This window comes from Rhizobium sp. BK376, assembly GCF_004341625.1.
In the GTDB taxonomy this organism is placed as follows: Bacteria; Pseudomonadota; Alphaproteobacteria; order Rhizobiales; family Rhizobiaceae; genus Rhizobium.
In genome coordinates, this window is the sequence record NZ_SLZG01000001.1 from 170,491 (window position 1) to 227,120 (window position 56,630).

Consider the following 56,630-nt stretch of genomic DNA (forward strand, 5'->3'; position numbering starts at 1 on the left):
GGGTCATTCCGGCGGCTTTTCGTTTCCGCCAGCCTGAACCTTCCCCGCCCTAAATCGTTGCCTGCCGAGATAGCACCCGCAGCATCGAGGAAGCGTTTCGATGGCGACCTGTCATTTTTGCGAAACCGCGATTCCCGACGGCCTCAGCATTTGCCCGCATTGTGGCAAGCCGCAGCTGACCCGAGTTCAGAAGCGACAGCAGATTGTCGGCATCCTCATCTGCCTCGGCATCTTCGTCATGGCCGCGGTCGCCGCGACTTTGCTTAACGGCGCGACGCCCCGTCTCTGAAACAGAGCAATCGAAATAAAGTAAAACCGCCCGGATTTCGCCGGGCGGTCTCAAATCTTGACGATGCGAAGCTACCGATTACTCGGCAGCCGGCACATTCTCGTTCATGTCCTGCAACATCGGCGTTGCGACAGCTGCATTGGTGCCCTTGCGGCGCTCTTCGAGGATGAGCTCGTCGCGAGCGGTCGCGATGCGGCGGATCTGGGTCATGGTGCCACCGGTACCGGCCGGGATGAGGCGGCCGACGATAACGTTTTCCTTCAGACCCTGCAGGCCGTCGGTCTTGCCGGCGATCGCAGCTTCCGTCAGCACCTTCGTCGTTTCCTGGAAGGAAGCGGCGGAGATGAAGGACGGGGTCTGCAGCGACGCCTTGGTGATGCCGAGCAGAACCGGATCGCCGTAGGCAGGCTTCTTGCCTTCCTCGATCAGCTGATCGTTGACGTCTTCCAGCTCGATCCGGTCGACATTGTCGCCGACGATGTAGGTCGAGTCACCTGCATCGGTGATTTCCACCTTCTGCAGCATCTGGCGAACGATGACTTCGATGTGCTTGTCGTTGATGACAACGCCCTGCAGACGATAGACTTCCTGGATTTCGTTCACGAGGTAGGAAGCCAAGGCTTCCACGCCCTTGATCGCCAGGATGTCGTGCGGTGCTGGGTTACCGTCGAGGATGTAGTCACCCTTTTCGATATAGTCGCCATCCTGAAGATGGAAGGGCTTGCCCTTCGGGATCAGGTATTCGACAGGCTCGACGCCGTCTTCCGCCGGCTCGATGATGACGCGACGCTTGTTCTTGTAATCGCGGCCGAGGCGGATCGTACCATCGATCTCAGCGATGATGGCATGGTCCTTCGGACGACGGGCTTCGAACAGTTCGGCAACGCGCGGCAGACCACCGGTGATGTCCTTGGTCTTGGCGCTTTCGAGCGGCGAACGAGCAAGAACGTCACCCTGGGAGACCTTCTGGCCGGGTTCGACCGACAGGATCGCGTCGACCGAGAGCAGGAAGCGGGCGTCACCACCACGGGACAGCTTGGCGACATTGCCGCTCGCGTCCTTGATGACGATGGCCGGCTTGAGGTCCGAACCACGCGGGGTCGAACGCCAGTCGATAACCTGACGCTTGGTGATACCCGTGGATTCGTCGGTCGCTTCGAGAACGGAGAGACCGTCGACGACGTCTTCGAACTGCACCGTACCGGCAACTTCCGTCATGACCGGGCGGGTGTAAGGATCCCATTCCGCCAGACGCTGACCGCGCTTCACCTTGTCGGCATCATCGACATAGATCTTCGAACCGTAAGCGACGCGCTGCGACGAACGCTCGACGCCACGCTCATCCAGGATCTGGATGGCCATGTTGCGGCCCATGGCAACGAGGCTGCCATCGGAGTTGCGCAGCATGTTGCGGTTCTTGATCTGCACCGTACCTTCGTACGAGGCTTCCAGGAACGACTGGTCGACCACGTTTGCAGTACCGCCCAAGTGGAAGGTACGCATGGTCAGCTGGGTACCGGGTTCACCGATCGACTGAGCGGCGATGACGCCTACAGCTTCACCCATGTTGACCGGCGTACCGCGAGCAAGGTCGCGGCCGTAGCAGATCGAGCAGACGCCGGTCTGAACTTCGCAGGTCAGAGCCGAGCGGATGCGGATCGACTGAATACCGGCCTTCTCGATTTCGATGACATCGGGCTCGAGGATCATCTTGCCGGCATCGACCAGGCGCTCGCCGGTGACCGGATGATCGATGTCATCCAGCGCGGTACGACCGAGGATACGGGCGCCGAGCGAGGCAACGACCTGACCGGCATCGACGATGGCGGTCATGGTCAGGCCCTTGTCGGTGCCGCAATCGACCAGGTTGACGATGCAATCCTGTGCGACGTCGACGAGACGGCGGGTGAGGTAACCGGAGTTCGCGGTCTTCAAGGCGGTGTCTGCCAGACCCTTACGGGCGCCGTGCGTCGAGTTGAAGTACTCGTTAACGGTCAGGCCTTCCTTGAAGTTCGAGATGATCGGCGTCTCAATGATTTCGCCCGATGGCTTGGCCATGAGGCCGCGCATGCCGCCCAACTGACGCATCTGGTTCGGAGAACCGCGGGCGCCCGAGTGGGACATCATGTAGATCGCGTTCATCGGCTTCTGGCGACCGGTCTTTTCGTCGAACTCGACGGCCTTAATGCGGGCCATCATGTCTTCGGCGACCTTTTCCGTTGCCTTACCCCAGGCGTCGACAACCTTGTTGTACTTTTCGCCCTGGGTGATGAGGCCGTCGTTGTATTGCTGCTCGTATTCCTTGACCAGGTTTTCCGTGTCGTTGACAATCTTCGCCTTGGTGACTGGAATGACCATGTCGTCCTTGCCGAACGAGATGCCGGCGCGGCAGGCATGGGCGAAGCCGAGCTGCATGATGCGGTCGCAGAAGATGACCGTATCCTTCTGGCCGCAATGACGGTAGACCGTGTCGATCATCTTGGAGATGTTCTTCTTGGTCATTTCCTGGTTGCAGATGTCGAAGGTCACCTTGCCGTTCTTCGGCAGGAGTTCACCAATGAGCAGACGGCCCGGGGTCGTTTCGTAGATCTTCGAGTAGGACTTGCCTTCCTCGTCGATCGACTTGAAGCGGCCGCGGATCTTGGTGTGCAGCGTTACGATCTTGTTTTCGAGAGCGTGATGCAGCTCGCCGAGATCGGAGAAGGCCATGCCTTCGCCCGGCTCGTTCTGGTTCATGATCGCGAGGTAATAGAGGCCGAGAACCATGTCCTGCGACGGAACGATGATCGGTGCACCGTTTGCAGGATGCAGGATGTTGTTCGTCGACATCATCAGAACGCGGGCTTCGAGCTGAGCTTCGAGCGACAGCGGCACGTGAACGGCCATCTGGTCACCGTCGAAGTCGGCGTTGAAGGCCGTGCAGACGAGCGGGTGCAACTGGATGGCCTTGCCTTCGACCAGCGTCGGTTCGAAGGCCTGGATACCCAAGCGGTGCAGCGTCGGAGCGCGGTTCAGGAGAACCGGATGCTCGCGGATGACCTCGTCGAGGATATCCCAGACTTCCGGCTTTTCCTTTTCGACGAGCTTCTTGGCCTGCTTGACGGTCGAGGAATAACCCTTTGCGTCGAGGCGGGCGTAGATGAACGGCTTGAAGAGTTCAAGCGCCATCTTCTTCGGAAGACCGCACTGATGCAGTTTCAGTTCCGGACCGGTCACGATGACCGAACGGCCGGAATAGTCGACGCGCTTGCCGAGCAGGTTCTGACGGAAGCGGCCCTGCTTGCCCTTGAGCATGTCGGACAGCGACTTCAGAGGACGCTTGTTGGCGCCGGTGATGACGCGGCCGCGGCGGCCGTTGTCGAAGAGCGCGTCTACAGATTCCTGCAGCATGCGCTTTTCGTTGCGGATGATGATGCCGGGCGCACGAAGCTCGATGAGGCGCTTCAGGCGGTTGTTACGGTTGATGACGCGACGATAGAGATCGTTCAGATCCGACGTCGCGAAACGGCCGCCGTCCAGTGGAACCAGCGGACGCAGGTCCGGCGGGATGACCGGAACGACCTTCATGATCATCCATTCCGGACGGTTACCCGACTCCAGGAAGTTCTCGACGATCTTCAGGCGCTTCATCAGCTTCTTCTGCTTCAGATCCGACGTGGTGTCGGCAAGATCCGAACGCAGGTCGCCGGCGATCTTCTCGAGGTTCATCGAGGCCAGCATTTCGTAGATCGCTTCAGCGCCGATCATGGCGGTGAACTGGTCTTCGCCATATTCGTCGACGGCGAGCATGTACTCTTCTTCCGTCAGGAGCTGGTGCTCCTTGAGCGCGGTCAGGCCCGGCTCGGTGACGATGTAGTGCTCGAAATAGAGAACGCGCTCGACATCCTTCAGCGTCATGTCGAGCAGCGTGGAGATGCGGCTCGGCAGCGACTTCAGGAACCAGATATGGGCAACGGGAGCAGCGAGCTCGATATGGCCCATGCGCTCACGGCGAACGCGCGACAGCGTGACCTCGACGCCGCACTTTTCGCAGATAATGCCCTTGTACTTCATGCGCTTGTACTTGCCGCACAAGCATTCGTAGTCCTTGATCGGTCCGAAGATACGCGCGCAGAAAAGACCGTCGCGTTCCGGCTTGAACGTGCGGTAGTTGATCGTCTCCGGCTTCTTGATCTCGCCGTACGACCAGGAGAGGATCTTCTCCGGCGAAGCGATAGAGATGCGGATCGAGTCGAAGTTCTGTGCAGGCACCTGCGGATTGAAAAGATTCATGACCTCTTGGTTCATGCCTGTCTCCTTCTTGGGCGTGACGCCCTCAAAATGCGATGGGTAGCAGCAAATCCCGGGAGCCGCCCCCTCGCCTTAAAACCAGAATAACCGCAAAATGCGGCGAAATCGTCCCTGCCGAGCCGACTGCCAAGAGCGGCCATCGGCGGGAACGGTGTGCGCCGTCATGAACAGCGCACACCCTATCGATGGTTATTCGGCCGCGTCAGGAAGCTGTGTCGCCTGCTGCTCGTCGACCTTGGAGTTTTCCAGTTCGACGCTGAGACCCAGCGAACGCATTTCCTTGACCAGAACGTTGAAGCTTTCCGGAATACCCGCTTCGAAAGTATCGTCGCCACGGACGATCGCTTCGTAGACCTTGGTACGGCCGGCAACGTCGTCCGACTTGACCGTGAGCATTTCCTGCAGCGTGTAAGCCGCACCGTAAGCTTCGAGCGCCCAGACTTCCATTTCGCCGAAACGCTGGCCGCCGAACTGCGCCTTGCCGCCCAGCGGCTGCTGGGTAACGAGCGAGTAAGGACCGATCGAACGAGCGTGGATCTTGTCGTCGACCAAGTGGTTCAGCTTCAGCATGTAGATGTAGCCAACCGTAACCTGGCGGTCGAACTGCTCGCCGGTACGACCGTCGTACAGCGTCGACTGACCGGTCTCCTTGAGACCTGCCATCGCCAGCATGTGGTTGACGTCAGCTTCGCCGGCACCGTCGAAGACCGGGGTCGCGATGGACACGCCACGCTTCCACTGATCGGCCAGACGGACGACGGAGTCGTCGTCATACTCACGGACCTCGTCGCTCTTCGGGCCTTCGCCGGCGACCATGTCGATCGTCGCACGCAGCGGCTCGATGTTGCCGCCTGCCTTGTAGGCTTCCAAAAGCTCGCCGATCTGCTTGCCCATGCCGGCGCAAGCCCAGCCCAGATGCGTCTCCAGGATCTGGCCGACGTTCATGCGCGAAGGCACGCCGAGCGGGTTCAGCACGATGTCGACATGCGTTCCGTCTTCGAGGAACGGCATGTCTTCGGCCGGCATGATGCGCGAGACGACACCCTTGTTGCCGTGACGTCCTGCCATCTTGTCGCCCGGCTGGATCTTGCGCTTCACAGCGACGAAGACCTTGACCATTTTCATGACACCCGGAGGCATTTCGTCGCCGCGCTGGACCTTTTCGACCTTGTCCATGAAGCGCTGTTCAAGACGCGACTTGGATTCGTCGTACTGGCCGCGGAGCGCTTCGATTTCGCCCTGGACCTTCTCGTCCTCGACGGCGAACATCCACCACTGCGAGCGGGGATATTCCGAAACGACCGAGTTCGAAAGCTCGGTGCCCTTCTTGAAGCCCTTCGGACCGGCAACCGAGACCTGGCCGCGCAGCATGTCGATCAGACGGCCGTAGACGTTACGGTCGAGGATCGCCTGCTCGTCGTCGCGGTCCTTGGCGAGACGCTCGATTTCTTCGCGTTCGATCGCCATTGCGCGTTCGTCCTTCTCAACGCCGTGGCGGTTGAAGACGCGAACTTCGACGACCGTACCGTAGGTACCGGGCGGCATGCGCATGGAGGTGTCGCGAACGTCGGACGCCTTTTCGCCGAAGATGGCGCGCAGAAGCTTTTCTTCCGGCGTCATCGGGCTTTCGCCCTTCGGCGTGATCTTGCCGACGAGGATATCGCCCGGCTGAACTTCGGCGCCGATGTAGACGATGCCGGCTTCGTCGAGGTTCTTCAGCGCTTCTTCCGAAACGTTCGGAATGTCGCGCGTGATTTCTTCCGGACCAAGCTTGGTGTCACGCGCCATCACTTCGAACTCTTCGATGTGGATGGAGGTGAACACGTCGTCAGCAACGATACGCTCGGAGAGCAGGATCGAGTCTTCGTAGTTGTAGCCGTTCCACGGCATGAACGCGACGAGCACGTTCCGGCCGAGGGCGAGATCGCCGAGATCAGTCGACGGACCGTCAGCCAGGATGTCGCCCTTGTTGACCACATCACCGACTGTCACCAGCGGACGCTGGTTGACGCAGGTGTTCTGGTTCGAACGCTGGAACTTCATCAGGCGGTAGATATCGACGCCTGACTTCGACGGATCGAGGTCTTCGGTAGCGCGGATAACGATACGGGTCGCGTCGACCTGGTCGACAACACCGCCTCGGCGAGCACCGATAGCAGCACCGGAGTCGCGAGCGACGACCGGCTCCATGCCGGTGCCGACGAACGGAGCTTCGGCGCGCAGCAGCGGAACTGCCTGACGCTGCATGTTCGAGCCCATGAGAGCGCGGTTGGCGTCGTCGTTCTCCAGGAACGGGATCAGAGCCGCAGCGACCGAAACCAGCTGCTTCGGCGAGACGTCCATCAGGTTGATGTTGTCGCGCGGAGCGAGCATGACTTCGCCGGCATGACGGCAAACGACGAATTCTTCGACGAATGAGCCGTCAGCGTTGAGCTCTGCGTTGGCCTGGGCAACATAGTACTTCGCCTCTTCCATAGCGGAGAGGTAGAGCACATCGTTGGTCACCTTGCCGTCGATGATGCGACGGTAGGGGCTTTCGATGAAGCCGTACTTGTTGACGCGAGCGAACGTCGCCAGCGAGTTGATCAGACCGATGTTCGGGCCTTCCGGCGTTTCGATCGGGCAAATACGACCGTAGTGCGTCGGATGCACGTCGCGGACTTCGAAGCCGGCGCGTTCGCGGGTCAGACCGCCCGGGCCGAGAGCCGAAAGACGACGCTTGTGCGTGATTTCCGACAGCGGGTTCACCTGGTCCATGAACTGCGACAGCTGCGAGGAGCCGAAGAATTCGCGGACGGCAGCTGCCGCCGGCTTGGCGTTGATCAGGTCCTGCGGCATGACCGTGTCGATTTCGATCGAGGACATGCGTTCCTTGATCGCGCGCTCCATGCGCAGCAGGCCGAGACGGTACTGGTTCTCCATCAATTCGCCGACGGAGCGAACACGACGGTTGCCGAGGTTGTCGATGTCGTCGATCTCGCCCTTGCCGTCGCGCAGTTCGACCAGCATCTTGACGACGGCCAGGATGTCGTCCTTGCGCAGGATGCGAACGGTGTCTTCGACGTCGAGGTCGAGGCGCATGTTCATCTTCACGCGGCCGACGGCGGAGAGGTCGTAGCGCTCTGCGTCGAAGAACAGCGAGTTGAACATGGCTTCAGCCGAATCCATCGTCGGCGGCTCACCCGGACGCATCACGCGGTAGATGTCGAAAAGAGCGTCCTGACGGTTCTCGTTCTTGTCTACGGCCAGCGTGTTGCGGATGTAGGCGCCGACATTGATGTGGTCGATGCCGAGAACCGGGATTTCCTGGAGTTCAGCCTTGAGGATTACGGCCAACGACTTCTCGTCGATCTCGTCACCGGCTTCCAGATAGATTTCACCCGTCTGGTAGTTGACGACGTCTTCGGCGAGATAGTTGCCATAGAGATCTTCGTCGGTCGCCTTCAGCGCCTTGAGACCCTTTTCCTGCAGCTGGCGGAGCAGACGCGGGGTCAGCTTCTTGCCGCCTTCGACAACAACTTCGCCGGTATCGGCGTCGATCATGTCGGAAACGGTCTTGGCACCCTTCAGCGTTTCAGGCTGGAAGGGAATGCGCCAGCCATTGCCGTCACGCTGGTAATCGGACTTCGTATAGAAGGTCGACAGGATTTCTTCGCCGTCCATGCCGAGCGCCATCAGCAGCGACGACACCGGAATCTTGCGGCGACGGTCGATACGGGCATAGACAATATCCTTGGCGTCGAATTCGATATCGAGCCAGGAACCGCGGTAAGGGATGACGCGGGCAGCAAAGAGCAGCTTGCCCGAAGAATGGCTCTTGCCCTTGTCGTGGTCGAAGAAGACACCCGGCGAACGGTGCATCTGGGACACGATAACGCGCTCGGTGCCGTTCACGATGAACGTACCGTTGTTGGTCATGAGCGGCATGTCGCCCATGTAAACGCTCTGTTCCTTGATGTCCTTGATGGACTTCGCACCGGTATCCTCGTCGATATCGAACACGATAAGACGGAGAGTAACCTTCAGCGGCGCGGCGTAGGTCAGGTCGCGCTGGCGGCACTCGTCGACGTCGAACTTCGGCGGCTCGAATTCGTAGGATACGAACTCCAGCATGGAAGCGCCGGAGAAATCGGTGATCGGGAAGACCGACTTGAAGACGGCCTGCAGGCCTTCTTCAGGGCGACCGCCCTTGGGTTCTTCAACCATGAGAAACTGGTCGTAGGACGCCTTCTGAACCTCGATGAGGTTCGGCATTTCTGCGACTTCGGGGATCTTACCAAAAAACTTGCGTACGCGCCTACGACCATTGAACGAAAGGGTCTGAGCCATCGTCGCTCCTTCAAAATTGCATCCGGGCCTGCAACGGACGGGAACCGATGGCCAGTCGACCCCGTCAATCAATGAGTAGTTCAATCTCGTCCCACTTCCCAAAACGGCACGGCCGGATTGCCTTGCGTTTCAGTTCGAGACCATCCTCTTGAAGAACCCATTACCCAAAAGCCGGTTTCATGCGGCTTTTGGGTAATTCGTTCGGAAAAACGGCAAATGGGAGACGGCGTAAAGCCATCTCCCAAAAGCAGTTTCAAGATTACTTGACGTCGGCCTTTGCGCCGGCATCTTCAAGCTTCTTCTTGATGTCAGCAGCTTCAGCCTTGGAAACGCCTTCCTTGACAGCCTTCGGAGCGCCTTCGACGAGGTCCTTGGCTTCCTTGAGGCCGAGACCGGTGATGGCGCGGACTTCCTTGATGACGTTGATCTTGTTGGCGCCAGCTTCCGTGAGGATGACGTCGAACTCGGTCTTTTCTTCTTCAACCGGGGCAGCAGCGCCACCAGCGCCGCCAGCAGCAGCAACAGCTACCGGAGCAGCGGCGGAAACGCCCCACTTTTCTTCGAGCATCTTGGAAAGCTCAGCAGCTTCCAGAACGGTCAGTGCAGAGAGGTCTTCAACGATCTTTACGAGATCAGCCATTTTGTAGTTCCTTTTGTTCGGTTCGAACTGGTTTGATATGAACAGCGAAAAACCGCCTTACGCGGCTTCGTCCTTCTTGGCGTAGGCCGAGAACACGCGAGCAAGCTGACTTGCCGGTGCTGCAACCACACCTGCGATGCGGGTAGCCGGCGTCTGGATCATGCCCAGCAGCTTCGCACGCAGCTCGTCCAGCGAAGGCAGGGTCGCAAGCGACTTGACACCTTCGGCGTTGAGCGTGGTTGTTCCCATGGCGCCGCCCAGAACAACGATCTTGTCGTTGGTCTTGGCGAAATCCACGACGACCTTCGGAGCGGTGATCGGATCGGCGCTGAATGCAATCAGCGTCTGACCGGTGAAGAGATTGGAAATCCCTTCCGCTTCCGTACCTTGAAGAGCAATTTTGGCCAGGCGGTTCTTCGCGACTTTGATAGTGCCGCCAGCAGCGCGCATCTTCGAACGGAAGTCGTTCATCTGCGCAACTGTAGCACCAGCATAGTGGGCCACGACAACCGAGCCCGAAGCCTTGAAGACTTCGTTCAGTTCCGTGACGAATTCGCGTTTTTCCGCTCTTTCCACTGCTTTTCTCCAGTAGACAGGACCGCGAACGGGCCTGCCGGGGTTGCCTTTGCCTCCTGGGATCAAGTGAGATCCCAAGCGACGCTTGAGGATCCTGTCCCCTCGCGCTTCGCGCCGGAAAGGCCGAAGGCACAAGGCATCCAAGGCTCGAACCGAGTCCATCGAAGCATTGCTTCTTAAAATTCGGGTCTTACCCGTCTCATGCAGGCCAAGTGATTAAGGGAAAACCACCTGCAATCTCGGACAGGAATTTCCGGATTTCTCCGGATATCCCGGCCCCGAAAGGCCGGGAATTCTTGAAAAGCAGGCCCGTAGGCCTGCCAAAATAATTAAGCGCCCGGAGCCGTAACCGTCGACGGCTCGATCTTGACGCCCGGACCCATCGTCGAAGAGATCGCTACGCGCTTGACGTAGTTGCCCTTTGCGCCAGCCGGCTTCGCCTTGATGACGGCGTCGGCGAAGGCAAGGATGTTTTCTTCCAGTGCCTTGGCATCGAAGGATGCCTTGCCGATGCCGGCGTGAATGATACCAGCCTTTTCGACACGGAACTCAACAGCGCCACCCTTGGAAGCCTTGACGGCACCAGCGACGTCCATCGTAACCGTTCCGACCTTCGGGTTCGGCATCATGCCGCGCGGGCCGAGAACCTTACCGAGACGGCCGACGAGCGGCATCATGTCCGGGGTCGCGATGCAGCGATCGAAGTCGATCTTGCCGCCCTGGACGATTTCAACGAGGTCTTCTGCGCCAACGACGTCAGCACCGGCAGCCTTGGCTTCATCAGCCTTGGCGCCACGAGCGAAGACGGCGACGCGAACGTCACGGCCCGTGCCGTTCGGCAGGTTGACCACGCCGCGGACCATCTGGTCAGCGTGACGCGGATCGACGCCGAGGTTCATGGCGATTTCGATCGTCTCGTCGAACTTGGCGATCGCGCGAGCCTTCACGAGGCCGATGGCGTCCGTCAGGGCGACGAGCTTCGTCGGATCGATGCCTTCACGGGTCTTCTGGATACGCTTTGCAAGCTTTACCATGTTATGCCACCACTTCCAGGCCCATGGCGCGGGCGGAGCCCTCGATCATGGCCATTGCGCCTTCGATATCGGCAGCATTGAGGTCCTTCATCTTAGCTTCAGCGATCGTCTTGATCTGAGCCTTGGTGAGAGTACCAGCCTTTGCGCCCTTGCCCGGGGTCTTCGAACCCGAGGTGATCTTCGCTTCCTTCTTCAGCCAGTAGCTGACCGGAGGCTGCTTCATCGCGAAAGTGAAGGACTTGTCCTGGTAATAGGTGATGACGACCGGGATCGGCATGCCCTTTTCCATTTCCTGCGTGGCGGCATTGAACGCCTTGCAGAATTCCATGATGTTAATGCCACGCTGACCAAGCGCCGGGCCGATTGGCGGGGACGGGTTAGCCGATCCTGCCTTGACCTGAAGCTTGAGCTGGCCTGCAACTTTCTTAGCCATATCTCTCTGCCTTTCATGTTCGACCGGTTGCCCGGCCCATTTTGCCGGATCGCTCCGGCGGCTGCGGTTGCGTGGTGCGGATATCAGGGCCCGGCTAAGGCGCCCTCACCTTCCACGCGATTTCGCGGCCTGGGATCACCGAGTGACCCTCAAGCCGCGGGAAAGTAAGTAAAGATTTACTTACTTTCGAACTCAGACCTTTTCGACCTGAGCGTATTCCAGCTCGACCGGCGTAGCGCGGCCGAAAATCGAAACTTCCACCTTCAGGCGCGAGCGCTCTTCATCGACATCCTGAACAGTGCCGTTGAACGAGGCGAACGGACCATCGGAAACGCGAACCTGCTCGCCGATCTCGAAAGAAACCGAAGCCTTCGGCCGCTCGACGCCTTCTTGAACCTGGCCAAGAATACGATCGGCCTCAGAATCCGGAATCGGAACCGGCTTATTGTCGGAGCCGAGGAAGCCGGTCACCTTCGGTGTGTTCTTGATCAGGTGATAGGCCTCATCCGTGAGGTTCGCACGAACCATGACGTAGCCCGGGAAAAACTTGCGCTCGCTATCGACCTTGCGGCCGCGACGCACTTCCACCACCTTTTCGGTCGGAACGAGGATCTTCTCGAACAAGTGCTCAAGCCCCTTCTGGCGAGCCTTGTTCTCGATGTCCTCAGCGACCTTCTTTTCAAAATTCGAATATGCGTGGACGATGTACCAACGTGCCGCCATCTTCATCTCCACCCGATATTAGTTGCTGGTCTGCAGCACGTAACCGAGAATCCAGCCGATAAGCTGGTCTGCGGCAAAGAAAAACAGAGCGGCAAAGACAACCATGACCAAAACCATAACCGTCGAGATCATCGTCTCGCGGCGCGACGGCCAAGTAACTTTCAACGTCTCGGAGCGTACCTGCTGCAGAAACGTAAGCGGATTCGATTTGGATGCCATTGACTGCCCACGCAATTACGGCGCGTAAAGCTGAATATCTCAGCCCCACGCACCGCGTGTCTGTTGAACCCCTACATAAACACCGATTCCCAATTTAACAAGAGGTAATCGACATTCAGCGACATTTGCCGACGATGCGGCAGATTTTCCAATCGGAAAAGCAGCGAAACGACCGCGCTGGACAAATTGGAAATGGCAGGGGCAGAGGGGCTCGAACCCCCGGCCTACGGTTTTGGAGACCGTCGCTCTACCAGCTGAGCTATACCCCTATTCGCTTTCAACTCGACGCCGGCGCAATCGCCTCGCTCTCGTCAGAAGCATGGCGCTCCCTTTAAGATGCGCCGAACGGATTGGCAAGACCCGTTTTTCGTTTTTTCAAATCGATATACAGGCTTCTGCCTTCCAAGGCCTGCTTCCGGAGGTCGTTCGCCAGTGCTCCACGCCCAAGAACGGCGCGGACCCGCCGTTCGTCTAGCCTTCCGCCCCGCCCTGCCCGGTCTTGGGTGGCTTGCGCTTGAGGAAAGATGGCTTCAGCCGCCGGAGAAAATTATCGAAATCACGAAGTACGCCCGTCAGCGATATCAATTTATCGACTTCGGCGTCGGCATTGCCCAATCGCTCGGATAATACTTCCGCGGCGGCAAGCGCGATCTCGCCCGGAGGAATTTCAGGAAACCGCTCTGCCAGTTTGGCGTAGGCATTGGACGATACGCCGCCATGGATGTGGATTTTACCCAGCCGCGCAAAAAGACGAAGAAACGTCTGCTCGAAGCTCCAGTCGTGAACGGAGACGACCCGCCATTTTTCGGTGCGTCTGGCTGAAAATCCTGCAAGGAAGATGGGGCTTTGTAATTTCAAACCGCTTAGCCACACGGCCATGACAAAGCCGCTGGTCGGCGTCTTGCCCTCGGTATAAAACTCGCTGCAAAAGCCGGTCAGATCGAGATGACCGACCGGCGCACCCTGGAAGTCGGCGGCCGCATTCAGTTTCTCTTCGGTGTTCAGCCGTATGTTCATGATTCCGAGAAACTGGTCTTTCGGAAAGAATTTTAAGACCTCGCCAACCTCGCCTCGATAGACGATGTTCGCCCCGCGCGGCTGACCGCGCGAGACCAGCAGCGAGTGGCCGTGAAAGGGCCGATCGAGCACCTTGTAGACTTTATTAAAGAAGACAAAGAGCGCGGTCGGCGGAAACTGCGACTGGATCGCATCGATATCGACCACGTCGCTATTGGCGACCAGAACAATATGGGAAAAGGCGGAAAGAACGGTCCGCCATTCATCGATCGACGACAAGCCGCTGGCGGCGCCTGCCGCGGAGACGCCCCTTTCCGCAATCCCGCTCTGCGCTGTCACGCCTTATCCAATCTCGTTACTTCTGCTGAACCGAGAGAACGCGGTCGCGCATTGCGAACCACTCGTCCGCATAGTCGTCATTGCGATACTCGTCGAAATAGGGACCGCCATCGGTGAAATGCACGATCTTCGCATCCGGACGATGGTCGTATTCGTTGACGAGATAATTCCACACGACCGGGATCTCACCGATCTGATCGTCGCTCTCCAGCCATTTGAACTGATGGAGCTGCAAGCCCGTTGCGGTGTTCACGTATTCCTGCGTCAGCGCCCTGCACTTGGCATTGTTGAAAAGGATCATGCTCGACCAGTTCTTCTTCTCGTACTTGGTCTGGGTTTGGCCGAGAAATTTCGTCTCGATCTTCGGTTGATAATCGTGCTTCACGCACATTGCCGCGTATCGGTCGTCGCGCAGCTTCCAGAGCTCGGCAATATCGGCGCGGGCGAGCATGTCGCAATCCATGAAGATGCTCCAGCCCTCGAAGTTGCTTAGGAAGGGAACAAGGAACCGAGAGAACGAAAACTCGGTCGACTGCAGCGCGTTCCGCTCGCGGGTGAAGAAGCTGCCGAGGTTGCTCAGAACGATCGGGGAGAAAGCAACCGGAATCGACGAGTGCTCGATAATGCTCTGGCTCAGAACATGGTAGGCAACGACCTCTTTCGAATCGAAACCGACAAAAATACGTGCGACATCATCTCTCATGCTTTTCCCCTAGACTATGATCAGCAACTAATAGACCGGATTCGGTGCGCCTTTGCAAATCTTGTGCGAAACTCACCAGAAAACATTTGCATAACCGCTGAGACAAGTTGGCCTAATTAAGGCGCGTTTTCTCATCCGTCGAGAGTGCTGATTCAAATTTGTTAATCGGGGCGTACGAGACCAAGACTTTCGCGTTGCGAGCTGCGTGATAGTCGCGTGGTGGCACATGTCACCCGTTGGAGATATGCGCAATCATCGGAGCGAACAGGATGCACGATATAACCATCGTGGAACACGATTCCAGCTGGCCACTCGTATTCGAGATGCGACGACGGTCCATCGCTGCCCTACTGCTGCCTTTCAACCCCGAAATTCATCATTTCGGCAGCACTTCCATTCCCGGGCTCGCCTCGAAGCCGAGAATCGACATCAATGCAGTATTCGCGTCGGAGGACGAACTCCCATTCGCCATCGAACGGATCAGAACATCCGGCGCATATACCTCCCACGGAGACCCCTATGATCAGGGAACCTGGACCTTCACCAGGGACGAAACGCCCTATGGCACACGTCTCTATCTATGCGCGGCAGGCAATGACGTGCACGCGAAACGCCTGACCTTCCGTGATTATTTACGCGTGCACCCCGAAGCGGTGATTGCCTATGCCGCGCTGAAGCGGCAGCTCGCCGCGGAAGCAAGAGGCAATTGGAACTATTACAACGGGGGCAAAACCGAGTTCGTGACGGTCATTCTTTGCAAGGCGCGGGCTTTGCAGGGCGCGGGCTTTGCAAGGCGCGTGCGCGAGGTGAAGACACCCCGTCTCCAACAGGTGACTTAGATATTTGAGGCTGGATCGCGCGAAGAAAAAGGCCCCGCCGTTGCCGGCGAGGCCCTTCCAAATCAAGAATAATTCTCGAATTACTCGACGATGCTGGCCACGATGCCGGCGCCGACGGTACGGCCGCCTTCGCGGATAGCGAAGCGAAGCTTTTCTTCCATCGCGATCGGGACGATCAGCTCGACGTCAACCGTGACGTTGTCGCCAGGCATGACCATTTCCGTGCCTTCCGGAAGCGTCACGATGCCGGTCACGTCAGTCGTACGGAAGTAGAACTGCGGACGGTAGTTCGTGAAGAACGGCGTATGACGGCCGCCTTCTTCCTTCGTCAGGATGTAGGCTTCTGCCTTGAACTTCTTGTGCGGCTTGACCGAACCCGGCTTGCAAAGGATCTGGCCACGCTCAACGCCGTCACGGTTCACACCGCGAACCAGTGCGCCGATGTTGTCGCCAGCCTGGCCCTGATCGAGCAGCTTGCGGAACATTTCAACGCCGGTAACCGTCGTCTTCGAGGTCGGACGGATGCCGACGATTTCGACTTCTTCACCAACCTTGACGATACCGCGCTCGACGCGGCCCGTCACAACCGTACCACGGCCAGAGATCGAGAACACGTCTTCGATCGGCATCAGGAACGGCAGGTCGACCGGACGTTCAGGCGTCGGGATGTAGGCGTCGACAGCGGCCATCAGTTCGCGGATCGCGTCTTCGCCGATCTTCTTGTCCGAGTCTTCGAGAGCGGCCAGAGCCGAACCCTTGACAACCGGGATATCATCGCCCGGGAAGTCGTAGGACGACAGAAGTTCGCGAACTTCGAGCTCGACGAGTTCGAGAAGTTCTGCGTCGTCGACCTGGTCGACCTTGTTCAGGAACACGACGATTGCCGGAACGCCAACCTGACGGGCGAGCAGGATGTGCTCGCGGGTCTGCGGCATCGGGCCGTCGGCTGCCGAGCAAACCAGGATCGCGCCGTCCATCTGGGCGGCACCGGTGATCATGTTCTTCACGTAGTCGGCGTGGCCGGGGCAGTCGACGTGCGCGTAGTGGCGGTTCGGCGTCTCATACTCGACGTGTGCCGTCGAGATGGTGATGCCGCGCGCCTTTTCTTCCGGAGCCGCGTCGATCTGGTCGTACGCCTTGAACTCGCCGAAATACTTCGTGATCGCTGCCGTCAGAGACGTCTTGCCGTGGTCAACGTGGCCAATCGTGCCGATGTTAACGTGCGGCTTGTTGCGCTCAAACTTACTCTTTGCCATTTGAATGCTTCCTAGTGAACGTAGATTGGTGACCCCGGCGAACCGGTTTAGTGCCGCCGTTTAAGGCTTTCGATGCATTTGCGCAAGACTTAATTGCAGGCCCTATTCTTGGCGAATAAGCTGCAATTTCAGAGAATGCGCGCCTCGAATTGGCGATTTGACATGCCCGGCGCGCCAGACGATCCGAAAAGGCATAAAGCTGCCGTCGGTTCAGGCACTTAAATAGGTGCGTGCAAGTATCGGTTTCAAGGGGAATGGAGCGGGTAGCGGGAATCGAACCCGCGTATTCAGCTTGGAAGGCTGCTGCTCTACCATTGAGCTATACCCGCGGGTATGGTCCGATCTGAGACGAATGGTGGAGAGAGTTGGATTTGAACCAACGTAGGCTGAGCCAACGGATTTACAGTCCGTCCCCTTTAACCACTCGGGCATCTCTCCAGTTTCGTCCGGATCGTAAGACCAAGCTTGCCAGACGTTGAAGCGTTGCCGCCCCGTCGTCTGCGCCGCGTATATGGACGGAGCGTTTCCGTCTGTCAACATGAAGATTTCGCAAAACTGTCGAAAAAATTCCGCTTCCAGTGAAAAGCCTTATCGCATGCCGGGGCTATGCGCTTTCCCACGACATCGCTATAAAGCCGCATGAGCAAAGACAGATCTTCCGGCCGATCCGGCCCCGACAAAACCACCTCCCATACCGGCGCCGACGACCGTTCGGCCAAGGACACCCATTATGCAACGCTGCGGCGCCAGCATCGCGACGCCAAGCGCGAGCGCGGCGAGATTCCGACGCCGACACCACATAAGCGCGGGCGCGCCGCCGACGACTGGAAGGCGCCGGCTCTCGCGCCCGATCAGGTCTATCTCTACGGCCTGCACACCGTCAGAGCCGCGCTCGACAACCCTGCCCGCCAGAATGTGAAGCTTTCCGCGACCCAGAATGCTCTGGCCCGTCTGGAAATCGAGACGCCGGAGACCCTCGGCATTCCGGTCGAGATCGTCTCGCCGCAGGATATAGACAAGGTGTTGGGACCCGAGGCGATCCACCAGGGCGTCATGCTGGAGACGCGGCCCCTGCCCGTGCGCCGTCTCGAAGCGCTGAAGGACAGCCCGCTCTTGCTGGTTCTCGATCAGGTCACCGACCCTCACAATGTCGGCGCCATCATGCGATCGGCTGTCGCCTTCGACGCCGGAGCCGTCATCACCACCCAGCGCCACAGTCCGACCGAATCGGGTGTACTGGCGAAATCCGCTTCCGGCGCGCTTGAGCTCATACCTTATATACAGATCACCAACCTAGCCGACGCCGTCGGCGAGCTGCACAAGCTCGGCTTCTTCACGATCGGGCTTGATTCGGAAGGGCCGGCGCCGCTGGAGGGCACATTCTCCGGAACGAAGATCGCGCTGGTGCTCGGTTCCGAAGGCAAGGGTCTACGGCAAAAGACGCGCGAGACGGTCAACGCGCTCGCACGGCTGGACATGCCCGGCGCAATCAAGTCGCTAAACGTCTCCAACGCCGCCGCCATCGCCATGTATGCCGCGCGCAGGTATTTGAAGATCTGACGCCCGCTGATCGATTTTTTCTTTACAGACGCACAGAATCTGGTAGTGCGTCCGTCACTGCCCTTGTAGCTCAGTTGGTAGAGCACCTGATTTGTAATCAGGGGGTCGCGGGTTCGAACCCTGCCGGGGGCACCAGAAATTCTCCAGTGAACGCAGAGACTCAGCGATAAACTCGCCCCTCAAAGGCGGGTTTTTATGTTGCATAAGCTCGCAACAGATTCCCTTGATTTCCAGCGATTCCAACATGTCCACGGCGAATCCATGGGACACGGAATGCAAGATGGCGGGTCCTGCGACGATTGTTTAAAATGCTCTTTGACGCTTAAAGGCCTCGCGAACCACCTTCCGTGTTTGCCGTGATTGGTGCGGCGACAACGATTGACGTTGAGAGCAATCCCGACACCTACTGATCAATCGGCAATGCGGAAGTAACTTGTATGAACGTGGGAAAATTGGAAGCGCGGAACGCGATCAGACTATTGTGCTACAAATGGCATGCTCGCTCCCACAGCGGTGAGCTGGCCCCCGATTTTCGTATCTTCCTCGATTGGCTGAATGCCGGTGGTTATGGCCACTACGTCGAGTTCGAAAGCGAAACATCGCCCTCCCAGGATGTGAGAACATGGTTCACCGACGAATTTAAGCGCGCATAAAAAGGCTCCGGCGCGAGCCTTGTATATCCATTGGGTCTGGTGCTCTCTTTATATGGGAATCTCGCCGATCAACAAGCGCGGAAATAGCGCGATACTGGGTGTTCCATCTGGCTGGAAGCAACGACATCCGAGCCGTATGTCGACTTCACCGACCCCAGCGGCATGAACAGCATCAGCCGGTCATATGAAGTCGCGATGCACTGATCGGCAGCGTCTAGGATCATTAAATCCGCTCCAAGGTGGGCGTCCTGTTCGACCGTCTGCCCCCAATAGTAACCAACCTGACATAGCTGTTCAGCACGGCCAGTCCTGTAGGGAAATTGCCCAATCGGCGTCGCATTCTTCTTGGCGTAAACATCGCGATGGTATCACCCATATTGATTATGAGGTGGAGTCGACCGTCGAATCTGGTCCAGTCGTCTCAGTGCAGGCTGCGGCCAAAGCAAGGGTTACGACTTCGGCGCGTCCCCGAGGCGCCATTTTTCCTGTTTCCTTGGGTAATCCGCTGGCCACCCTCCGCCTATTAATCTTGCTTGTTCAAGATCTTGTACGAAATATCTTGTCGCAATCTGCATTTATCATTTACGTAGAATGACTTTGCCAAAGGACATGACATGCCGCGACCGTGCGAATCTCTTTGCTTTCTTGCTTCAGCGACTTCAGAGGCGCTGGCGGCGCAGGAGGAGCTTGTGCGGCTTTATGGGCAGGCGCCCCAGGAGCAGGCCGATGTCATCGTTGCGCTCGGCGGCGATGGTTTCATGTTGCAGACGCTGCACAACACGATGAACTCAGGCAAGCGTGTCTACGGGATGAATCGCGGTTCGGTCGGTTTCCTCATGAATGACTACCGCACTGAAGACCTGATGGCTCGAATCGATGCGGCAGTCGAAAACGCGTTTCGTCCCTTGCAGATGACGACGAAGAATGTCGACGGGTCGAGCACCATCGCGCTTGCCATCAACGAGGTCTCGCTTTTCCGGCAGTCCTATCAGGCGGCGAAGCTCAGGGTCGAGATCGACGGGCATGTGCGGCTGGAAGAACTCATCTGCGACGGGCTGATGGTGACGACGCCGGCGGGCTCGACGGCCTATAATCTCTCCGCCCACGGGCCGATCCTGCCGCTGGATGCGCCGCTCCTGGCGATTACCCCGGTCAGCGCCTTCCGCCCGCGCCGCTGGCGCGGGGCGCTACTGCCGAACAGGGTCACGGTCGACATAACGGTGATCGAGGAAGAGAAGCGACCGGTCAACGCGGTAGCCGACAATACGGAGGTGAAATCGGTCCTGAGCGTGCGAATCGCACAGTCCGAAGACATGACCGCACGCATTCTTTCCGATCCCGACCGCTCATGGTCTGATCGCATCCTTGCCGAACAATTCTCCGATTGAGGGGTCTCCGATTGAGGGCGAGATACCAACTGCGATTGGACCGACGAGCGAGAGCAGCGTAATGTCACAACCGTGGCGTGACTGCCTTGCCAACGATTGAGATCATGCCGAGCGGAGCTGTCTTGAAGAAACCGGCCCATGGACTTGCCCTGATCGTCCCGCTCATGGTCGCATCGATCGTGTTTCCGGGGCTGGCCGTCGCGCAAGCGCAGGATATTCTCCCGGCCGCCATCACCTTTGCGACCAGCACCGGCTATTGGGAAGACAACGGTGGTGCAGCAACTGCTTCAGGGTCGCCATCAACCGAGAAGCCAGCCTCCCGGCATGGCTACTACAAGCTTTTTGCGGTGCGCCAGGCGGATAGGACCTCGAAAGTCTATCTGCAGCAGATTGCCGTTGCCGACGACGGGCTTCAGGTGTTGTCAACCATCGAGTTGCGTGAACTCGATGAGATCAAACCCTATGTGACGGATATCAGGCCGGAAAACCCTGACGGCTTCATCAAGGAGCCGGGCTTGTTCGCCACCGTTGTCCTGAAAACCGATCCCGATGGAGAGACGGAGCGCTGGCGGGTGGCCATGGACGATCTCGGGGAAATCTCGGTCGAAAAGCCGTCGGACTGAGACCGCTCAAGAATACCCCTCTTAATGAAAAAGCCCCGTTGCCGGGGCTTTTTCTTTGTCAATCAATCAATCAATGGAAATCGCTTTAATCGACGTCGTCAACGACCGCGTCCGCAGCACCGCTGATGCGATGGGCTAGAGCCGCTTCCATGAACTCGTCGAGATCCCCGTCGAGGACATCGCCGGGCGCGGTGCTGGCAACACCCGTCCGCAGGTCCTTGACCAGTTGATAGGGCTGCAGAACGTAAGAGCGGATCTGATGGCCCCAGCCGATATCCGATTTCGAGGCGGCTTCGGCGTTGGCAGCGTCTTCGCGCTTCTTCAGCTCGGCTTCGTACATGCGGGCGCGCAGCATGTCCCAGGCCTTTGCGCGGTTCTTGTGCTGCGAGCGTTCTTGCTGGCAGGCAACCACGATGCCGGTCGGGATATGGGTGATGCGCACGGCGGAGTCCGTCGTGTTGACGTGCTGACCGCCTGCACCCGACGAACGGTAGGTATCGATGCGGCAGTCGCCTTCGTTGATCTCGATATTGATCGAGTCGTCGACAACAGGGTAGACCCAGATCGACGAGAAGGACGTGTGGCGACGCGCATTGCTGTCGTAGGGCGAGATCCGCACGAGGCGGTGCACGCCCGATTCGGTCTTCAGCCAGCCATAGGCATTGTGGCCCTTGACCAGCAGCGTCGCCGACTTGATGCCCGCTTCTTCGCCGTCATGGACTTCCATGAGTTCGACCTTGAACTTCGAACGTTCCGCCCAGCGGGTGTACATGCGCAAAAGCATGTTCGCCCAGTCCTGGCTCTCGGTGCCGCCGGCGCCGGAATGGACTTCGAGATAGGTGTCGTTGCTATCGGCTTCGCCCGAAAGCATGGCTTCCACCTGGCGACGGGCAGCCTCGGCCTTCAACGCCTTCAGCGCATCTTCGGCTTCCCTTATGACGCCTTCGTCGCCTTCTTCCTCGCCGAGCTCGATCAGCTCGACATTGTCGGCAAGTTGCCGCTCCAGCGCGCGCACGCCGCCGATGCCGTCATCCAGCTGCTGGCGCTCGCGCATCAGCTTCTGCGCTTCGGTGGCATCGTTCCAGAGGTTCGGGTCCTCTGCCTTGTTATTCAACCAGTCCAGTCGTCTTATCGCCTGGTCCCAGTCAAAGATGCCTCCTCAGCAGGCTTATGGCCTGCTTGGTCTCGTCGACTACATTCTCGATTTCAGCTCGCATCAGTCCGCTTCTCGGTTCGATTTCTGGATATGAAAGAGTGCCCGTCACATAGATAGCCGGGCCGCGGATGTAAAGCCCCGCGGCCGGTGCAAACGGAATTCGTGATGTCAGAACAGGCCGCCGGCGCCGGATTGCACAGCCTGCGTTGCCTGCGGCGACGTCTTGAGGATTTCCTCAGGCGGCAAGGTGTTGCTGCTGATATCGCCACCAATAACCTGGTAGGACGAGGCCGGACCGGTGCCGGGCTTGAAGGCTTCGACAATCGCATTGGGATCGCCGGGCTGAGCGGCCATGCCGGTGCTGCGATTGACGGCTATCATATTCATGCCCGGCGGTACCACGAACTTCTCGGGTTGCTCATCCTTCGTCGCGGCCTGCATGAACTCGTTGAAAACGGGGGCGGCAAGCGAGCCGCCTGTCATGCCGTGACCGAGATCGGAGGGCGTGTCGAAACCCAGATAGAGGCCGGCGACCAGGCTCGGCGTGAAGCCGACGAACCATGTGTCCTTCTGATCGTTGGTCGTTCCGGTCTTGCCGGCAACGTCTGTGTTGAGCTTGATCTTGCCGGCGGCCGTTCCGCGCGTGATGACGCCCTGCAGCATCGAGGTGATCTGATAGGCCGTCATCGGATCGAGAACCTGCTGGCGGTTGTCGAGGACGTTCGGCTCGTCCTGATTTTGCCAGTCGGTCGCGTTGCAGGTCTCGCAGACCCGTTCCTCATGCTTGAAGATGGTCTTGCCGTAACGGTCCTGGATGCGGTCGATCAGCGTCGGCTTGATCTGCTTGCCGCCGTTTGCAATGACCGAGTAGGCCGAAACCATGCGCAGCACCGTCGTCTCGCCAGCGCCGAGCGCCATGGCCAAGACAGGGTTCATCTTGTCGTAGATACCGAAGCGCTCGGCATATTCGGCGACAAGGTTCATGCCCATGTCGTTGGCGAGGCGCACCGTCATGAGATTGCGCGAATTCTCGATCGCAAAGCGAAGCGTATGGGCGCCACCGCCCTCGCCTTCGTAATTCTCAGGCTTCCAGACCTGGCCATTGCTGAGCGTGATTTCGATCGGATCATCGAGCGTGACCGATGCCGGCGTATAGCCGTTGTCCATTGCGGCAGCGTAGACGAAAGGCTTGAAGGAGGAGCCGGGCTGGCGCATCGCCTGGGTGGCGCGGTTGAACTGGGACTGCGCGTAGGAGAAGCCGCCGACCATCGCAAGCACGCGGCCGGTATGAGGATCCATGGCAACGAGACCGCCCTGAACCTTCGGCGGCTGGCGGAGGCGATACTTGGTGGAATTCTCATCGCCGATCTGCTCGACATAGACGACATCGCCCGGCGACAGCACGCCGCTCGGGGATTTCGCCGTCTTATGATCGCCGTCCGACCAGCGATAAGCCCAGCGCATATCGGCAGCGGCGATCGACCCGCGTTTGCGATCCGGGGTGATCTTGCCGCCAACATCGATATCCGGACGCAGGCCGATATCCACGCTGTCATCGGATACGGCCAGCACGACGGCGAGCTGCCATTCCGGCACGTCGGACAGCGTCGGAATCTTGGCGAGTTCCGGACCCCAGTCCTGCGAGGTCGCGATCTGTTTCAGCGGCCCGTGGAAGCCGTGGCGTTCGTCATAGCTGACGAGACCGTCCTGCAACGCCTTGCGTGCCTCGATCTGCAACTGCGGATCGAGCGAGGTGCGGACGGAAAGACCACCCTCGTAAAGCATCTTGTCACCATACTTGTCGATCAGCTGGCGGCGAACTTCTTCGGTGAAGAATTCGGAAGCGAAGACGGATCCGCCATTGCGCTTGTTGACCACGCCAAGCGGCTGCTTCTTTGCGTCTTCGCCGTCGGCCTGGCTGACATAGCCGTTCTCGACCATGCGGTCGATAACCCAATTACGGCGCGTGAGCGCGGCATCGGCGTGGCGGAAGGGGCTGTAGTTGTTCGGGCCCTTGGGCAAGGAGGCTAGGTAGGCCGATTCGGCGATCGTCAGGTCCGTTACCGGCTTGTCGAAATATGTGAGCGCGGCGCTGGCAATGCCGTAGGAATTCAGGCCGAAGAAGATCTCGTTGAGGTAAAGCTCGAGAATCTTATCCTTGCTGTAGGTCTGCTCGATACGGAAGGAAAGAATCCCTTCCTTGAGCTTGCGGTCGAAGGTTTGATCCGCCGACAGCAGGAAGTTCTTCGCAACCTGCTGCGTGATGGTCGATGCACCGACGAACTTGCGACCGGAGCCGACATTCTGAAGGTTCACCGCAATCGCGCGCATCAGGCCGCCGACATCGATGCCGGGATGGTTGTAGAAATTCTTGTCTTCCGCGGAGAGAAACGCCGCCTTGACGCGATCAGGGATGGCCTGAATCGGAATGAACAGACGCCGCTCCTTGGCGTATTCCGCCATCAGGGCGCCGTTGCCAGCATGGACGCGCGTGGTGACCGGCGGCGCATAGTTCGCCAGCACTTCGTAATCGGGAAGATCCTTGGAAACGACGCTCAGATAAACGGCCGCGACGGCTGAAACACCCAGCAACAGGATGCAGCCCAGCCCAAAGAAATATCCAAGCAATCTGACCATATTGAAGCTACCGGTGTTTCTTCATCATTTGGCGCGGAAACGATAATCGCATATCGAGCCGCGTTTTGCACGGTCCACGTCCTATTGCAAGACGAGAACGTCAACAAAGGCCTCGTTGCCGACCGTCGCGAACATACTTCGCTCTAGCGGCGGCAATGTGAGGAAAATAGGGCCACCCAACTATATTCTTCAGTCTATCCCCTCCCATCCGAAATAATCTGTGACGAGAAAGACGCGTCTTGTCTGCCGTTACCCTCACCCGCCGTTGGCGATCGTCGACGCGCGATATTCCTTCACGGCATCAGTTAGCCTGCCGACGAGCTTGTCGCGCCACTTGTCGTCCAGTAGCAGTTTCTCGTCATCCTTGTTCGAGAGGAAACCGAGTTCGAGCAGGATGGACGGCACGTCAGGCGCCCGCAGCACCTGGAAGCCGGCATGACGATGCGGATTGTTGATCATCGTGATCTGGCCGTTGAAGGAATTGAGAACATCCTGCGCAAGCGAAATGGAGAATGCCTGGGTTTCCCGCCGTGTCAGGTCCATGAGAATGTCGGCGACCTCGGCGGGTGCTGCCGGCGCTTCGGCTCCGGCAAGCTTGTCGGAGTTGTTCTCGCGGTCGGCGACATCGGCGGCAAGCTTGTCCGAGGCCTTGTCCGAAATCGTGTAGACGGTCGCGCCGCGAATATCCTTCTGCTTCAGCGTATCGGCATGCAGCGATATGAACAGAGCGGCATGGTTCTGGCGCGCGATCGTTACCCGTTCGGAGAGCGACAAATACTCGTCCTTGTCGCGGGTCAGGAAGGCCTTAATACCCGGCTGCTGGTTGAGCTTGTCGGCGAGCTCCTTCGCATAGGCGAGCGTGATCTGCTTTTCAGGCGTGGTGCCATCGCTGGCGATCGCGCCGGTATCGATGCCGCCATGGCCCGCATCGACGGCAATTAGAAAGTCTGAGGCGTTTACCTTCTGGACCGGAGCAACGGGTCCGACATCCCTCGCTGTGTCCTGGGCGGTCCAGCTCTGCTGTTTGACCAGATCGGCGAACTGATCGGGCGGCACCATTTCGGCGTCCAGCACAAGGCGTTGCCCCTTCCCGCTCTCATCGGCCTGCACCTTGGCTAGGACGAGCTTCACCGGCTTTATCGCCGTCAGCACGATCCGGGCGCTGTCGGCGTCCATCGTGCCGTAGCGAATATCCTTGAACAGTCCCCGCGGCTCCAGAGCCTTGGCGGGGAAGCCGAAGGCCGTCGCCGGCAGGTCGACGACCACCCGGGGAGGATCGGCGAGATAGTGGACCGAGAATTTCGGCTCGCGGTCGAGATCGATGACAATCCGGGTTCGTGCATCGTCACCGGCTATGCGGGCACCGTAGGCAAGGATCGGGTCCTCAGCCGAGGCTGACATAGGCGCCACCAATGCCGCCGCCAACAGGGCCGCGGCGATCGTAATACGGAGGCTACTCACAGAAATCCCACTCGCATGCCCTGCCCCTTCAACTCCTCAGGCCCCGTCCTTATATATTCCATTGAAGACGCCATCTTGGGCGTTCATGGCAATAGCGGGGACCGGTCCATCCGGCCATCGTGGAGCACACAGCGAATCCGCGGGCACCCGGTTTCCGGTTCAGCCGACGAATCCATCAATATTATGGCACACTTGGCTTTCCCCTTGCTATTGTGACAGATAAAACATACAACGCATATTAGGGTAGAAGTATTGACGGGACAGAGTCGCCGCTAAGGCAGCCACCACGTTTACATGGCGCCATAAACGGCAGTCGTCCGCCGTCGAATGTACTTTTATTCGAATACTGGATCCTGAACTTCCAGCCTAGTGCGGGAATTTCATCGGTGGAAAGCCACCAAACGCTCTCATGTTGGAGAGCACATTCATCGGACCCGAAGACGGGTCTAAAGCATTGTCGATCTCGCTTGGTTACGGATGTTGTCGCAGCGGCTTTTATCTAAAGTGAACAGACCCCGGGGGCTTACTTTCCCGGCTGTTGTCTGGCTGCTGCCCCCTCAACAGAATCAGGCGCGACTTTCATTATCCGGTGCAGCAGTGGCGGGTTGCATCCGGTCTGTCCTAATGGCAGTCCGGCCCCACCCTGCATGGCTGCGCCGAGGAGCACAGCTTTCATGGCAGACAAAATGCTTATCGATGCGTCTCACGAGGAAGAGACGCGTGTTGTTGTCGTTCGCGGGAACCGCATAGAGGAATTCGACTTCGAGTCACAGCACAAGAAGCAGATCCGCGGCAACATATACTTGGCTAAAGTCACGAGGGTCGAACCCTCGCTTCAGGCTGCCTTCGTTGACTACGGCGGCAACCGGCACGGCTTTCTCGCCTTCGCCGAAATCCATCCCGATTACTACCAGATTCCGCTCGCCGATCGCCAGGCGCTGCTGAGGGCCGAGGCGGAAGAGCATCGCCGCGACGACGACGTCGAGCATGTCGAGACGGCGAGCTTCGATCTCTCGAAGCAGGATCAGCCGGATATCGGCATCGTTCCGATTGAAGCGACCGAAACGGTAGCCGCTCCCTCCAGCGAGGAGCCTGTCGCAGAAGAGGCTGCAGCCTCGACTGAAACGGCCGCTCCGTCGGCCGAAGTGGTCGAGCCTGTGGCTGAAGCGCCCGCCAAGAAGGCAAGACCGCGCCGCAGCCGCAAGAAGGTGGCAGAGCCCGAAGCCACGGCTACCGAGGACGCTGTCCCGACCGACGTCGAAGCGCCTGCTGCCGACGACGAGGAAGGCTCGTCCGGCGAAATGGCCGCCATGGTCGATACCGATTCGATTTCGGAAGACGTGGACGTTTCCAAGCGCCGCGGCAGTGACGACGATGATGACGACGATCACGACCATGAAGAGGAAGTGATCGAATCCGTCGGCGCCGAAGACGCGATGGAAGAAGTTCCGGATCGCATTCAGCGCAAGCCGCGCAAGCAGTATCGCATCCAGGAAGTGATCAAGCGCCGGCAGATCCTGCTCGTTCAGGTCGCCAAGGAAGAGCGCGGCAACAAGGGCGCAGCTCTCACCACCTATCTGTCGCTTGCAGGCCGCTATTCGGTTCTCATGCCGAACACCGCGCGCGGCGGCGGTATTTCCCGCAAGATCACCAATCCGCAGGACCGCAAGCGCCTGAAGGAAATCGCCAAGTTGCTCGAAGTGCCGCAGGGCATGGGCGTCATCTTGCGCACGGCCGGTGCCAACCGCACCAAGGTCGAGGTCAAGCGCGATTTCGAATATCTGATGCGCCTGTGGGAAAACGTGCGCACGCTGACGCTTGCCTCGACGGCCCCCTGCCTCGTCTACGAGGAAGGCTCGCTGATCAAGCGCTCGATCCGCGACCTCTACAACAAGGATATCAGCGAAGTCATCGTGTCTGGCGAGGAAGGCTATCGTGAAGCGAAAGACTTCATGAAGATGCTGATGCCGAGCCATGCCAAGGTGGTTCAGCCCTATCGCGACATCCATCCGATCTTCTCGCGTTCCGGCATCGAGGCGCAGCTCGACCGGATGCTGCAGCCGCAGGTGACGTTGAAGTCCGGCGGCTACCTGATCATGAACCAGACCGAAGCCCTGGTTTCGATCGACGTCAACTCCGGCCGTTCGACGCGCGAACACTCGATCGAGGACACGGCGCTCCAGACGAACCTTGAGGCTGCCGACGAAGTCGCCCGCCAGCTTCGCCTTCGCGACCTTGCCGGCCTGATCGTCATCGACTTCATCGACATGGAAGAAAAGCGCAACAATCGCGCCGTCGAGAAGAAGCTGAAGGAATGCCTGAAAAACGACCGCGCTCGCATCCAGGTCGGCCGCATCTCGCATTTCGGCCTTCTGGAAATGTCGCGCCAGCGCATCCGCGCATCCGTTCTTGAATCGACCACGCAGGTCTGCTCGCATTGCGGCGGCACCGGTCATGTTCGTTCACAGTCTTCCGTTGCCCTGCATGTCCTGCGCGGCATCGAGGAATATCTGCTGAAGAACACCACGCACGACATCACCGTGCGCACGACGCCCGACATCGCGCTCTACCTGCTCAACCACAAGCGCCAGACGATCGTCGATTATGAGAGCCGCTTCGGCGTTGCGATCATCATCGATGCCGATGGCGCAGTCGGGACGCAGCATTTCGCGATCGATCGCGGCGAGCCTGTCGAGAACCCGGTCAAGATTGAAACCCTCTTCAACTTCGCAGCCATTCCCGAAGATGACGACGACGATATCGTCATCGAGGCGGACGAAGAAGAAGATGAGGAAATCGAGGAGAAGGCAGCCGCAGTCGAGCAGCCCGTCGCCCGCTCGGAAGGCGAAGCTGGCCGTAAGCGCAAGCGCCGCCGGCGTCGCCGCGGCCGCAATGGGGCCGAAGGTCAGTCGGAACAGGCCGCTTCGGACACTGCGACCGACGAAGGCGATGAAAGCGATGCCGAAGGCGAAGGCGACGACGAGGATGCAGGCGACAGCGCCGCAGAAACCTCGGCAGCCTCCAGCGACGAACAGCAGCGCCGCAAGCGTCGCCGTCGTGGCAAGCGTGGCGGTCGCCGCAATCGCGGAGATGAAGGCGAGCTTTCCTCCGCTTCGGAGGCTGATGGCGACGACGCTTCGGACGAGGACGCCGGCGAAAGCGACGGTGCCGAAGACGATAGCGTTGTAACCGTCAGAGAAATCGCTGTTGTGGAAGGCGAAGCGGCCGTCGAAGCCCAGCCGGCAATGGCTGCAGTGGAAACAGGCGCCAGCGTTACGGAAGACGTGAAGCCTGCCAAGAGCCGTCGCAGCCGCAAGCCGAAGGCCGAAGCATCGCCAGTTGAAGCCCCCGTTGCCGAACAGGCTCCTGCAATTGATGCGGAGACCGAGACGGTCGCTGAAATTGCAGCTGACCTTGGTGGCAGCACGGCAGCGGTGACCGAAGAAGCAAAGGCCGAGACAGAGGTAGAAGCCGAAAAGCCGGTCCGCGCCAACCGCGAGTCCAACGTCTCTTCCTCAGAACCGGTGGTCAAATCCAGCCGCGCGACGGAGCCGACCGATGGCGACGGCAAGCCGAAGAAGGCCGGCTGGTGGCAACGCCGCGGCTTCTTCTGAAAGCTCCTTTTCGGGGATAGGTAATTGAAATCCGGCCGCAGCGATGCGGCCGGATTTTTTGTGCTTAGGATGCGTTAAGAGCATGGCGTTTCCGCAATTGCCGTTGTCGCCATGCCTGCCTCAGGGCGGCCAATCGAACCCTAAGACGTCAATCAAGCTTGATGTATCGAATCCACAACCACCCATAAGTCACCGGAAAGAGACTCTATTTCAACCAGCCAGCGATGCGCTCCACAGCCTCTTCGATCTCCGCATTCGACCCGGCGTAGGAGAACCGCATGGCTCGGTGTCCTTCCAACGGATCGAAATCGAGACCAGGGGTGGCGGCAACGTTAATCTCGGCGAGCATCCTCTTTGCAAACACCATGCTGTCATTGGTGAAACGGCTGACATCGACATAGGCGTAGAAAGCGCCGTCCATCGGGGAAGCCAGCGGAAGGCCGATTTCGGGTAGGCGTCTTGCCAGGAAGTCACGGTTGCGCCGGTAGCTCTCCTTATAAACATCGAGTTCGACTTCGGCATCGAGCGCTGCCAGGGCAGCAATCTGCGACAACTCCGGCGGAGAGATATAGAGGCTCTGCGCCACCCGTTCGATCGGCCGCGCCAGTCGTTCAGGCAGCACCATCCAGCCGATCCGCCAGCCGGTCATGCAGTAATATTTGGAGAAGGAGTTGATGACGATCGCTTCGTCGGTCAGTTCCAGCGCGCTGGTCTCCTCCCCGACGAAGGTCAGTCCGTGGTAGATTTCATCGGAGATGAAGGCGATCGAATTTGCTGCGCAATAATCGGCCAGCGCTTTCAGTCCTTCCCTCCCCGTCACCGTGCCGGTCGGGTTGGCGGGGCTTGCGAGCAGGACGCCCTTCAGTCGCTTTCCGCTAGCGGCTTGCGCAGCTTCCAGGCTTTCCGGCGTCAGCGTGAAATGCGTCTCAGCCGTCACCGGTACTTCGACAACATCAAGGCCGAGCGCTGCAAGAATGTTGCGATATGCGGGATAGCCCGGCCGCGCGATCGCGACGCTGTCGCCGGCGTCGAACAGGGTGAGAAAGGCTAGGTTGAAGCCTGCGGACGATCCCGTAGTGATGGCAATCCGCACTGGGTCGATCTCGACACCGTGTCTTTTGCGATAATGACCGGCGAGCGTGTGGCGCAGCGCCGAGGTCCCGAGCGCATCGGTATAGCCGATACGACCGTGACCGAGCGCAGCGTTGGCGGCCTCCAGCGCCGCCTTGGGGGTCGGGTGAGAGGGTTGGCCGACAGCCATCGAGATGACGGCATGGCCGGCCTGCCGGCGTTTCGTCGCCTCTGCCAATACGTCCATGGCGTGGAATGGCTCGACTTCACTGCGCTTAGATAGGGAAAACAAGGTCAAATTCTCTCTTGGATGGATCGCCGCCAGACAATTGCCGCAATAATCGAGTGTTCACAATCCCGCGATTGCCACGCCACTTCGAATATTCCTGTTTCAGGAACGTCGGGGGCACCGTAAATTGCCGTCTCATGTCTATGGATTTTAACCCGGCGATGGTATCCGCTGACAAGAGCAAACTTCACCGATCGAACGACGAGGAATCCGATGTCCCTTTTTTCAAAGTCGCTGCTGACTGCATCAGCCGTCGCCATCGCAGCGTCGCTGGCCTTCGTCCAGCCTGCCGCAGCCCTCGATGATCAGCAGAAGAAGGAATTCGGTGACTTCATCAAGGAATACCTGATCGCCCATCCGGAGGTCATGCTCGACGTGCAGGCGGCACTCGACAAGAAGCAGGAAGAGGCCCGCCTCGAACAGTCGAACAAGGCCATTTCCAGCAACAAGGACCTGATCTTCAACGCCAAGTACGACATGACGATCGGCAATCCGAAGGGAGATGTCACCGTCGTCGAGTTCTTCGACTATAATTGCGGTTATTGCCGCCATGCGCTGAGCGACATGGATACGCTGCTCAAGAACGACAAGAACATCCGCTTCGTGCTGAAGGAATTCCCGATCCTCGGACCGGAATCGGTTGCGGCATCGAAGGTCTCGGATGCCTTCCGCAAACTTGCTCCTGAAAAATATGCCGAATTCCACCACACCCTGCTCGGCAGCGACGGACGCGCGACCGAAGACAGCGCCATGGAAGTCGCAACCAGCCTTGGGGTAAGCGAAAGCGCGATCCGCCAGGAGATGGCGAAGAGCCCCGATGATGCTTCGGTCAAGGAAACCTATCAGCTCGCAACCAATCTCGGCCTGACCGGCACCCCCTCCTACGTGATCGGCAACGAAGCCGTATCGGGCGCGATCGGACTCGATGCGCTGAAGGAAAAAGTCGACAATGTCCGCGCCTGCGGCAAGACTACCTGCTGAGGCTGCTCATTAAATCGCCAGAATCAGAGCGTTCTAACGCTGTGGACAAGCATGACCTATGTCCTGAGGGCTTTTCTCCGGGTCCTCGGGAGTCTATAGGTTGCGCTGCACTTTGATGGAACTTCTGATGACACAAACCATTTTCGTCTTGAACGGACCTAACCTCAATGCTCTAGGCAAGCGCGAGCCGGGTATCTACGGCGGCAAGACGCTGAAGGACATAGAGGCGGATTGCCGCTCTGCGGGCGAAACCCTCGGTTTTGAGATCGATTTTCGTCAGAGCAATCATGAGGGCATGCTGGTCGACTGGCTGCATGAAGCCGATGATCGCGCCGTCGGTGTGGCAATGAATGCCGGCGCCTACACGCATACCTCGGTTGCCCTACATGACGCCATCAGGGCTATTTCGATACCGGTCGTGGAGGTGCATATCTCCAATATCCATGCCCGGGAAGAATTCCGTCACAAGTCGATGATCGCGCCGGCAACCAAGGGCATGATCTGCGGCTTCGGGCCGTACAGTTATATTCTGGCGCTGCACGCGCTGAAGTCCATCACGCAATAACAAGAATTACATAGGGTTCCACTCCATGGCTGAAAAGAAGAACGGTATCGACCAGGCACTGATCCGCGATCTCGCAAATATTCTCAACGACACGGATCTAACCGAGATCGAAGTCGAGCAGGACGATCTGCGCATTCGCGTTTCGCGTGCCGGCACACCGCAGTATATCCAGGCGCCGATGGCGGCCCCGGCCTATGCGGCTGCGCCCGCACCGGCGGCAGTTGCAGCTCCGGCTGCGCCTGCGGCAGCGACACGCAACCCTGCGAACCTCGTGAACGCACCGATGGTTGGCACGGCCTATATGGCACCGGCTCCGGGCGCCAGCGCCTTCATCCAGGTCGGCGCCGCGGTCAAGGAAGGCCAGACGCTGCTGATCATCGAAGCCATGAAGACGATGAACCAGATTCCTTCGCCGAAATCAGGCACCGTCACGGAAATCCTTGTCGAGGACGGACATCCCGTCGAGTACGGCCAGCCCCTCGTCGTCATCGAATAAGGGATCGCCATGATTTCGAAGATCCTCATAGCAAACCGCGGCGAGATCGCGCTTCGCGTTCTGCGCGCCTGCAAGGAGCTCGGCATTCCGACCGTCGCGGTTCATTCGACCGCGGACGCCGATGCCATGCATGTGCGCCTTGCCGACGAAAGCGTCTGCATCGGCCCGCCGCCCTCGCGCGACAGCTATCTCAATATTCACCAGATCGTTGCAGCCTGCGAGATAACCGGCGCTGATGCCGTGCATCCCGGTTACGGCTTTCTGTCCGAAAACGCCAAGTTCGCCGATATCCTCGAGGCGCACGGCATCACCTTCATCGGGCCGACCGCCGACCATATCCGCATCATGGGCGACAAGATCACGGCGAAGGAAACGGCCAAGTCGCTTGGCATTCCTGTTGTTCCGGGCTCTGCCGGCGAAGTGAAGCCCGAGAATGCGCTGCAGATCGCTCGCGAGATCGGCTTCCCCGTCCTTATCAAGGCCACCGCCGGTGGTGGCGGCCGCGGCATGAAGGTCGCGAAGAGCGAGGAAGATCTTCTAGAAGCGGTTTCGACCGCACGTTCGGAAGCTCTGGCCGCCTTCGGCAACGACGCCGTCTACATGGAAAAGTACCTCGGCCAGCCGCGTCATATCGAAGTCCAGGTCTTCGGTGACGGTGAAGGCAACGCCATCCATCTCGGCGAACGCGACTGCTCGCTGCAGCGCCGTCATCAGAAGGTCTGGGAAGAGGCAAACTCCCCGGCGCTCAATGTCGAGCAGCGCATGAAGATCGGCCAGGTTTGCGCCGATGCCATGAAGAAGCTCAAGTATCGTGGGGCCGGCACGATCGAATTCCTCTACGAGAACGGCGAGTTCTATTTCATCGAAATGAACACCCGCCTGCAGGTGGAACATCCGGTCACCGAAGCCATCACCGGCATCGACCTCGTGCATGAGCAGATCCGCGTTGCTTCCGGCGGCGGTCTTTCGGTCACGCAGGATGAGGTGCATTTCCATGGCCACGCCATCGAATGCCGCATCAATGCCGAGGATGCCCGCACCTTCGTGCCCTCACCCGGCACGATCACGCATTTCCATGCACCGGGCGGCCTTGGCGTTCGCATCGATTCTGGCGCCTATCAGGGCTACAAGATCCCGCCTTATTACGACAGCCTCATCGGCAAGCTGATCGTGCATGGACGCACCCGTGTCGAATGCATGATGCGCCTGCGCCGTGCCCTCGACGAATTCGTCGTCGATGGCATCAAGACGACGCTGCCGCTGTTCCAGGATTTGGTTTCCAACCAGGATATCGCCAATGGCGATTACGATATCCACTGGCTGGAAAACTACCTGGCGAAAAGCCCCAATTGAGGGCGAACTGAATGGTCGGGCCGCGCACAAGGTCACCGGGGATCACGCCGGAAATCCTGTTGCGCGCCTATTCCATCGGGCTCTTCCCGATGGCTGAATCGGCGGACGATCCGGAAATATTCTGGGTCGAGCCGGAACTACGCGGTGTCCTGCCGCTCGACGCTTTCCATGTTTCCAAGAGTCTCGCCAAGACGGTCAGGCAAAGGCCCTTCGACATCCGTTTTGACTACGATTTCGACGCCACTATTGCGGCCTGCGCGGAGCATACGACAGGTCGTCCCAGCACCTGGATCAACAAGACCATCAGAACGCTCTATTCGGCGCTTCACCGCATGGGGCATGCCCATTCGGTCGAGGCGTGGGATGGAGATGAACTGGTGGGCGGTCTATATGGCGTGTCGCTCGGCTCCGCCTTCTTCGGCGAAAGCATGTTTTCGCGCAGGACCGATTCGTCGAAGATCTGCCTCCTGCATCTGGTGGAGCGGCTGCGAGAGAAAGGCTTCACCCTGCTCGATACCCAGTTCACCACCGAGCATCTGAAAACCTTCGGCGCAATCGACATCTCGAAGGATGACTACGCCAAGATGCTGGCGAAGGCGATGGAATCGCCGAATTTGGAGTTTTGAGTTCCGCCTAGCGGATCAGGCCTATCCAACCTCCTTTATATCCGATCTGGAGCATCGCCCGCTGGTTATGCAGGGGATTCACCCACCCCTGCGTTGATTTTCGAACTGATTTGTTTAGGCATCGAAAATGCAACGGGGGATAGAATCTTGAGACAATATCTTATAGCCGCGATCTTCTTCGCTCTTTTGGCGGGACAAGCCGCCGCGCGCCCCTATCAAGAAATATTCCCCGATAGAAAAGATTTCTCCGACAGCGAGAAAGCATTGCTGCAAAAGCTCGATTTTCAGCAGGGTGCCGTCAAGCTTTCCGAAGCAAGGGCGATGCTCAACGTGCCCTCCGATTTCTACTATCTGAGCCCCGCCGATACAAAGACCGTGCTCGTCGATATCTGGGGCAACCCTCCAGATTCGGCCGAAGGAACGATGGGAATGATCTTCCCGGCAAAATATGCGCCGACGGATGGCGAAGCCTGGGGCTCGATTGTGGAATATAACGCTGACGGTTATGTGTCTGATGCCGATGCCGCCAGCACGGATTACGACGAACTCCTTCAGAACATCAAGGATTCCATCAAGGAAAACAACGTCGAGCGCGAGAAGAACGGCTTCAAGAAGATCACCCTCGTCGGCTGGGCCTCGCCGCCCCATTACGACCAGTCGGCCCATGCCTTGCATTGGGCCCGGGATCTGATCTTCGGCGATGACTCGAAGGCGGAGCACACTCTCAACTATTCCGTTCGCGTGCTTGGACGCGAGGGCGTCATGCAATTCGACTTCGTTGCAGGGCTCGATCAGTTGAAGGAGATCGAAAGCGCGATCCCCACCGTCACGAAGCTCGTGCAGTTCGATCAAGGGATGACCTATGGCGATTATGCCAAAGGCGACAAGATTGCCGCCTATGGCATGGCGGGCATGATCGCTGCGGGCGCCGGTGCCAAGATTGCCGCCAAGATCGGGCTACTCGCGAGTGCCGTGGCCTTCTTCAAGAAGGCGGCAATCCTGGTCCTAGTCGTGGCCGGCGGCGTGGCCCGCTTTGCAAAGGGTCTGTTCAGAAGGAACAAAACACCGGGCGCCTAGGCCAAGGTTCGACAATAGCGCCGACAAACAATCGGTGGGCTCGTCGATGAACGCCAAACCCTTCAGTTCGCCGCTCTTCAGTTCGTCTTGGGGTTCGGATTATCCGGCGGCGGAATGTCGGACTTCTGCTTGCACTCTTTCAGCCAGACGTCATAGATCGGATGCTCGACCGCATTGAGGCCCGGGCTGTCGGCAAACATCCAGCCGGTGAAGATGCGGCGGATACGGCGATCGAGCGTGATCTCATCGACCTCGACGAAACCGTCGATCTTTTGCTGCTCGGTATCGTCGCGGGAGTAACAAGCTTTCGGCGTCACCTGCAGTGCGCCGAACTGCACCGTCTCGTTCATATAGACATCGAAAGTGGTGATGCGACCAGTGATCTTGTCGAGACCGGAAAAGACGGCGACCGGATTGGAGATACGCGCAGCTTCCGCGGGCGATGTCACGATCGCGCCTACGCCAGCAACAAGCATCATCGCAGCCATTGCACGCAAAGAACTGCTCCGCGTGAAAAACGTCATATGCGCCAGTCTCCAGCGTGGTGTCGATCGCAGCCACGGACGCGGTGTCACGAAGCCTCTTGCGTGGCTAAATGCCAATTGTGGCCAAAGGACGGGCCGAAGCCCCTTAGTTGCCCGGCGTCCAGGCGTCGTAGTCGCCCGTTACCCGCGGACGCTCGCCGCCAGCGGAAATGGAGCCGGGCGGACGGTAGGCCTGCGGCGAACCCGTCGGGTTTGCGCGGTGCGGCTTCTGCCATTCCTTGGGCACGTAGTTTTCCTGCGTCGGCGGAACATTGGTGCGGTGATGCATCCAACCGTGCCAGCCCGGCGGAATGGCGGAAGCCTCAGCATAGCCCTTGTAGACGACCCAGCGCTTCGGCAGGCCATAGGAGGACATGCCTGCTTCGTAATAGACGTTCCCGAGCTCGTCTTCGCCGACGCGCTTGCCAAAGCGCCAGAGTGCGAAACTCGTGCCCATGGTTGAGTTGTTCCACCAGGTGAAGGTCTGAAGCAGAAGTTTCTTCATGTCTTTTCCTTGAGCTCGGCCAGGACGGCGAGCGGGACCAGAATTCGATCCCTCGCTTATGCCGCCTGCCGGATCGATTGTCCAGTGATTCCCAGCCACATGACCGTCATTTCAGAGCCATCTTGAACCCGAGATGAGAGGGCTTGAAACCTAGTCTTTCATAGAAGCGGTGGGCATCTTTCCGTGCGGCATTCGAGGTCAGTTGCACCAGCCGCATTCCGCGACGCCGCGCATCCTCGATGCAGAAGGTGATCATCTTCGCGCCGATCCCCTGCCCCCGTAAATCGGACCGCGTCTGCACGGCTTCGACGATCATCGACGATCCGCCCTGGCCGTTCAGCGATGTGGTGATCATGGTCTGAAAAGTGCCGACGGCCGTGCCATCAAGTTCGGCGACATAGAGGGTCTGGTCGGACGAGGCCGCGATGATGTCGAATGCGCGCTTATAAGCGCCGAATGCAGCGGGATCCGTCGTATCGCCATGTCCGCCGACGGCGTCTGCGGCAAAGAGGGCGATCAGGGCCGGCAGATCGGACTCGCGCGCTTCGCGAATAATCAATTCAGTTCCGTTCATGCCCTTGCCTGCCGGTCAATGTCCCAATGGCTTCTCGAAAACCAGCGCAGGAATGCCGGACTGGTTCTGTCCCGCATTCTCGTTGCGGCCGACTTCCGTGAAGCCATGGACCTTGTAGAAGGCGATGGCGTCGGCGTTTTCCGGCTCGACATCGAGGCGCATGATTTCGGCATCCGGAAAGCACGTTTCGAGCTCCGCGAAGAGATCGCGTCCGATCCCCTGCCGCTGCAGCGACGGCTTCACGTAGAGCATGTGCAGCAGCACCGTCTTCGCCATGTCCTTGGACATGGTCGCATAGCCCATGCCGCCGATGTCCTTGCCGTTATCGGCGACGACGAATTCCGAATCCTTCTTTTCCAGGCGCGCCTTCAGCTTGTCCGGCGCCAGAAGCAGGGCGATCAGCTCGTCGACCTTCGCAGAACCGTAGAAAGGGTCGTAGGTCGCATGCCAGCTCTCGACCAGCAGCGCGCGAACCTTTGCAAGATCCTGTTCGCCGGCGGTACGGACGAAATACATCGTCGAAATCCTTTCGATTTATCCAAATCCGGGCGGGAAACGCCCGGACTCTTCCTGGACTTGCGTCAGTCCTCGATACCGAGCTTGGCCTTCACAAGCGCCTGTACGGCCTGCGGATTGGCCTTGCCGCCCGTCGCCTTCATCACTTGGCCGACGAACCAGCCGGCCAGCGTCGGCTTTGCCAGCACCTTTGCGACCTGATCCGGATTGGCGGCGATGATCTCGTCGACAGCCTTCTCGATGGCGCCGGTATCGGTCACCTGCTTCATGCCGCGCGTCTCGACGATTTCGGCGGGATCGCCGCCTTCGTTGAGCACGATTTCGAAGAGGTCCTTGGCGATCTTGCCCGAGATCGTCTCGGCCTTGATGAGGTCGATGATCGCGCCGAGCTGGGCAGGAGAAACCGGAGTCTCTTCAATGCTTTTGCCGGTTTTGTTCAAGGCGCCCAAGAGGTCGTTGATGACCCAGTTCGCAGCCATCTTGCCATCGCGGCCCTCGGCCACGGTCTCGAAATAGTCGGCAATCGCCTTTTCGGACACCAGCACCGACGCATCGTAGATCGACAGGCCAAGGTCGCGAACGAAGCGCTCCTTCTTGTCGTCGGGCAGCTCCGGCAGGTACTTGGCCAGTTCCTGGACGAAGGCGTCGTCGAATTCCAGCGGCAGCAGGTCCGGGTCCGGGAAGTAGCGGTAGTCATGCGCATCTTCCTTGGAGCGCATGGACCGCGTCTCACCCTTGTTCGGGTCAAAGAGGCGGGTTTCCTGGTCGATGGTGCCGCCATCCTCCAAAATACCGATCTGGCGGCGGGCTTCGTACTCGATCGCCTGGCCGATGAAACGGATGGAGTTGACGTTCTTGATTTCGCAGCGCGTGCCGAATTCGGCGCCCGGACGGCGAACGGACACGTTGACGTCGGCGCGCATGGAGCCTTCGTCCATGTTGCCGTCGCAGGTGCCGAGATAGCGCACGATCGAGCGCAGCTTGGTCATATAGGCCTTGGCTTCATCCGAGGAGCGCATGTCCGGCTTCGAGACGATTTCCATCAGCGCCACGCCAGAGCGGTTCAGGTCCACATAGGACATGGTCGCATGCTGGTCGTGCATCGACTTGCCGGCATCCTGCTCCAGATGCAGGCGCTCGATGCCGATCTCGATATCCTCGAACTGGCCCTGGCGGTCGGGACCGAGCGAAATGACGATCTTGCCCTCGCCGACGATCGGATCCTTGTATTGCGAGATCTGATAGCCCTGCGGCAGATCGGGATAGAAATAGTTCTTGCGATCGAAGACCGAGCGATGGTTGATCTGCGCCTTCAGGCCGAGGCCGGTGCGCACGGCCTGCTTGACGCATTCCTCGTTGATAACGGGCAGCATGCCGGGCATGGCGGCATCGACGAGCGACACGTTCGAATTGGCCGGCTTGCCAAATTCCGTCGAAGCGCCGGAGAACAGCTTCGAATTGGAGAGCACCTGGGCATGGACTTCCATGCCGACAATGACTTCCCAATCGCCGGTGGCGCCGGGAATGAAGCGTTTCGGATCGGGCGTGCGGACGTCGACAAGGGTCATGGGATGCTCGTGCAAGTGCTTTTCTGGAGGTTCCGAGGTAGAGCAAATGAAGGCCCTGCGCAAGGCTTTCGGCCTCTCCTTCGCGGCAAATGGGGCACAACCGGATCGCTGCGAGTGCCGGAAAATGACGGCGCGATCTTGCAGGGATCGCGGCGAGCGCAAGATCATTCTTCAGGAACATCAACGGAGGCGCAAAGCATGACGGGGCATTCCGATTCACATGATCTCGATCGTTTCGTGACGGCTCAGTCGGGCGTTTACGACCAGGCGCTGGCGGAACTGTCCGCCGGGCGGAAGCGAACACACTGGATGTGGTTTGTTTTCCCCCAATTTGCAGGTCTTGGACATTCGACCATGTCCCAACGATATGCGATCGAATCGATAGCCGAGGCGAAAGCCTATCTGGCGCACCCCGTTCTCGGCGCCCGCCTGCGCCAATGCGTAGAGGCGATGCTCAGCGTCAAGGCAAAGTCGGCGCACGACATTCTCGGCTATCCCGACGATTTGAAATTCCGATCCTCGATGACATTGTTTTCGTCCGTTGCCGGCCACGGCTCGCCCTTCGCACAGGCGATTGATCGCTTCTTCGAGGGGGAGCCGGACAGAAAAACGTTGGAACTCGTTGGAAACGCCAAAGGTTGAACGACCAGACTAGAAGCCGATACCGTAGGTTCCGTCGTCATCAGTGACCAATGTTTTGCTTAATCCGATTGTCGGTATGTCACGGTCGAGCCTTGGCGAATAGATGACGGAAAGCCAATGAACCTCATAGCCGTGTGCCTTGAAAAAGCTGACAGCTTCGGCGTTGCCCGCATGGCTCTGGAGCGCCGCTTTTTCCAGGCCCTGCCCAACGATATCCTTCTCAATCTGAGAGAGCAGCGCCGAGCCGAGGCCCTGGCGGGTATAGCTGGGATCGATCCAGAAGTCGGTGATGTTTTCGTCGAGTTCCTCGCGAGCTGCCCAGCCGGCGAGCGCCCCGTTCTGCTCGATAACCGTGATCGTCAGCCAGGAACGTTCGGCAAACTGGGTGAAGGCAGTCCTGGCGCTTTCCAGATGCGCATCCGTCCCCCCGATCGGCGCCATGGCCCTCTGCCAGGCGCGAAGGCCGATATTGGTCAGTATCCCCGCCTCACCCGCATGCGCATTCCGGATATGGATCATTAGGCCCCCTTGATATCAAGGGTAGTAAAACACTGAAATATCCACTTTTCCAGTATGATGCAGCAAATCACGGTTCGCCGCGCTGAGCACTCACGGGCCACAGCTGATTTTGCTATGCGGTGGTCAGCTCGGCCTTCATCACGGACCAGTCGTCGGCAATCGATCCGGATCGCTTTTTGCCGGCGCGACGATACCAGTAATCGGCGTTCCCATCGTCGCCTTCGATGCGATGGCAAAGCGCGTGCCCCCAATCGAACGGCCGTTCGCCCTCATGCGCCTGGCAGATGGTATGAACCGTTTCCCAGTCCGGCCCCATCGTGAAACCGCCGGCCTCGAGGCGATCGAATGCCTCGATCATCTGTGCAAGATCCGATTTCGACATGCGTCTTCCTCCTGACCGCCCCACGTCTCGCAAAATGTCTGCGTACTAAACAATTTCGCCGGCCTTTTTGGGGCCGGCGAGTTCTATTCCTACTGTCGCAACGCTGGTTACCACCACTTGGCAGGCGTAAACCTGCCCGCGGCCTGTTCGATGACATGCGCGGTCTTAAACAGCGTTTCCTCGTCAAACGGCTTGCCGATCAGCTGCAGGCCTAGCGGAAGACCCTTGTGATCGAGGCCCGCGGGCACTGCGATGCCGGGCAGGCCTGCCATGTTGACCGTAACGGTGAAGATGTCGTTCAGGTACATCTTGACAGGATCGGCGGCCAAATCCTCGTCAGCAACGCCGAAAGCAGAGGATGGCGTAGCGGGCGTCAGGATCGCATCGACGCCTGCGCCGAAGCAGAGTTCGAAGTCGCGCTTGATGAGCGTACGAACCTTCTGCGCCTGGATGTAGTAGGCGTCGTAATAGCCGGCCGAGAGCACATAGGTGCCGATCATGATGCGGCGCTTGACTTCCTTGCCGAAGCCGGCGGCACGCGTCTTCTCGTACATGTCGACAATGTCCTTGCCGTCGACGCGCAGGCCGTAGCGGACGCCGTCATAGCGGGCAAGGTTCGACGAAGCTTCGGCGGGAGCGACGATGTAATAGGCCGGCAGGGCATATTTCGTGTGCGGCAGAGTGATATCGACGATCTCGGCGCCGGCATCCTTCAGCCACGCGATGCCCTGTTGCCAGAGCTTCTCGATGTCCTCGGGCATGCCGTCGACGCGGTATTCCTTCGGAATGCCGATCTTCATGCCCTTTAGGGACTGACCGATGGCTGCTTCGTAATCCGGAACCGGCAGGTCGACGGAGGTCGTATCCTTGGCATCGACCGATGCCATCGACTTCAGGAGGATCGCGGCGTCGCGCACGTCGCGGGCGATCGGGCCGGCCTGGTCGAGCGAGGATGCGAAGGCGACCGTGCCCCAACGCGAGCAGCGGCCATAGGTCGGCTTGATGCCGACCGTGCCGGTGAAGGCTGCCGGCTGGCGGATCGAGCCGCCGGTGTCGGTTGCGGTCGCACCAGCGCAGAGATGGGCGGCAACGGCAGCGGCAGAACCACCCGACGAGCCGCCGGGGACGAGCTGCTGGTTGGAGCCTGCCGCGCGCCAGGGGTTGATGACCGCGCCGTAATGCGAGGTTTCGTTGGAGGAGCCCATGGCGAACTCGTCCATGTTGAGCTTGCCGAGCATGACGGCGCCGTCGTCCCAGAGGTTCTGGGTCACTGTCGATTCGTAGCGCGGCTCGAAACCGTCAAGAATATGGCTGCAGGCCTGGGTATGGACGCCTTCCGTCGCGAAAAGGTCCTTGATGCCGAGCGGAATGCCTTCCAGCGCACCGGCCTTGCCGGCGGCGATGCGGGCATCCGAGGCCTTGGCCATCTCGCGGGCCTTGTCGGCGGTCACCTTGATATAGGCATTGAGCGCGCCATTGGCCGCGTCGATTGCCGAAACATAGGCTTCGGTCAGCTCGGTTGCGGTGATTTCCTTGGCCGTCAGCTTCTTGCGGGCTTCGGCAATGGTCAGGCTGGTCAGTTCGCTCATGTGGCTTCGCTTCACGTCTCAATAGGGACTGCGGGTAATGGCTGGGAAGAACGCCTGTTGCGTTCGATCCGGGTCGGTTATTCGACGACCTTGGGCACGAGGAAGAAGTTCCGGTCGCTAACGGGCGCATTGGCGACGATATCGTCGGCCTTGCTGCCATCGGTCACTTCATCGGTGCGCTTCTTCATGGCCATGGGCGTAACCGACGTCATCGGCTCGACGCCGGATACATCGACTTCCGACAATTGCTCAACGAAGCCGAGGATGCCGTTCAGCTCGCCCACCATGCGCTCAGCTTCATCTTCGCTGACGGCAATACGGGCAAGATGCGCAACGCGCTTCACGATGGCAAGATCGACGGACATGGCATTCTCCGGATAGGATTTTTCCTACCCGCTATAAAGGCCATGCTGGCTGCGTGCAACTGGCAAGGCCCGGACAGATCGGCAAATCGGCCCGGAAACCGCCATCATGTAAGGAAGAACCATTCCGCAACCATGTCGCGATTTTTCCAGCCTAGCTGGATTTACGGTTTCTTTTTGTCAAAACTATACCCTATCCTCCACTCGCAATAATTGAGGCAGCCTCTGCATATCCGGGGAAATACAGATGGAATTCAAAATTTCTAAGGTTCGGCATCCCAAAGAGAAGTTCTACGGTACGTTGATGCTGATCATCGGCAGCGTCGGGTGGGTGATAGCTGCCACCGTCATCGTCTTTACAGCAATGAATAACCCTGCGGACCTCCTGGTGACGGTCCTCTATATCGTCGTCCTGTGGTTTGTGGGCTATGTAACTCGCGCATTGCTACGCGCCCATATGCTCGGCCACTATGTCATGGTCGGCCCGCAACAGTTTCCCCATATCCATCAAATGGTCGTCGAAGGCGCCAGGCTGGTCGGGCTGAAGGAAGCGCCTCAGACGTTCGTCTACAATTCCAGCGGCGTGATGAATGCCATGGCGCTGAAACTCATTGGGCGCACTCGATATGTCTGGTTGACGTCACAGCTCATCGATGCCGACAACGACGAACAGCTGAAATTTGTGATCGGCCATGAACTCGGCCATCACGCCGCCGGTCATCTCGACAGGCTTAGCATCCTCCTGCATATGCCGGCTCATATAATACCTTTTCTGGGAAAAGCCTATTCGCGTGGTCGCGAGTTGACCTGCGATCGGGTCGGTTTTCTCGTTTCCCGTAACTTGCAGGCTTCCCGCACGGCGTTACAAATGCTTGCCTCCGGCAGCGCGAGGTTGAATAGTCAGATGAATCCCGCGGCATTCGAGGCGCAGGAGCGTATGATGCCGCCAATCGCCGGCTTCATCCTCCATATCGTTTCTCCATATCCCCGCCTCAGTCGCCGAGTTGAGGCGCTGGGCAAATGGGCGCCGAGCCTCGGAAACTCGTCTGCACCGCAGATTCGCGATCCGGGCATGCGGATCGAACCGCAACTGGCCTGACATGGCAGGCCTTCAATTCCAAAGAGATATGCCGGACATCCGGCATATCTCGTCTTGATAACCTAGAAGCTGAGAACTTCGCCGACCTTGGACGCCTTCACTTCGGTCTTCGAGCCTTCCATGCCTGAGATGAATTTCTCGGCCGTGGCGTCGATGATCGGGAACGTGCCGTAGTGGCAGGGGATCGCCGTCTTGAAGTTGAAATAGCGCTGGCAGGCGAGTGCCGCGACAGCACCGCCCATGGTGAAGCGGTCGCCGATCGGCACGATGCCGATATCCGGCTGGTGCAGTTCGTTGATCAGCGCCATGTCCGAGAAAATGTCGGTGTCGCCCATGTGGTAGACCGACTGCTCGTCTTCAAAATGCAGGACGAGGCCGTTCGGGTTGCCGAGATAGTGCGAAATACCATCCTCGGTCACCTGGCCGGAGGAATGCAGCGCGTTGGTGAAGGTGGCGGTGAAGCTGCCGAGCGACACGGTGCCGCCGGTGTTGCCCATCTCGATTTTTTCCACACCCTTCGTGGCAAGCCAGGAGCCAAGGTCGGCATTGGCAAGCACGGTCGCGCCGGTATCCTTGGCGATCTGGGCGGTATCGCCGACATGGTCGCCATGGCCGTGGGTCAGGAGGATGTGGGTGACGCCCTTGCTGACGTCAGCGATCGACAGACCTGCATCGGCGAAAGGCTGATTGTAGGTCAGGAAGGGATCGATCAGGATGATTGCCTTTGCCGTCTCGATGCGGAAAGCGGCGTGGCCGAGCCAGGTGATCTTCATGGGTGACTCCTTGATAAATGGTCGGGGGAAATATGACGGCAGAATATAAGGCGGTGCGAATCGATGACAACGCTAGACGGACACCTCTACGCAAGGCCAGCCGCAAGACGACAGACCGGAGGTAGAGGCGAGACGGCAGCGGTTGCAAGTCACAATCCCGTGCGATAAGCGACCACGGGCCCATGCGATAAGCGACCGCAAGCCATCGAACCCGCCTGCGAGAAATATCCGCAACGGCCACCACTTTTATGACGCAAGGAAAAGCATGTCCGCCGATAATGACGATTATATCTACGACGAGGCAAGCGGCGAATGGCTGCCAGCCTCGGAAGCAGCCGCCAAAGCCGGCGAGAAGGCCGCGGTTCGAGACGCATCCGGCAATATTCTGAGCGACGGCGATGCCGTGACGCTGATCAAGGATCTTAAGGTCAAGGGCGCCGGCCAGACGCTGAAACAGGGCACCGTCATCCGTTCGATCCGCCTCACCGATAATCCCGAGGAAATCGACTGCCGCCATGATACGATCAAGGGCCTGGTGCTTCGGACGGAATTCGTCCGCAAGAAGAGCTGACCTTGGCGACATCAGAGATTGAGAAGACATGACAACGCTGACGATCGAAGAGCTGGCCGAGACCTTGCTGCCGAACAAGGCCATCGCAGGCCTCGACCTGGGCACCAAGACGATCGGCATCGCCATGTCGGATCTCGGCCGGCGCTTTGCCACCCCTCGCCCGGTCATCAAGCGGATCAAGTTCACGCAGGATGCTGAGGTCCTGCTTGCATTCGCCGAGAAAGAGAAGGTCGCGGCCTTTGTCATCGGGCTGCCCATGAACATGGACGGATCGGCGGGGCCGCGCGTTCAGGCGACCCGCGCCTTCGTGCGCAGCATGAGCGACAAGACCGCCCTGCCCTTCGTCTTCTGGGACGAGCGGCTGTCGACCGTTGCGGCCGAGCGGGCTCTTCTGGAAATGGACGTCTCGCGTGCAAAACGGGCCGAACGGATCGACTCGGCCGCCGCAAGCTTCATTCTTCAGGGTGCGCTTGACAGGCTTTCCTTGCTGCGCAGGACCGGCGAAGCAGACCTTGCGGACTGACGCGCCGTCCACCACGCGCGAATTGCCTTGCGCTTGCGGAAACCGATCAGCGAGAACACGACCAGACTATCGAAGGCAATAGCGCGGGCGACGAGCGGCGGTAAAGATTCCGGCGGAATGCCGAGAATATGGCCGTAGATTTGAAAAACCAGATCGTGGACCTGGCGACTGAACATGAATATGCCTAAGCTCATGTCGTAGTAAGAGAGCCAGTACCATGCCCCGAGAAACAGGACGGGGCCGGCCCAGAATACCAGAAACCACTTCATGCGGTCTTCCCTCGATGCTGAGGCATTGGCGTACCTGATGAAAGAACCACCCAGTTCGACAATGCCATCACACTCAGAACCACCGCCGGCACCGTTATGTCGAGCGCCAGCGCAGCGAAAAACATCATCGCCACTACAAGAAACGCGATTTTGGTGGGTTTGGTTCCCATGGATTACACGTTGGTTAACATTCGATAACCATACAGTGGTCCGTTAACCTGGGCGGCGCAATGTAAACCATTTGTTAAGGTTAACGCACGGGGCTGCCTGTGGATTGTTGCCTCAGCCGTAGACGCCGCGGACGATCCGCTTCAATGCGGCCGCAGCCTTCTCCCAGTCCTTGGCGGTCTTGAGCGCCAATCCAGCGCACTGGCCGCTGATCGCCGCCGATAGGACAAGATGCTGGACGGCCGCAAACAACATGGCGTTGACCGATGTGGCGTCAACCCCTTTCGGCGGAACCAGCGAGCCCCGCATGCGCTCGATCCATGCAGCCAGCGCCTTCGACCGAGCTTCGGAAAGCCGCCTCACCTGCTCTGTATTTTCCGACACTTCCCAGGCCACGATGCGGCGCATCAGCGGATCGTCCCGCAGGGCTTCGAGGAAGAGGATCACGAGGCGTTCCATCAGGTCGCCATAGGTCAGGAGGAACATGCCGCCGGTATCTTCGGGAATGCGGTCCTTCACCCAGCTTCCAAGATCGGTGCCGATCGCCTCGACCAGACCGTCAAGACCGCCATAATAGCGGTAGATCAGCTGCTTGTCGCAGCCGGCGCGGCGGGCAATCGCATTGATGCCGAAACCCTGGAACCCCTCTTCCGCCAGCAGCCACTTGGCGGCATTGAGAATGGCGGCCTCGGTCGCGGCGCGGTTGCGCACAGGCTTTTGCGGGTCGCCAGCGGTTTCGGCAACGCTTTCAACGGTCGAGGAATCATTCAGCATCGGAATCACCCTGTTGTCACTCATCGGTGAGTAACGAAGCGGCGATTCCCCGGCAATATGCCCGATTGCAAAGGCTGGGGATATGTTGCCGCTACGATCTAGAATGTGTATACTTTTGGCAATTCATACACACGAGGATATCATGAGAACGAATGTCGATATCGATGATGACCTGATGGAGCAGGCGATGCAGACCGGCGGCCTTCCGACCAAGAAGGCGACCATCGAGGCAGCGCTGGAGGAATTCGTGCGGCGCCGGCGCCAGAAGGCAGCCATTAGGGATCTCGCTGGTATCGGATGGGAAGGCAATCTCGACGAGATGCGAGAGGAGCGTTTCGGCGACTGGAGTAAGTGATTGTTGTCGATAGCTCAGTCTGGATTTCTCATTTTCGAAATATCATGACGCCGCAGGTAGAGTTTCTACGCTCGATCGAAGAAACCAGTAAAGTCGTCATCGGCGATGCCATCCTGCTGGAACTCCTGCAGGGTGTTTCAAGCGAGAGACAAGCGCGGCGTCTTGAGGCTGCGCTGAAAGAATTCCCGATATATACGATGCTGGGCACACGCATTGCCATTGCCGCCGCGGATAACTACCGCCTGCTGCGCCGAAAAGGCATTACCATCCGCAAAACGATGGATATTATCATCGGCACATTTTGTATCGAGGAAGGTCACGCCCTCCTCCACCAGGACCGAGATTTCAATCCAATGCGAGACCATCTCGGCCTGCAAGTCGTCCAGACTTCCGGCGTCGGCGAATAAGTGGCAGACGGTCGCCGAGCGCTTTCACATTGTGTAGCCTAGCCAAATCGTTCGCGGGTGCGGCGGGGCGATCGGAGGCAGCAAGCAGACGAAGCCGCGCGCCTTCCAGAAACGCAATCCCGCCTCGTTGCCGGCATTGACCGAGACATGGACACCTCTCATGCCGGCGGCGCGGGCATCGGATAGCCAATGGTCCAGCAAGGCCGTACCAAGACCCCGCCCCTGAATGCGCGGCAGAAGGTTCATGTGCAGGTGCGCGGGAAAGGCATCGACGACAAGCGTAGGCGCAAGCGTCGGATAATGGATCATGAAAGCGCGGCGCTGATCGGCGTCCCAGCCCTCAGGATCGCCTGATGGCAACCGATAAAGCGCGCGCAGTCCCGGCCACCACTCGCGTTGCAGCCTCGCCTCGAAGGCGCGGGTATCGAGGGTTCCGACAATGTAACCCGCGACGCCCCCGTCGTCCTCCGCGACCAAACAGGTTTCCGGGCTGAGCTTCGCATAGGGAACGGAATAGATATGGCCCATCATGCGGCCGTCGCGATAGAGATGCACAGCATCGCCGCCGGCCGCGCCGGTCGCCAGAGAAATTGCGTAGAGCTGATCCGTATCGTCGGGGGCGACAGGCCTGATCTTTACCATTGGGCCCTCCCAAGTACCAAGGCCTTGCGTCAGGTCGCCGGTGGATAGAGCAGATCGACGATATAGCTGGCGTCGAAACGGGAATCGAGCATGCCGTAGGTCGCGCGCCAGCCGCCGGCAAGGCGCGTCTCGATGAAGGCGTCGGCGATCTTTCCCGCACCGAGGCGGTAGAGTTCGGCAGCGCCTGCAGCAAGCGCCATCTGCTCGATCAGCAGGCGGGCGGCTCCCTCGTCGCGCTCGCAAAGGGCCATCGCAGCGCGCAGCACGTCGATTGTCTTCTTGCCGGCAGGCCCGAGGTCGCGCGCAAGACCGGCAAAGACTGTTTCGAAGAGGTCCCTGCCCCGGTTCAGCACGCGCAGCACATCGAGCGCCATGACATTGCCGGAGCCCTCCCAGATCGCGTTGACCGGGGCCTCGCGATAGTGCCGGGCGATCGGCCGTTCTTCGATGTAGCCGCTGCCGCCGATGCATTCCATGGCTTCATAGATCAGCGCCGGTGCGATCTTGCAGCACCAGTATTTTGCAACTGGCGTCATCACCCGCGCATAGGCAGCATCGTCCGCGCTGTCGCGCGCCTTGTCGAAAGCTTCGGCCAGACGGAAGGCCAGCGCGGTTGCGGCGGCGACGTCCAATGCCATGTCGGCGAGCACGCGCGTCATGATCGGCTGGTGAACCAGCATCTTGCCGAAGACGCTACGGCCGCGCGTATGATGGACGGCCTCGGCGAGCGAGGCGCGCATGATGCCGGCGGATGCCAGCGCGCAATCGAGGCGCGTCAGCGTCACCATGTCGAGAATGGTGCGAATGCCGCCGTCTGGCGAGCCGAGCAGGAAACCGAACGTATCGCTGAATTCGACTTCGGAGGAAGCGTTCGAGCGATTGCCGAGCTTGTCTTTCAGCCGCTGGAAATGCAGCCCGTTGGCCGACCCGTCTTCCAGGAGACGCGGAACGAGGAAGCAGCCCATGCCTTCCTTCGTCTGCGCCAGCATGACGAAAGCATCGCTCATCGGCGCGGACATGAACCATTTGTGGCCCGAAAGCCGATAGATGCCTTCGCTGACCTTGTCCGCGCTCGTCGTGTTGGCGCGAACGTCGGTGCCGCCCTGCTTTTCGGTCATGCCCATGCCGACTGTCACGGCGGATTTCTGCATGGCCGGCTTGTTCGACGAATCGTATTTCCGCGACAGGATCTTGGGCGCCCAGTCCTTCTGAACGGTGGGAGACGCCATCATCGCGGCAACGGACGCGCTGGTCATGGTCAGCGGGCAGAGATGGCCGCTTTCGAGCTGTGCCGTCAGATAAAAGCGTGCGGCGCGAACCTTGTGCGCGTGACCCTTGGCTTCCGGATCGGCCTGAGGATCCCAAATGGAGGAATGCAGGCCGACGGACATGGAGCGACGCATCAATGCGTGCCAGGCCGGATGGAATTCCACGACATCGAGGCGCTCGCCGCGCGGGCCATGGGTACGCAACTGCGGCACGCCCTGGTTTGCCATGCGCGCCAGTTCCTGCGCCTCGTGCGACGTCACGTATCGGCCCATCTGCTCAAGATCGTCGCGCGTCGTGCGCGGCAGGGTGGCGGTCAGATCCACGATCAGCGGATCGGAACGATAGGCGTTGATGCCGGACCAGAGACTTGGTTGGTTCAGGTCGGCGAGTGTGTCTTCAGTCCGCGGCGCTTGGGTCATGAATCGCTTGTAGAGCAAGAATATTGCAAAAGGAAACCAGAAGTTTTGTCTCCACACCATAGGCTGTCGCGGGATTTCCGCCAAATTGCATGGGGAACACATGGTGCTGCAAAAAGGCTGCGCTTGCCCCCGCGCCAACCACTCTTTATAGACCCCGTGACGACACCCGGAGGCAGGTTCATGGTCTTCTTTCCCCACCGCCACCTCATCGGCATCAAGGGTCTTACCGAACAGGACATTACCGTCCTGCTCGACAAGGCCGACGAAGCCGTAAAGATCAGCCGCCAGCGCGAGAAAAAGACATCGACGCTTCGCGGGCTGACGCAGATCAATCTCTTCTTCGAAGCCTCGACGCGCACGCAAGCCTCCTTCGAGCTTGCAGGCAAACGGCTTGGCGCGGACGTGATGAACATGTCTGTCGGCAATTCATCGGTGAAGAAGGGCGAGACGCTCATCGATACCGCAATGACGCTGAACGCGATGCGGCCCGACGTGCTGGTCATCCGCCATTCCAGCGCGGGTGCGGCGGCACTTCTTGCGCAGAAGGTCTCCTGCTCCGTCGTCAATGCCGGCGACGGGCAGCACGAGCATCCGACACAGGCGCTGCTCGACGCGCTGACGATCCGCCGCGCCAAGGGCAAGCTGTCGCGGATCATCGTCGCCATCTGCGGCGACGTCCTGCATTCGCGCGTCGCTCGCTCGAACATCCTGCTTCTGAATGCCATGGGCGCGCGGGTGCGCGTCGTGGCACCGGCAACGCTGCTGCCTGCCGGTATCGCAGACATGGGCGTCGAGGTCTTCCACTCGATGAAGGAAGGGCTGAAGGATGCCGATGTCGTCATGATGCTGCGCCTTCAGCGCGAGCGCATGTCGGGCGCCTTCGTGCCTTCCGTGCGCGAATACTTTCATTTCTACGGCCTTGATGCGGAGACGCTGAAGGCTGCGAAGGAGGATGCCTTGGTCATGCACCCCGGGCCGATGAACCGCGGCGTCGAAATCGCCTCCGAAGTGGCCGATGGCCCGCAGAGCGTGATTGCCGAGCAGGTGGAAATGGGGGTTGCCGTGCGCATGGCCGTGATGGAGGCACTGCTCGTCTCGCAAAACCAGGGTCCTCGAACCGAGGGAGTGGGCGCATGAGCAACTCGATCGTCCTGAAGAATGCCCGCATCATCGATCCCTCGCGGAATCTCGACGAAGTCGGAACGATCGTCGTCAAGGACGGTGTCATCGTTGCTGCCGGCAAGGATGCCCAGAACCAGGGTGTTCCAGAGGGCGCAGCGGTGCGGGACTGCAACGGTCTCGTCGCGGTGCCCGGTCTGGTCGATGCCCGCGTCCACATCGGGGAACCCGGCGGTGAATATCGCGAGACCATCGCTTCTGCGAGCAAGGCAGCGGCAGCGGGCGGCGTTACGTCCGTCATCATGATGCCGGACACGGATCCTGTTATCGACGACATAGCCTTGGTCGAGTTCGTCAGGAAGACGGCCCGCGACCAGGCCGTTATCAATGTCTATCCGGCAGCGGCCATCACCAAGGGGCTTGCCGGCGAAGAGATGACCGAAATCGGGCTTCTGAGGGAAGCCGGAGCGGTCGTCTTTACGGACGGGCACCACACCATCCATGACACGCAGGTGCTGCGCCGGGTGATGACCTATGCCCGCGAATTCGGCGCCGTCATCTCCTGCGCGACGCGTGACAAATATCTGGCATCGAACGGCGTGATGCATGAAGGCCTGCTGGCCAGCTGGCTTGGTCTCTCAGGCATTCCCAAGGAATCCGAACTGATCCCGCTGGAGCGGGATCTGAGGATCGCGGCACTCACGCGCAGTCATTATCATGCGGCGATGATTTCCGTTCCGGAATCGGCCGATGCCATCCGGCTTGCCCGCCAGCGCGGAACGAAGGTGACCTGCGGCATCTCGATCAACAATCTGGCGCTGAACGAGAATGACATCGGCGAATACCGCACCTTCTTCAAGCTCTATCCGCCGCTTCGCTCGGAGGACGACCGCGTTGCCATGGTCGATGCGCTAGCAGACGGCACGATCGACATTATCGTTTCGTCGCACGATCCGCAGGATGTCGACACCAAGCGCCTGCCCTTTGCCGAGGCAGAGGACGGTGCCGTCGGCCTCGAAACGATGCTCGCCGCCGCACTCAGGCTGCATCACAGCGGCCAGGTCGGCCTGATGCGCCTCATCGATGCCATGTCGACGAGACCGGCGCAGATCTTCGGTCTTCAGGCCGGCACGCTGAAGCCGGGCGCCAAGGCCGATATTGCGCTGATCGATCTCGACGAGCCTTGGCTTGTCGCCAAGGACATGCTTCTTTCACGCTCGAAGAATACACCTTTCGAGGACGCGCGATTCACCGGCCGAGCCGTAGCGACCTATGTCGCCGGCAGCCTGGTGCATGAAATTTGAGGCTGTCGGCCTGATACCGTCGATACGATCCGGGGGGAACGGTCGAGACCTAGGCTTCGGGCGATGATTTTGGGGAAGACGAATTAGATGGAAGATTTTTGGAACTGGCAGCTGACGCTACCGTCGGCACTTATTTCGCTCGCCATTGGCTATTTGCTCGGCTCCATTCCGTTCGGTCTCATCCTGACCCGCATGGCCGGCCTCGGCGACGTGCGCAACATCGGATCCGGCAATATCGGCGCGACCAACGTTCTACGGACAGGAAACAAGGGGCTTGCCGCAGCAACCCTGCTGCTCGATGCCTTCAAGGCGACAGCGGCGGCTCTCATCGCCTGGAAACTCTTTGGTGAGGATGCAGGTATCCTCGCGGGCTTTGCGGCATTCATCGGCCACATCTTTCCTGTCTGGATCGGCTTCAAAGGCGGCAAGGGTGTCGCGACCTACATTGGCACCCTGCTCGGCGTCGCTCCGCTGATGGTCGTGGTCTTTGCCGTCATCTGGCTCGCGATCGCCTTCACCACCCGCTACTCTTCTCTTTCCGCATTGGTTGCAACACTTGTCATTCCGGTTGTGTTGTGGATACTGGGCGCCGACAAGATCGCTGCCGCCATGGCCATCATGACCGTGATCTCATTCTGGAAGCACAAGGCCAATATCGCGCGGCTCGCCGCCGGCACGGAAACGAAGATTGGAGCCAAGGGGTAATGACGGCAGACAGCGCAAGACGAACGGGAATTGCGCTGACGGAACGACAAAGGATCGCCTGGCTGAGGCTGATCCGCTCCGACAATGTCGGCCCCGTTACCTTTCGCGATCTCATCAATCATTTCGGCTCGGCCGAAGCGGCTCTGGCCATGCTGCCCGAGCTTTCCCAGCGCGGCGGCGCCACTCGGGCAGTGCGCATCGCCACCGAAGAGGATGCCTTGCGGGAGCTGGAGACGGCTCAGCGTTTCGGCGCCCGCTTCCTTGGAATAGGCGAGCCGGACTATCCGCCAGCGCTGCGGCAGATCGACGCCGCTCCCCCGCTTCTGGCCGTCAAAGGCAATTTGCGAGCCGGTACCAGACCTGCAATCGGCATCGTCGGATCACGCAACGCTTCGATCAGCGGTGCGAAGTTTGCCGCGATGATCGCCCGCGATTGCGGTCGAGCCGGCTACACCGTCATTTCCGGACTTGCGCGCGGGATCGATACGGCCGCCCACCGCGCCAGTCTCGAAACCGGCACCATCGCAGCCATGGCTGGAGGTCTCGATCAGCCCTACCCTCCGGAAAATCTCGGCCTGCTCGACGAAATATGGAACGGCAACGGCCTGGCGATCAGCGAAATGCCGTTCGGCTGGGAACCCCGCGCCCGCGACTTCCCCCGGCGCAACCGTCTGATCGCGGGCGTCGGACTCGGGCTTATCGTGGTCGAAGCGGCGACCCGCTCCGGTTCGTTGATCACAGCGCGGCTTGCCGGCGAATTCGGCCGGCTGGTCTTTGCAGTACCCGGCTCGCCCCTCGACCCCCGCTGCGAGGGAACGAACGGCCTCCTGAAGGACGGAGCGATGATCGTCACGAAGCCGGACGACGTCATCGAGGCTCTGGCGCCGCTCTCGCAATTCGATCTCTTCTCTATTCCGCAAGCGCAGGAGCCAGGCCCGGGCGAAGACGAAAGCAAACCATTGCTGCCGCCGCCCGACGATTCTGAAAGGTCACGGATCATCGATGCATTGGGACCGACGCCGGTCGAGATCGACGACATCATCCGGCACACCGAACTGTCGGCGTCATCGGTCTATCTCGTTCTTCTGGAACTGGATATCGCCGGACGGTTGCACCGGCATCCGGGCGGCCTAGTTTCGCTTGCCATGCCGGATTGAACGCGACTGCTGCCCCGCCAATATGTCTCCAGCTTCAACATAAGCCATCTCGATCAGATAGCACAGGAGGTCGGCGCCCTCGCTTTCTGCCACGTTGCGCAATTCTCCCAGCATCTGCCACATATAGGTAATCTTATCGCTGGCAGCAGAGTCGCTACCGCCAGTTCTTGCAACTTTGGGCGTCATTGGTCGTTCCCGTGGAATGGGCGGAATAGGAACCCGAAGAAGGTGTTCCGTCTACACTTCAATGACGATAACTCATTTATCTATAATTGCAATACGTTTATAATCCCCTCCAGGTTGTATTGCGTTGCAAACCGCAAAAATGAAGCCTCCCTCTTGACCGGAACGGATTCCCTGTCCATGTCGAAGAGCCGAAAAGTCGAAATTTTCGGAAAAAGCCCCGCCCGCTCCTTTGGTGCGACCTCGTATCTAGAGAATCATGATGAATGTTGTAGTGGTGGAATCGCCTGCCAAGGCCAAGACGATCAATAAGTATCTGGGACCCGGATATAAGGTTCTTGCATCCTTCGGACACGTGCGCGATCTGCCGGCAAAAGACGGTTCCGTTCTTCCGGACCAGGACTTCGAGATGCTTTGGGAGGTCGACGGAGCCTCGGCAAAGCGCATGAAGGATATCGCCGATGCGGTGAAGTCCTCCGACGGCCTGTTTCTCGCAACCGACCCGGATCGCGAGGGTGAAGCGATCTCCTGGCATGTGCTCGACCTGCTCAACAAGAAACGGGTGATCAACGGCAAGCCGGTCAAGCGCGTCGTCTTCAACGCGATCACCAAGAAGGCCGTGCTCGATGCCATGGCCGATCCGCGCGACATCGACGTGCCGCTGGTGGACGCCTATCTCGCCCGCCGCGCGCTCGACTATCTCGTCGGCTTCAACCTTTCGCCGGTGCTCTGGCGCAAGCTGCCGGGCGCTCGCTCGGCCGGCCGCGTACAGTCCGTGGCACTGCGCCTCGTCTGCGATCGTGAATCGGAGATCGAACGCTTCGTCTCCGAGGAATACTGGAACCTTTCCGCACTCCTGAAGACACCGCGCGGTGACGAATTCGAGGCACGTCTGGTTGCGGCGAATGGCAAGCGGTTGCAGCCGCGCTCGATCGGCAACGGCGAAGAAGCCGGCCGGCTGAAGGCGTTGCTGGATGGCGCAAGCTTTGTAGTCGACACCGTCGAGGCAAAGCCGGTCAAGCGCAACCCGTCGCCACCCTTTACAACCTCCACATTGCAGCAGGCCGCCTCCTCGAAGCTCGGCTTCTCGGCGTCGCGCACCATGCAGATCGCCCAGAGGCTCTATGAGGGCGTCGATATCGGCGGCGAGACCGTCGGCTTGATCACCTATATGCGTACGGACGGCGTGCAGATGGCGCCGGAAGCGATCGATGCGGCCCGCAGCGCCATCGGCGATCAGTTCGGCGCACGCTACCTGCCTGAGAAGGCCCGCTTCTACTCCACCAAGGCAAAGAATGCGCAGGAAGCGCACGAGGCGATCCGCCCGACCGATTTCAACCGCACCCCTGACCAGGTCCGTAAGTTCCTGGATGCGGACCAGATCAAGCTTTACGACCTTGTCTGGAAGCGCGGCATTGCCAGCCAAATGGCGTCTGCCGAAATCGAGCGCACGACGGTCGAGATACTCGCGGACA

General features: G+C 59.4%; 55 protein-coding genes and 4 tRNA genes (1 of these 59 running past the window's edge). 24 read left to right on the top strand and 35 right to left on the bottom strand.

The features are described 5' to 3' along the window. The first annotated feature begins 100 nt into the window (after positions 1–100). The gene (locus EV561_RS00910; RefSeq protein WP_132516693.1) at positions 101–289 is read left to right on the top strand and encodes an LITAF-like zinc ribbon domain-containing protein; all 189 of its coding nucleotides are present in this window, start codon (positions 101–103) and stop codon (positions 287–289) included. Between the two features lie 78 nt (positions 290–367). Here EV561_RS00910 and rpoC read toward each other — a convergent pair whose 3' ends face one another. The 11 genes from rpoC to EV561_RS00965 form a co-directional block, all read right to left on the bottom strand. After that, positions 368–4,576 (bottom strand): DNA-directed RNA polymerase subunit beta', encoded by a 4,209-nt coding sequence (gene rpoC, locus EV561_RS00915; RefSeq protein ID WP_132516695.1) that lies wholly within the window; start codon positions 4,574–4,576, stop codon positions 368–370. Between the two features lie 192 nt (positions 4,577–4,768). Further along, a complete protein-coding gene (gene rpoB, locus EV561_RS00920; protein WP_132516697.1) occupies positions 4,769–8,908 on the bottom strand; it encodes a DNA-directed RNA polymerase subunit beta in 4,140 nt (1,379 codons plus the stop codon). Positions 8,909–9,167: 259 nt separating this feature from the next. Beyond that, a complete protein-coding gene (rplL, locus tag EV561_RS00925) occupies positions 9,168–9,548 on the bottom strand; it encodes a 50S ribosomal protein L7/L12 (protein ID WP_132516699.1) in 381 nt (126 codons plus the stop codon). Between the two features lie 57 nt (positions 9,549–9,605). Next, on the bottom strand, positions 9,606–10,124 hold the full coding sequence (rplJ, locus tag EV561_RS00930) for a 50S ribosomal protein L10 (RefSeq protein WP_132516701.1): 519 nt from the start codon (positions 10,122–10,124) through the stop codon (positions 9,606–9,608). Positions 10,125–10,453: 329 nt separating this feature from the next. Next, on the bottom strand, positions 10,454–11,158 hold the full coding sequence (gene rplA / locus EV561_RS00935; RefSeq protein ID WP_132516703.1) for a 50S ribosomal protein L1: 705 nt from the start codon (positions 11,156–11,158) through the stop codon (positions 10,454–10,456). A gap of 1 nt (position 11,159) precedes the next feature. Next, positions 11,160–11,591 carry a 50S ribosomal protein L11 gene (gene rplK, locus EV561_RS00940; protein WP_112741044.1) on the bottom strand — a complete coding sequence of 144 codons (432 nt, stop codon included), beginning with the start codon at positions 11,589–11,591 and terminating at the stop codon, positions 11,160–11,162. 192 nt (positions 11,592–11,783) lie between these two features. Then, the gene (gene nusG, locus EV561_RS00945) at positions 11,784–12,314 is read right to left on the bottom strand and encodes a transcription termination/antitermination protein NusG (protein WP_112390813.1); all 531 of its coding nucleotides are present in this window, start codon (positions 12,312–12,314) and stop codon (positions 11,784–11,786) included. Positions 12,315–12,332: 18 nt separating this feature from the next. Next, positions 12,333–12,533: a preprotein translocase subunit SecE gene (gene secE, locus EV561_RS00950; protein WP_132516705.1), complete on the bottom strand. Its 201-nt coding sequence runs from the start codon at positions 12,531–12,533 to the stop codon at positions 12,333–12,335. 193 nt (positions 12,534–12,726) lie between these two features. After that, positions 12,727–12,802: transfer RNA gene (locus EV561_RS00955), tRNA-Trp, on the bottom strand. A gap of 202 nt (positions 12,803–13,004) precedes the next feature. Further along, positions 13,005–13,871: a 3-deoxy-manno-octulosonate cytidylyltransferase gene (locus EV561_RS00960; RefSeq protein ID WP_207910492.1), complete on the bottom strand. Its 867-nt coding sequence runs from the start codon at positions 13,869–13,871 to the stop codon at positions 13,005–13,007. 34 nt (positions 13,872–13,905) lie between these two features. Beyond that, a complete protein-coding gene (locus EV561_RS00965) occupies positions 13,906–14,592 on the bottom strand; it encodes a glycosyltransferase (protein ID WP_132516709.1) in 687 nt (228 codons plus the stop codon). Positions 14,593–14,861: 269 nt separating this feature from the next. On the opposite strand from EV561_RS00965, the gene EV561_RS00970 reads away from it, so the two are divergent. Further along, a complete protein-coding gene (locus EV561_RS00970; RefSeq protein WP_132516711.1) occupies positions 14,862–15,431 on the top strand; it encodes a GrpB family protein in 570 nt (189 codons plus the stop codon). 80 nt (positions 15,432–15,511) lie between these two features. On the opposite strand, the gene tuf is transcribed toward EV561_RS00970, so the two are convergent. The 3 genes from tuf to EV561_RS00985 all read right to left on the bottom strand — a co-directional run bounded on the left by tuf (position 15,512) and on the right by EV561_RS00985 (position 17,125). After that, positions 15,512–16,687 (bottom strand): elongation factor Tu, encoded by a 1,176-nt coding sequence (tuf, locus tag EV561_RS00975; RefSeq protein ID WP_132516713.1) that lies wholly within the window; start codon positions 16,685–16,687, stop codon positions 15,512–15,514. 255 nt (positions 16,688–16,942) lie between these two features. After that, positions 16,943–17,016: transfer RNA gene (locus tag EV561_RS00980), tRNA-Gly, on the bottom strand. 24 nt (positions 17,017–17,040) lie between these two features. Beyond that, positions 17,041–17,125: transfer RNA gene (locus EV561_RS00985), tRNA-Tyr, on the bottom strand. Positions 17,126–17,326: 201 nt separating this feature from the next. On the opposite strand from EV561_RS00985, the gene rlmB reads away from it, so the two are divergent. Together rlmB and EV561_RS00995 are read left to right on the top strand one after the other, a co-directional pair. Beyond that, on the top strand, positions 17,327–18,247 hold the full coding sequence (gene rlmB, locus EV561_RS00990; protein ID WP_132516715.1) for a 23S rRNA (guanosine(2251)-2'-O)-methyltransferase RlmB: 921 nt from the start codon (positions 17,327–17,329) through the stop codon (positions 18,245–18,247). A 59-nt stretch (positions 18,248–18,306) separates the two neighbouring features. Further along, positions 18,307–18,382 (top strand) — tRNA-Thr (locus tag EV561_RS00995). Positions 18,383–18,968: 586 nt separating this feature from the next. Here EV561_RS00995 and EV561_RS37020 read toward each other — a convergent pair. Next, entirely contained in the window at positions 18,969–19,124 is a 156-nt protein-coding gene (locus EV561_RS37020) for a hypothetical protein (protein WP_165927730.1), read from the bottom strand. 390 nt (positions 19,125–19,514) lie between these two features. Here EV561_RS37020 and EV561_RS01000 point away from each other — a divergent pair, with 390 nt between their 5' ends. Next, positions 19,515–20,288, top strand: coding sequence for an NAD kinase (locus EV561_RS01000; protein WP_132516717.1), 774 nt, complete (start codon positions 19,515–19,517; stop codon positions 20,286–20,288). Between the two features lie 164 nt (positions 20,289–20,452). Then, on the top strand, positions 20,453–20,911 hold the full coding sequence (locus EV561_RS01005) for a hypothetical protein (protein WP_132518018.1): 459 nt from the start codon (positions 20,453–20,455) through the stop codon (positions 20,909–20,911). Between the two features lie 85 nt (positions 20,912–20,996). Here EV561_RS01005 and prfB read toward each other — a convergent pair. The 3 genes from prfB to EV561_RS01020 all read right to left on the bottom strand — a co-directional run bounded on the left by prfB (position 20,997) and on the right by EV561_RS01020 (position 26,105). Further along, positions 20,997–22,128 (bottom strand): peptide chain release factor 2 gene (prfB, locus tag EV561_RS01010; protein WP_165927731.1). Its coding sequence is split into 2 segments (ribosomal slippage): positions 20,997–22,058 and positions 22,060–22,128, totalling 1,131 coding nucleotides; the frame shifts between segments, so codons are not numbered across the junction. A gap of 107 nt (positions 22,129–22,235) precedes the next feature. Then, the gene (locus EV561_RS01015) at positions 22,236–24,704 is read right to left on the bottom strand and encodes a penicillin-binding protein 1A (protein WP_132516721.1); all 2,469 of its coding nucleotides are present in this window, start codon (positions 24,702–24,704) and stop codon (positions 22,236–22,238) included. Between the two features lie 255 nt (positions 24,705–24,959). Then, entirely contained in the window at positions 24,960–26,105 is a 1,146-nt protein-coding gene (locus tag EV561_RS01020; protein WP_207910486.1) for an N-acetylmuramoyl-L-alanine amidase, read from the bottom strand. A 734-nt stretch (positions 26,106–26,839) separates the two neighbouring features. Between EV561_RS01020 and EV561_RS01025 the strand changes: the two genes are divergently transcribed. Then, on the top strand, positions 26,840–29,779 hold the full coding sequence (locus EV561_RS01025) for a ribonuclease E/G (protein WP_132516725.1): 2,940 nt from the start codon (positions 26,840–26,842) through the stop codon (positions 29,777–29,779). A 205-nt stretch (positions 29,780–29,984) separates the two neighbouring features. Here the strand turns inward: EV561_RS01025 and EV561_RS01030 are convergent, their stop codons facing one another. Beyond that, the gene (locus tag EV561_RS01030; RefSeq protein WP_132518020.1) at positions 29,985–31,142 is read right to left on the bottom strand and encodes an aminotransferase class I/II-fold pyridoxal phosphate-dependent enzyme; all 1,158 of its coding nucleotides are present in this window, start codon (positions 31,140–31,142) and stop codon (positions 29,985–29,987) included. Between the two features lie 210 nt (positions 31,143–31,352). On the opposite strand from EV561_RS01030, the gene EV561_RS01035 reads away from it, so the two are divergent. From EV561_RS01035 to EV561_RS01060, 6 genes are all read left to right on the top strand, one after another. Beyond that, positions 31,353–32,120 (top strand): DsbA family protein, encoded by a 768-nt coding sequence (locus EV561_RS01035; RefSeq protein ID WP_132516727.1) that lies wholly within the window; start codon positions 31,353–31,355, stop codon positions 32,118–32,120. 127 nt (positions 32,121–32,247) lie between these two features. Further along, positions 32,248–32,685: a type II 3-dehydroquinate dehydratase gene (gene aroQ, locus EV561_RS01040; RefSeq protein ID WP_132516729.1), complete on the top strand. Its 438-nt coding sequence runs from the start codon at positions 32,248–32,250 to the stop codon at positions 32,683–32,685. Between the two features lie 25 nt (positions 32,686–32,710). Next, complete coding sequence (gene accB / locus EV561_RS01045) at positions 32,711–33,181, top strand: acetyl-CoA carboxylase biotin carboxyl carrier protein (RefSeq protein WP_132516731.1); 471 nt, start codon at positions 32,711–32,713, stop codon at positions 33,179–33,181. A gap of 9 nt (positions 33,182–33,190) precedes the next feature. Further along, positions 33,191–34,534 (top strand): acetyl-CoA carboxylase biotin carboxylase subunit, encoded by a 1,344-nt coding sequence (gene accC, locus EV561_RS01050; protein WP_132516733.1) that lies wholly within the window; start codon positions 33,191–33,193, stop codon positions 34,532–34,534. An 11-nt stretch (positions 34,535–34,545) separates the two neighbouring features. Beyond that, positions 34,546–35,160: a leucyl/phenylalanyl-tRNA--protein transferase gene (aat, locus tag EV561_RS01055; RefSeq protein WP_132516735.1), complete on the top strand. Its 615-nt coding sequence runs from the start codon at positions 34,546–34,548 to the stop codon at positions 35,158–35,160. A 147-nt stretch (positions 35,161–35,307) separates the two neighbouring features. After that, complete coding sequence (locus EV561_RS01060; RefSeq protein WP_132518022.1) at positions 35,308–36,237, top strand: DUF2167 domain-containing protein; 930 nt, start codon at positions 35,308–35,310, stop codon at positions 36,235–36,237. A gap of 77 nt (positions 36,238–36,314) precedes the next feature. Here EV561_RS01060 and EV561_RS01065 read toward each other — a convergent pair whose 3' ends face one another. The 5 genes from EV561_RS01065 to gatB form a co-directional block, all read right to left on the bottom strand. Beyond that, on the bottom strand, positions 36,315–36,761 hold the full coding sequence (locus EV561_RS01065) for a DUF2155 domain-containing protein (RefSeq protein ID WP_132516737.1): 447 nt from the start codon (positions 36,759–36,761) through the stop codon (positions 36,315–36,317). A gap of 106 nt (positions 36,762–36,867) precedes the next feature. Further along, on the bottom strand, positions 36,868–37,266 hold the full coding sequence (locus EV561_RS01070; protein ID WP_132516739.1) for an NADH:ubiquinone oxidoreductase subunit NDUFA12: 399 nt from the start codon (positions 37,264–37,266) through the stop codon (positions 36,868–36,870). 106 nt (positions 37,267–37,372) lie between these two features. Next, a complete protein-coding gene (locus EV561_RS01075; protein WP_132516741.1) occupies positions 37,373–37,840 on the bottom strand; it encodes a GNAT family N-acetyltransferase in 468 nt (155 codons plus the stop codon). A gap of 15 nt (positions 37,841–37,855) precedes the next feature. Further along, the gene (locus EV561_RS01080) at positions 37,856–38,356 is read right to left on the bottom strand and encodes a GNAT family N-acetyltransferase (RefSeq protein WP_132516743.1); all 501 of its coding nucleotides are present in this window, start codon (positions 38,354–38,356) and stop codon (positions 37,856–37,858) included. A gap of 65 nt (positions 38,357–38,421) precedes the next feature. After that, complete coding sequence (gene gatB / locus EV561_RS01085; RefSeq protein ID WP_132516745.1) at positions 38,422–39,924, bottom strand: Asp-tRNA(Asn)/Glu-tRNA(Gln) amidotransferase subunit GatB; 1,503 nt, start codon at positions 39,922–39,924, stop codon at positions 38,422–38,424. A gap of 198 nt (positions 39,925–40,122) precedes the next feature. On the opposite strand from gatB, the gene EV561_RS01090 reads away from it, so the two are divergent. Next, entirely contained in the window at positions 40,123–40,566 is a 444-nt protein-coding gene (locus EV561_RS01090) for a DUF1810 domain-containing protein (RefSeq protein ID WP_132516747.1), read from the top strand. 9 nt (positions 40,567–40,575) lie between these two features. Here the strand turns inward: EV561_RS01090 and EV561_RS01095 are convergent, their stop codons facing one another. The 4 genes from EV561_RS01095 to gatC form a co-directional block, all read right to left on the bottom strand. Further along, positions 40,576–41,085: a GNAT family N-acetyltransferase gene (locus EV561_RS01095; RefSeq protein WP_132516749.1), complete on the bottom strand. Its 510-nt coding sequence runs from the start codon at positions 41,083–41,085 to the stop codon at positions 40,576–40,578. Between the two features lie 112 nt (positions 41,086–41,197). Continuing rightward, positions 41,198–41,467: a hypothetical protein gene (locus EV561_RS01100; RefSeq protein WP_132516751.1), complete on the bottom strand. Its 270-nt coding sequence runs from the start codon at positions 41,465–41,467 to the stop codon at positions 41,198–41,200. Between the two features lie 107 nt (positions 41,468–41,574). Beyond that, positions 41,575–43,056 (bottom strand): Asp-tRNA(Asn)/Glu-tRNA(Gln) amidotransferase subunit GatA, encoded by a 1,482-nt coding sequence (gatA, locus tag EV561_RS01105; protein WP_132516753.1) that lies wholly within the window; start codon positions 43,054–43,056, stop codon positions 41,575–41,577. 77 nt (positions 43,057–43,133) lie between these two features. Beyond that, positions 43,134–43,421, bottom strand: coding sequence for an Asp-tRNA(Asn)/Glu-tRNA(Gln) amidotransferase subunit GatC (gene gatC, locus EV561_RS01110; RefSeq protein WP_132516755.1), 288 nt, complete (start codon positions 43,419–43,421; stop codon positions 43,134–43,136). Between the two features lie 244 nt (positions 43,422–43,665). Between gatC and EV561_RS01115 the strand changes: the two genes are divergently transcribed. Next, complete coding sequence (locus tag EV561_RS01115; RefSeq protein ID WP_132516757.1) at positions 43,666–44,517, top strand: M48 family metallopeptidase; 852 nt, start codon at positions 43,666–43,668, stop codon at positions 44,515–44,517. Between the two features lie 62 nt (positions 44,518–44,579). On the opposite strand, the gene EV561_RS01120 is transcribed toward EV561_RS01115, so the two are convergent. Beyond that, positions 44,580–45,290: a metal-dependent hydrolase gene (locus EV561_RS01120; protein WP_132516759.1), complete on the bottom strand. Its 711-nt coding sequence runs from the start codon at positions 45,288–45,290 to the stop codon at positions 44,580–44,582. 265 nt (positions 45,291–45,555) lie between these two features. On the opposite strand from EV561_RS01120, the gene EV561_RS01125 reads away from it, so the two are divergent. Both EV561_RS01125 and ruvX read left to right on the top strand, forming a co-directional pair. Next, on the top strand, positions 45,556–45,861 hold the full coding sequence (locus tag EV561_RS01125; RefSeq protein ID WP_132516761.1) for an alkylphosphonate utilization protein: 306 nt from the start codon (positions 45,556–45,558) through the stop codon (positions 45,859–45,861). Between the two features lie 28 nt (positions 45,862–45,889). Then, on the top strand, positions 45,890–46,384 hold the full coding sequence (gene ruvX, locus EV561_RS01130; RefSeq protein ID WP_132516763.1) for a Holliday junction resolvase RuvX: 495 nt from the start codon (positions 45,890–45,892) through the stop codon (positions 46,382–46,384). Here ruvX and EV561_RS01135 read toward each other — a convergent pair. The 3 genes from EV561_RS01135 to EV561_RS01140 all read right to left on the bottom strand — a co-directional run bounded on the left by EV561_RS01135 (position 46,321) and on the right by EV561_RS01140 (position 47,595). Continuing rightward, complete coding sequence (locus EV561_RS01135) at positions 46,321–46,653, bottom strand: DUF6105 family protein (protein WP_132516765.1); 333 nt, start codon at positions 46,651–46,653, stop codon at positions 46,321–46,323. The two genes, ruvX and EV561_RS01135, sit on opposite strands and share 64 nt — an antisense overlap. Further along, positions 46,650–46,823 carry a hypothetical protein gene (locus EV561_RS37025; RefSeq protein ID WP_165927732.1) on the bottom strand — a complete coding sequence of 58 codons (174 nt, stop codon included), beginning with the start codon at positions 46,821–46,823 and terminating at the stop codon, positions 46,650–46,652. The genes EV561_RS01135 and EV561_RS37025 overlap by 4 nt, the downstream gene beginning before the upstream one ends. Positions 46,824–46,935: 112 nt before the next feature. Further along, positions 46,936–47,595 carry a TetR/AcrR family transcriptional regulator gene (locus EV561_RS01140; RefSeq protein WP_132516767.1) on the bottom strand — a complete coding sequence of 220 codons (660 nt, stop codon included), beginning with the start codon at positions 47,593–47,595 and terminating at the stop codon, positions 46,936–46,938. A 142-nt stretch (positions 47,596–47,737) separates the two neighbouring features. On the opposite strand from EV561_RS01140, the gene EV561_RS01145 reads away from it, so the two are divergent. Then, entirely contained in the window at positions 47,738–47,950 is a 213-nt protein-coding gene (locus EV561_RS01145) for a type II toxin-antitoxin system VapB family antitoxin (protein ID WP_132516769.1), read from the top strand. Continuing rightward, positions 47,947–48,357, top strand: a complete 411-nt coding sequence (locus tag EV561_RS01150) for a PIN domain nuclease (RefSeq protein ID WP_132516771.1) — start codon at positions 47,947–47,949, stop codon at positions 48,355–48,357. Before EV561_RS01145 ends, EV561_RS01150 begins: the two co-directional genes overlap by 4 nt. Before the next feature lie 24 nt (positions 48,358–48,381). Here EV561_RS01150 and EV561_RS01155 read toward each other — a convergent pair whose 3' ends face one another. Together EV561_RS01155 and EV561_RS01160 are read right to left on the bottom strand one after the other, a co-directional pair. Next, positions 48,382–48,999 carry a GNAT family N-acetyltransferase gene (locus EV561_RS01155; RefSeq protein ID WP_132516773.1) on the bottom strand — a complete coding sequence of 206 codons (618 nt, stop codon included), beginning with the start codon at positions 48,997–48,999 and terminating at the stop codon, positions 48,382–48,384. A 29-nt stretch (positions 49,000–49,028) separates the two neighbouring features. Next, entirely contained in the window at positions 49,029–50,687 is a 1,659-nt protein-coding gene (locus EV561_RS01160; RefSeq protein WP_132516775.1) for an acyl-CoA dehydrogenase family protein, read from the bottom strand. 180 nt (positions 50,688–50,867) lie between these two features. Between EV561_RS01160 and EV561_RS01165 the strand changes: the two genes are divergently transcribed. The 4 genes from EV561_RS01165 (at position 50,868) to dprA (ending at position 54,972) form a co-directional block, all read left to right on the top strand. Beyond that, a complete protein-coding gene (locus tag EV561_RS01165; protein ID WP_132516777.1) occupies positions 50,868–51,824 on the top strand; it encodes an aspartate carbamoyltransferase catalytic subunit in 957 nt (318 codons plus the stop codon). Continuing rightward, complete coding sequence (locus EV561_RS01170; protein ID WP_132516779.1) at positions 51,821–53,110, top strand: dihydroorotase; 1,290 nt, start codon at positions 51,821–51,823, stop codon at positions 53,108–53,110. Before EV561_RS01165 ends, EV561_RS01170 begins: the two co-directional genes overlap by 4 nt. Before the next feature lie 87 nt (positions 53,111–53,197). Continuing rightward, a complete protein-coding gene (gene plsY / locus EV561_RS01175; protein ID WP_132516781.1) occupies positions 53,198–53,815 on the top strand; it encodes a glycerol-3-phosphate 1-O-acyltransferase PlsY in 618 nt (205 codons plus the stop codon). Beyond that, a complete protein-coding gene (dprA, locus tag EV561_RS01180; RefSeq protein WP_132516783.1) occupies positions 53,815–54,972 on the top strand; it encodes a DNA-processing protein DprA in 1,158 nt (385 codons plus the stop codon). The genes plsY and dprA overlap by 1 nt, the downstream gene beginning before the upstream one ends. On the opposite strand, the gene EV561_RS01185 is transcribed toward dprA, so the two are convergent. Beyond that, positions 54,946–55,158, bottom strand: coding sequence for a hypothetical protein (locus EV561_RS01185; protein WP_132516785.1), 213 nt, complete (start codon positions 55,156–55,158; stop codon positions 54,946–54,948). The genes dprA and EV561_RS01185 overlap by 27 nt on opposite strands. 259 nt (positions 55,159–55,417) lie before the next feature. On the opposite strand from EV561_RS01185, the gene topA reads away from it, so the two are divergent. Then, positions 55,418–56,630, top strand: the start of a protein-coding gene (topA, locus tag EV561_RS01190; RefSeq protein ID WP_132518024.1) for a type I DNA topoisomerase. Its footprint extends 1,466 nt past the window's final position; 1,213 of the gene's 2,679 nt are visible here — the first part of the coding sequence; it begins with the start codon at positions 55,418–55,420; its stop codon lies beyond the right edge, outside the window.

Coding starts and splice junctions, on each gene's coding strand:
- EV561_RS00910 (WP_132516693.1), top strand. CDS start 101: ATGGCGACCTGTCATTTTTGCGAAACCGCGATTCCCGACGGCCTCAGC.
- rpoC (WP_132516695.1), bottom strand. CDS start 4,576: ATGAACCAAGAGGTCATGAATCTTTTCAATCCGCAGGTGCCTGCACAG.
- rpoB (WP_132516697.1), bottom strand. CDS start 8,908: ATGGCTCAGACCCTTTCGTTCAATGGTCGTAGGCGCGTACGCAAGTTT.
- rplL (WP_132516699.1), bottom strand. CDS start 9,548: ATGGCTGATCTCGTAAAGATCGTTGAAGACCTCTCTGCACTGACCGTT.
- rplA (WP_132516703.1), bottom strand. CDS start 11,158: ATGGTAAAGCTTGCAAAGCGTATCCAGAAGACCCGTGAAGGCATCGAT.
- rplK (WP_112741044.1), bottom strand. CDS start 11,591: ATGGCTAAGAAAGTTGCAGGCCAGCTCAAGCTTCAGGTCAAGGCAGGA.
- nusG (WP_112390813.1), bottom strand. CDS start 12,314: ATGGCGGCACGTTGGTACATCGTCCACGCATATTCGAATTTTGAAAAG.
- secE (WP_132516705.1), bottom strand. CDS start 12,533: ATGGCATCCAAATCGAATCCGCTTACGTTTCTGCAGCAGGTACGCTCC.
- EV561_RS00965 (WP_132516709.1), bottom strand. CDS start 14,592: ATGAGAGATGATGTCGCACGTATTTTTGTCGGTTTCGATTCGAAAGAG.
- EV561_RS00970 (WP_132516711.1), top strand. CDS start 14,862: ATGCACGATATAACCATCGTGGAACACGATTCCAGCTGGCCACTCGTA.
- tuf (WP_132516713.1), bottom strand. CDS start 16,687: ATGGCAAAGAGTAAGTTTGAGCGCAACAAGCCGCACGTTAACATCGGC.
- rlmB (WP_132516715.1), top strand. CDS start 17,327: ATGAGCAAAGACAGATCTTCCGGCCGATCCGGCCCCGACAAAACCACC.
- EV561_RS37020 (WP_165927730.1), bottom strand. CDS start 19,124: ATGATCCTAGACGCTGCCGATCAGTGCATCGCGACTTCATATGACCGG.
- EV561_RS01000 (WP_132516717.1), top strand. CDS start 19,515: ATGCCGCGACCGTGCGAATCTCTTTGCTTTCTTGCTTCAGCGACTTCA.
- EV561_RS01005 (WP_132518018.1), top strand. CDS start 20,453: ATGGTCGCATCGATCGTGTTTCCGGGGCTGGCCGTCGCGCAAGCGCAG.
- EV561_RS01015 (WP_132516721.1), bottom strand. CDS start 24,704: ATGGTCAGATTGCTTGGATATTTCTTTGGGCTGGGCTGCATCCTGTTG.
- EV561_RS01020 (WP_207910486.1), bottom strand. CDS start 26,105: ATGTCAGCCTCGGCTGAGGACCCGATCCTTGCCTACGGTGCCCGCATA.
- EV561_RS01025 (WP_132516725.1), top strand. CDS start 26,840: ATGGCAGACAAAATGCTTATCGATGCGTCTCACGAGGAAGAGACGCGT.
- EV561_RS01035 (WP_132516727.1), top strand. CDS start 31,353: ATGTCCCTTTTTTCAAAGTCGCTGCTGACTGCATCAGCCGTCGCCATC.
- aroQ (WP_132516729.1), top strand. CDS start 32,248: ATGACACAAACCATTTTCGTCTTGAACGGACCTAACCTCAATGCTCTA.
- accB (WP_132516731.1), top strand. CDS start 32,711: ATGGCTGAAAAGAAGAACGGTATCGACCAGGCACTGATCCGCGATCTC.
- accC (WP_132516733.1), top strand. CDS start 33,191: ATGATTTCGAAGATCCTCATAGCAAACCGCGGCGAGATCGCGCTTCGC.
- aat (WP_132516735.1), top strand. CDS start 34,546: ATGGTCGGGCCGCGCACAAGGTCACCGGGGATCACGCCGGAAATCCTG.
- EV561_RS01065 (WP_132516737.1), bottom strand. CDS start 36,761: ATGACGTTTTTCACGCGGAGCAGTTCTTTGCGTGCAATGGCTGCGATG.
- EV561_RS01070 (WP_132516739.1), bottom strand. CDS start 37,266: ATGAAGAAACTTCTGCTTCAGACCTTCACCTGGTGGAACAACTCAACC.
- EV561_RS01075 (WP_132516741.1), bottom strand. CDS start 37,840: ATGAACGGAACTGAATTGATTATTCGCGAAGCGCGCGAGTCCGATCTG.
- EV561_RS01080 (WP_132516743.1), bottom strand. CDS start 38,356: ATGTATTTCGTCCGTACCGCCGGCGAACAGGATCTTGCAAAGGTTCGC.
- gatB (WP_132516745.1), bottom strand. CDS start 39,924: ATGACCCTTGTCGACGTCCGCACGCCCGATCCGAAACGCTTCATTCCC.
- EV561_RS01090 (WP_132516747.1), top strand. CDS start 40,123: ATGACGGGGCATTCCGATTCACATGATCTCGATCGTTTCGTGACGGCT.
- EV561_RS01095 (WP_132516749.1), bottom strand. CDS start 41,085: ATGATCCATATCCGGAATGCGCATGCGGGTGAGGCGGGGATACTGACC.
- EV561_RS01100 (WP_132516751.1), bottom strand. CDS start 41,467: ATGTCGAAATCGGATCTTGCACAGATGATCGAGGCATTCGATCGCCTC.
- gatA (WP_132516753.1), bottom strand. CDS start 43,056: ATGAGCGAACTGACCAGCCTGACCATTGCCGAAGCCCGCAAGAAGCTG.
- gatC (WP_132516755.1), bottom strand. CDS start 43,421: ATGTCCGTCGATCTTGCCATCGTGAAGCGCGTTGCGCATCTTGCCCGT.
- EV561_RS01115 (WP_132516757.1), top strand. CDS start 43,666: ATGGAATTCAAAATTTCTAAGGTTCGGCATCCCAAAGAGAAGTTCTAC.
- EV561_RS01120 (WP_132516759.1), bottom strand. CDS start 45,290: ATGAAGATCACCTGGCTCGGCCACGCCGCTTTCCGCATCGAGACGGCA.
- EV561_RS01125 (WP_132516761.1), top strand. CDS start 45,556: ATGTCCGCCGATAATGACGATTATATCTACGACGAGGCAAGCGGCGAA.
- ruvX (WP_132516763.1), top strand. CDS start 45,890: ATGACAACGCTGACGATCGAAGAGCTGGCCGAGACCTTGCTGCCGAAC.
- EV561_RS01135 (WP_132516765.1), bottom strand. CDS start 46,653: ATGAAGTGGTTTCTGGTATTCTGGGCCGGCCCCGTCCTGTTTCTCGGG.
- EV561_RS37025 (WP_165927732.1), bottom strand. CDS start 46,823: ATGGGAACCAAACCCACCAAAATCGCGTTTCTTGTAGTGGCGATGATG.
- EV561_RS01140 (WP_132516767.1), bottom strand. CDS start 47,595: ATGCTGAATGATTCCTCGACCGTTGAAAGCGTTGCCGAAACCGCTGGC.
- EV561_RS01145 (WP_132516769.1), top strand. CDS start 47,738: ATGAGAACGAATGTCGATATCGATGATGACCTGATGGAGCAGGCGATG.
- EV561_RS01155 (WP_132516773.1), bottom strand. CDS start 48,999: ATGGTAAAGATCAGGCCTGTCGCCCCCGACGATACGGATCAGCTCTAC.
- EV561_RS01160 (WP_132516775.1), bottom strand. CDS start 50,687: ATGACCCAAGCGCCGCGGACTGAAGACACACTCGCCGACCTGAACCAA.
- EV561_RS01165 (WP_132516777.1), top strand. CDS start 50,868: ATGGTCTTCTTTCCCCACCGCCACCTCATCGGCATCAAGGGTCTTACC.
- EV561_RS01170 (WP_132516779.1), top strand. CDS start 51,821: ATGAGCAACTCGATCGTCCTGAAGAATGCCCGCATCATCGATCCCTCG.
- plsY (WP_132516781.1), top strand. CDS start 53,198: ATGGAAGATTTTTGGAACTGGCAGCTGACGCTACCGTCGGCACTTATT.
- dprA (WP_132516783.1), top strand. CDS start 53,815: ATGACGGCAGACAGCGCAAGACGAACGGGAATTGCGCTGACGGAACGA.
- EV561_RS01185 (WP_132516785.1), bottom strand. CDS start 55,158: ATGACGCCCAAAGTTGCAAGAACTGGCGGTAGCGACTCTGCTGCCAGC.